Origin of the sequence: Stenotrophomonas sp. WED208, assembly GCF_040984485.1 — a bacterium.
In the GTDB taxonomy this organism is placed as follows: Bacteria; Pseudomonadota; Gammaproteobacteria; order Xanthomonadales; family Xanthomonadaceae; genus Stenotrophomonas; species Stenotrophomonas riyadhensis.
The window spans coordinates 3,835,606-3,890,076 of sequence record NZ_JAZARB010000001.1 but is presented as its reverse complement, the minus strand read 5'-3'; the positions used below and the strand labels follow the sequence as shown (position 1 = coordinate 3,890,076).

Genomic DNA, 54,471 nt, shown 5'->3' with positions numbered 1-54,471 from the left:
TAAGCGGATCACACGCAAGCGTTTCACCCAGAACCCCCGGCCCGGCCGGGGGTTCTGCGTTGCGGGGCCGTGCAGAGCCGAGCCCATGCTCGGCTGTTTCCTGCCGGTCAGCCGAGCATGGGCCCGGTTCCACAGGGTGAGCAGGGGTTCGGCCGCCACTTGTGAACCCTGGTCAACAGTGTTTCCCCGCTGCAGGGCTTAATCCGGCGCGACGATGCGCGCAGGCTACGCGCTCTTTTCCAGAACCTGCCCCACGCAGGATGACCCCATGAACTCCAGAGCCGCTCTGTTGGCCCTCGCCGTCGGCGCTTTCGCCATTGGCACCACTGAATTCGCCCCGATGGGCCTGCTGCCGGTCATTGCCGACGGCGTCGGCGTGAACATCCCCACCGCTGGCATGCTGATCACCGCCTACGCCGTGGGCGTGATGCTGGGCGCACCGGTGATGACCCTGCTGATGGGACGCTTCGGCAAACGCACTGCGCTGATGCTGCTGATGTCGATCTTCGTGGTCGGCAACCTGTTGTCCGCACTGGCGCCGAACTACGGCCTGCTGCTGTTGTCGCGCCTGGTCACCAGCCTCAACCACGGTGCCTTCTTCGGCATCGGTGCGGTGGTCGCCGCCAGCCTGGTGCCGAAGGAAAAGCAGGCTGCCGCCGTGGCCACCATGTTCATGGGCCTGACCATCGCCAACATTGGTGGCGTGCCGCTGGCGACCTGGGTCGGCCAGCAGCTGGGCTGGCGCCTGTCCTTCGCCGGCACGGCGGTGCTGGGCCTGGTGGCGATCACTGCGCTGGGCCTGGCGCTGCCGGCATCCGCACCCGATGCGCGCCCGGACGTGCGCCGCGAACTGAAGGCGATCCTGCAGCCGCAGGTGCTGTTGGCGATGGCCACCACCGTGCTCGGTGCCGGTGCGATGTTCACCCTCTACACCTACGTGGCGCCGGTGCTGACCGAGCTGACCGGTGCCTCCAACGCCTTCATCGCGATGTCGCTGGCGCTGATCGGCATCGGCTTCACCTTCGGCAACGGCATCGGCGGGCGCATGGCTGACTGGTCGCTGGATGGCGCCACCCGCATCCTGCTGGCGGTCCTGGCCGTGCTGATGTTCGTACTGCCGCTGGCCTTCATGCACCACGCCACTGCGGCGCTGGGGGTGCTGCTGTTCGGTGCCGCGACTTTTGCGATCGTGCCGCCGTTGCAGATCCGGGTGATGCAGGCGGCCAGCGAGGCGCCGGGCCTGGCGTCGTCGATCAACGTCGGTGCGTTCAACCTGGGCAATGCCGTGGGTGCGGCGCTGGGCGGTGCGGTGATCAGTTCGGGCCTGGGCTACGCCGCGATTCCGGTGGCCGGTGGCCTGCTGGCGGCCTCGGGGTTGTTGCTGGCGTGGCTGGGGCGTCCTCGCACGGCGGTGGCTGAGGCTTGCTGAGTGATGTGGGTTTCCGGCAGGGCTTGCAGCCCTGCACCCGCCGAGGCCACTGCAACTGCAACAGCAACAGCAACAGCTTGCATTCCGTGGGATGGCGGGGTGGGTCCGGTTGAGGGGGACGCTGCAAGTACGTCCATGTAAGCTCGGTCGCCGCATCCATGCGGCTCACGCCCCCTCAACCGGACCCACCCCGCCTTCGACAGATTCCCGCGGTCTGTCGGAACGGCGTTCCGCTCTGGTAGGTGTCGACCTTGGTCGACACGAATGCCTGAAGAACCGGCTTTTGCTTTTGATTTTTCTTTTGATCTTCCCGCGGTGCGCAGGAAATTGTCCGTGGCCGGGAGGGTGGGTTGGCTGGGGGCGTGAGCGCCATGGGCCCGAGGCATGCCTCGGGCGGGTTGGGCAGGACGCCCAACCCCGGTCTTGCCGTGTGCGCAGGACAGCGCACACGAGCAAGCGGCGACCGAGCCTACATGGACGTATTCACGGCGTCCCCCAGCCAACCCACCCTCCCGGCCAACCCAAGAGAACCAGCAAACAACCCACCGCGGAGGGGGCGGCGCCCGATGGCCGGTCTTTCACCCGAACCATGGCATGCTCGGCGCCAAGCCCACCCGGAACCTCCGCCATGCGCCTGTTCACCCGCGTCCTGCCCCTGATGCTGTTGGCCTCCCTGCTCTCCGGCTGCGGCTACAACGCCATCCAGCAGAAGGATGAAGCGGTCAAGGCCAGCTGGTCGGAGGTCATCAACCAGTACAAGCGCCGCGCCGACCTGGTGCCCAACCTGGTGCAGACCGTGAAAGGCTTCGCCAGCCAGGAAGAGCGCGTGTTGACCGAAGTCACCAACGCCCGTTCGCGCGTCGGCCAGATCAACGTCAACGCCGACGACGAAGCCTCGCTCAAGCAGTTCCAGCAGGCCCAGGGCGAACTTGGCAGCGCGCTGTCGCGGCTGCTGGTGGTCACCGAGAACTATCCGGAACTGAAGTCCAACCAGAACTTCCGCGACCTGCAGGCGCAGCTGGAAGGTACCGAGAACCGGGTCACCGTCGCCCGCGGCCGCTATATCCAGCAGGTGCAGGACTACAACACCTACATCCGCTCGTTCCCGCAGGTGATCACCGCCAAGATCTTCGGCTACAAGACCAAGCCGAACTTCACCGTGGACAACGAAGCGCAGATCTCCAACGCGCCGGCGGTCGATTTCGGCAACGCGCCGCAGCAGCAGCCGGCACCGCAGCCGGGCCACTGACCGATGCGCCTGGCCACTGCGCTGCTGGCCCTGCTGCTGTGGCTGCCGCTGGCGTCGCAGGCGCAGCAGCTGGCGCCGATTCCGGCGCTGGATTCGCCGGTGGTCGATACCACCGGCACGCTGGACGCCACGCAGAAGCAGGCACTGGTGCAGCAGGCGACTGACCTGCAGCAGCGCAAGGGCAGCCAGCTGCAGGTGCTGGTGGTGCCCAGCACCCAGCCGGAGGACATCGCGCAGTACACCACGCGGGTCTTCGACCAATGGCAGATCGGCCGCAAGGGCGTGGATGACGGCGTGCTGCTGGTGGTGGCCAAGGATGACCGGCGCGTGCGCATCGAACCCGGCTACGGCCTGGAGGGTGCGATTCCTGATGCCATCGCCAACCGCGTCATCCAGGAGTACCTGGTGCCGCGTTTCCGCAGTGGCGACTACGCCGGCGGCATCACCGATGCCACGGCGGTGCTGGTCAAGCTGATCGACGGCGAAACGCTGCCGGCACCGGTCAGCGGCCATCGCGGGCGGGAGCCCGGCGGTGGCGGCGATACCTGGTTCCTGGCGCTGTTCATCGGTGTGTTCGCCGGCAGCATCCTGCGCGGCGTGTTCTCGCGCGTGCCACGTCCGCTGCGCGGCCTGCTCGGCGGCGCGGGTGCGGCGCTGGCGGCGTTCCTGTTCACCTCCACGCTGCTGGCCAGTGGCCTGGCCGGCGTGGTCGGCCTGATCGTGGCGATGCTCTCTGGTCACCCGGGCCGTTTCGCCGGTGGCGGCGGCTGGGGCGGCGGCAGCTGGGGCGGAGGAGGCGGTTTCGGCGGAGGAGGTGGATTCGGTGGCGGCGGCGGCTGGGGTGGCGGTGGTGGCCGCTCCGGTGGTGGCGGTGCTTCGGGGGGCTGGTGATGATCCAACGTCTGTGTCGGCACGTGTTTTCGCCGTCAGTACGGCGCGCGTTCCCGCCCGCCACATTGCAGGCGATCACCGAGGCCATCGCGGCCGGTGAGCAGCGCCACGGTGGGCAGGTGATGTTCGCGGTGGAAGCGGACCTGCCGCTGGCCGCGCTGTGGCACAGGGTCACCCCGCGCCAGGCCGCCGAGCATGCCTTCGCCCGCCTGCGCACCTGGGATACCACCCACAACAACGGTGTACTGATCTACCTGCTGCTGGCCGACCACGCGATCGAGATCGTCGCCGACCGGGGCCTGCACGGCCGGGTCAGCCCGGCGCAGTGGCAGCGTGTCTGCACCCACCTGCGCGAGGGGCTGCGCGGGTCCAACCCGGTGGAAGCGCTGCAGGATGCGATCGATGAGGTCTCCAGCCTGGTGGAAGGGCACTTTCCGGCCTCGACGCGGTCGAACGATGACGCGTTGCCGAACTCGCCGCAGATCCTTGGTTGAGCCGGGGCGGCACTGGCCCGAGAATAGACGTTCAACCGCAAGGCACCTTCCATGATCTATTTCCACGACATCGACCCCATCGCCCTCTCGCTGGGGCCGATCAAGGTGCACTGGTACGGCATCATGTACCTGCTCGGCTTCACTGCGGCCTGGCTGCTGGGCCGCAAGCGCATCGCCGACGGGCGCCTGCCGGGTGTCGATGCCAACGGCTTCTCGGACCTGCTGTTCTACGCCATGCTCGGCGTGGTGCTGGGCGGACGCATCGGCTACATGCTGTTCTACGCGCTGGGCGATTTCCTGCACAACCCGCTGCTGCTGTTCAAGGTGTGGGACGGTGGCATGAGCTTCCACGGTGGCCTGCTGGGCGTGATTGCCGCCTGCTGGTGGTGGTCGCGCAAGCACAAGCTGCACTTCTTCGACACCATGGACTTCATGGCGCCGCTGGTGCCGCTGGGCCTGGGCTTCGGCCGTATCGGCAACTTCATCGGTGCCGAGCTGTGGGGCAAGTACACCGACGGTAGCTGGGGCGTGGTGTTCCCGTCCGGCCTGCCGGCCCCGCTGAACCAGCTGGACCATGCGACGCTGCAGGCGCAGTTCGCCACCGGCGCGCTGAATCAGTTCGCACGCCATCCCTCGCAGCTGTATGAAGCGTTCCTGGAAGGGCTGGTGATGTTCGTGGTGCTGTGGACGGTGTCGGCCAAGCCGCGTCATCGCTACCTGGTCGGTGGCCTGTTCGCGCTGATGTACGGCCTGTTCCGCTTCGCCGTCGAGTTCGTGCGCATGCCCGACAACGGCGTTTACGTGGCCTTCGACTGGCTGACCCGTGGCCAGATCCTCAGCCTGCCGCTGATCGCCTTCGGCCTGGTGCTGCTGGTGATGTCGCGCCGCGCGCCGGTACTGCAGCCGCAGCTGCCGGTGGCCGCGGAGGGCAAGGCATGAAGCCCTACCTGGACCTGCTCTCGCACGTGCTGGAACACGGTGCGGAGAAGAGCGATCGCACCGGTACCGGCACCCGCAGCGTGTTCGGCTGGCAGATGCGCTTCGACCTCAACGCAGGCTTCCCGCTGGTCACCACCAAGAAGCTGCACCTGCGCTCGATCATCCACGAGCTGCTGTGGTTCCTGAAGGGCGACACCAACATCGGCTACCTGAAGGACAACCAGGTGCGGATCTGGGACGAGTGGGCCGACGAGAATGGCGACCTCGGCCCGGTCTACGGCAAGCAGTGGCGCAGCTGGGCCACCGCCGACGGCCGCGAGATCGACCAGATGCAGTGGCTGGTGGACGAGATCAAGCGCAACCCCGACTCGCGCCGGCTGGTGGTCAGCGCCTGGAACGTGGGCGAGCTCTCGCAGATGGCGCTGATGCCGTGCCACAACCTGTTCCAGTTCTACGTGGTGGACGGCAAGCTCAGCTGCCAGCTGTACCAGCGCAGCGGCGACATCTTCCTCGGCGTGCCGTTCAACATCGCCAGCTACGCGTTGCTGACCCATATGGTGGCGCAGGCCACCGGGCTGGGCGTGGGCGATTTCGTGCATACGCTGGGTGACGCGCACCTGTATTCGAACCACTTCGAGCAAGCCCGCGAGCAGCTGTCGCGTGAGCCGCGCGCGCTGCCGAAGTTGTGGTTGAACCCGGAGGTGACCGACCTGTTCGGCTTCCAGTTCGACGACATCCGCATCGACGGCTACGACCCGCACCCGGCCATCAAGGCGCCGGTGGCGGTGTGAGCGCAATGAAGCTGTCGATGATCGTGGCGCTGGACCGCAACCGTGGCATCGGCCAGGGCAATGCCATGCCCTGGCACCTGCCGGACGACTTCAAGCACTTCAAGGCGCTCACCTTGGGCAAGCCGATCCTGATGGGGCGCAAGACCGCCGAATCGATCGGCCGCGTGCTGCCGGGGCGGACCAACCTGGTGCTGACCCGCAGCGGCCAGGTGCCGTTCGAGGGCATGCGTGCGGTGGCGTCGCTGGACGAGGCGAAAGCAATTGCCGAAGGCGAGGGCGCCAGCGAGCTGTGCATCATCGGCGGCGGCGAGATTTTCCGTCAGCTGCTGGACCAGGCCAGCGACCTGTACCTGACCTGGGTCGACGCCGAAGTGCCTGCCGACACCCATTTCCCCGAGGTGGACGCGCAGGACTGGCAGGAAGTGAGCAGCGTGCCGCATCCGGCCGACGAACGCCACGCCTACGCGTTCCGCTTCGTGCACTACGTGCGCCGCTGATCGCAACGCAACTGTAGAGCCGAGCCATGCTCGGCTGCTTTCCGCGGACACATCCCGAAGCCGAGCATGGTTCGGCTCTACAGGATTGCCTACGGCATCCGGTAATGGCCGATGATCGCGTGCTGGAACAGCAGGTTCTCTTCGCGCGTGCCGCGGGCGATGTTGTGCAGGATCAACGGGGTGCCGTCGGCCCGGCGGCGGTCGGACACGATGCCCACATGCAGCAGGCCGTTGCCGTTGAGCTTCCAGGCAACGATGTCGCCCGCCGCGTAGTCGGCAGCGGAAGCGGTAATTGGCTGCTGCCAGCCCTGCCGCTCGAACCAGCGCATCAGGTTCGGTACGCGCCGATGATCGATATTGCGGTCCGGCCGTGACAGGCCCCAGATCGCTGGATAGGCACTGAAGTTGCCGCGCATGTCCTCGTGCACGCGCGCCTGCAGGTCCAGTCCCAGTTCGCGCAGGGCGCGCACCACCACGTCGGTGCACACGCCGCGATCCAGTGGCACGTCGCCGCCGGGATAGGCCAGCACCTGGTAAGCAGGATCGTAGCGGGTGGTGACGCCGATCTGCGCGCGCGCTGCTGCCACCAGTGGTGGTGAAGGCGCCTGCGGCTGCGATGGCGCGTGACCGGCGTTTCCACCGCCAGTGGGGGCCGGGGCCGAAGTGGGCTGGCAGCCGCTGGCCAGGGCCAGCGTCAGCAGCAGCACCGTCCATGGTGCCCAGCCGCGACGCGTCATGCCTGCGGCGGGGTGCTGTTGTTGTTGGGACCGCCGGAGCCACCACCACCGCCACCACGGCGACGACGACGGCGCGGGCCGCGGTTGCCCGGGGGGGAAGCGGAGGCGTTGCCGCCGCCCTGTTCCTTGCCCTGCGCCGCAGCGGCGGGGCGCTCGTGGGCCGGTCGTGCCGGCGGGCGGGCGTTGGGCACCGGTGCCGGTACATCGCGGCCTGGCACCTGCACCACGCGCAGTTCATCGGTATCGAGCTGGATCGCGGTCAGCTTGCCGCCCCAGACCGCACCGGTGTCGATGGCGTGCACGCCCTGGGTGATGGTCAGGCCCAGCGCGGACCAGTGGCCGCAGACGATCTTCAGGTCGCGCTCGACCCGGCCCGGCACTTCGAACCAGGGGTACAGCCCCTGTTCCTGCGTGCCGGGCGTGCCTTTGTCCTCGATGCCGATGCGCCCACGTGGGGTGCAGTAGCGCATGCGGGTGAGCACGTTGATGATCGCGCGCGAGCGGTCGTAGCCAGCCAGGTTCGGTGCCCAGCTCGGCTTGTCGCCATACATGTTGCGGAACAGCTTGCGGTAGCCGGCGCCGTGCAGCTGCACTTCGACTTCGGCGGCATGCTTCTCGGCCATCTGCGTGGTCCACTTCGGCGCCAGGCCGGCATGCACCATCATCCAGCCCAGCTCACGGTCCACGTGCACCAGCTTCTGCAGGCGGAGCCAGTCCAGCAGTTCGTCGCGGTCCTCGGCCTGCACGATGCGCAGCAGGTCAGGGTTGACCTTGCGCTGTTCCTCTTCGGTGCGTGCACCCACGGCCAGCAGCGAAAGATCGTGGTTGCCCAGCACCACCACGCTGTGCTCGCGCAGCGAGTGCACCAGCCGCAGCGTTTCCAGTGACTGGCCACCGCGGTTGACCAGATCGCCGCAGAACCACAGGGTGTCCTGCGCCGGGTCGAAGCGGATCTTCTCCAGCAGTCGCTGGGTGACGTCATAGCAGCCCTGCAGGTCGCCGATCGCCCACACACTCATCGTTCGGCCTCCGTGTCAGTGCAGGGTGCGCGGGATGGCCAGCACGAAAGGTGCGACCGGCGCGGCGAATTCGGTGCCATCGTCGGCGACCATGTCGTAGTGGCCCTGCATGGTCCCGTGATCGGTCCCCAGCATGACACCGGACGTGTAATGGAAGTCTTCACCGGGACGCAGGCGCGGCTGCTCGCCGATCACCCCGTCGCCATCGACATGCTCGACGCGGCCGTTGGCATCGGTGATGCGCCAGTGGCGTGCCACCAGGCGCGCGGCAACGCGCCCCTGGTTGTGGATGCGGATCGTGTAGGCGAACGCATAGCGGCCGTCTTCCGGTGCGGATTGATCGTCGAGGAAGCGCGGCGCGACTTCGACGGAGATGGCATAAACGTCAGCGTCTTCCATACCGGCAGTGTAATCAGGAGGCATTGGCCAAAGCGATGAATTCGGCCACGTCCAACTGTTCGGCACGGGCATCGGGACGCACGCCGGCGGCGACGAACTGCTCGGCGGACACCACGTTGTTCAGGGCGTTGCGCAGGGTCTTGCGGCGCTGGCCGAAGGCGGCCTTGACCACCTCGGCGAAACGCTTGTGGTCGTGGATGTTGATCGTGGCCGGGTCACGCGGTACCAGCCGTACCACGGCCGAATCGACCTTCGGCGGCGGCCGGAACGCGCCCGGCGGTACCACGAACAGCGACGTGACCTGGCAGTAGGCCTGCAGCATCACGCTGAGGCGGCCATACACCTTGCTGCCGGGACCGGCGGCCATGCGGTCGACCACTTCCTTCTGCAGCATGAAGTGCATGTCGCGGATCACCGCAGCATGTTCCAGCGCATGGAACAGAATCGGCGAGGAGATGTTGTAGGGCAGGTTGCCGACCAGGCGGATCGGCTGGCCGGCGGCCAGCTCGGTGAAGTCCACGCGCAGCACATCGCGGTGGACGATGGTCAGCTCGCCCAGCGGTTCGGCGGCGGCGGTCAGCGGTGCGATCAGGTCGCGGTCGAACTCGATCACCGTCAGCGTGGGGTGCACGCGCAGCAGCGGCAGCGTGATTGCGCCCTGGCCGGGGCCGATCTCGACCAGGCGGTCGCCATCTTTCGGGTTGACCGCCATCACGATCTTGTCGATGTAGTGGCGGTCGGCCAGGAAATGCTGGCCAAGCTGCTTCTTGGCCGGGGCGGTGAACACCGGGCCGGAGGGGGAATGCGGGGAATTCATGCGCTCAGTGTACGTTGCCGCGCAAGCTGCGCACACAGCGTCGTTGCCGCCTGCAGGCTGGAGGGATCGGCGATGCCGCGGCCGGCGAGGTCCAGCGCGGTGCCATGGTCCACCGCCACGCGCGGGTAGGGCAGGCCCAGGGTCAGGTTGACCGCCTGTTCGAAGCCTGAGTACTTCAGCACCGGCAGGCCCTGGTCGTGGTACATCGCCAGCACGGTGTCGAAGCCAGCCAGCTTGCCGGGCAGGAAGGCGGTATCGGCCGGCAGCGGCCCGATCAGGTCCATGCCCTCCGTGCGCAGGCGCTGCAGCAGCGGGATGACCAGGTCCAGTTCCTCGCGGCCCAGATGACCGTCTTCACCGGCGTGCGGGTTCAGGCCGAGCACGGCGATGCGCGGCGCAGCCAAGCCAAACTCACGGCGGAGGGCGGCATGCACGGTGCGCAGCGTGTGCTCCAGGCCGGGTGCGGTGATCGCATCGGCCACCTCGCGCAACGGCAGGTGGGTGGTGGCCAGGGCCACGCGCACGATGTGATTGGCCAGCATCATCACCACCTTCACTCCGGCCTGGTCGGCCAGCAGTTCGGTGGTACCGCTGTAGGCGATGCCGCCTTCGTTGATGACCGCCTTGTGCACCGGGCCGGTCACCACGCCGTGCAGTTCGCCGGACAGGCAGGCCTGGCCGGCGCCGAGCAGGGCACCGATGACCGCGCCGGCATTGGTCGGATCGGCCTGGCCGAAGCGGCTGGGCGCGGCGTTGCGGACGGCACGCAGGCGCAGATCACCGGGGACGCGTGCTTCGGCGTCCTCGGGCAGCAGTTGCAGGGGCAGGTTCAGCGCGGCCGCGGCCGCGTGCAGGGTGTCCGGGTCGGCGAAGGCCAGCAGCCGGCAATCTTCACGCGGCTGCTGGACGAGGCGGACACACAGCTCCGGGCCGATCCCGGCGGGCTCGCCCGGTACCAGAGCGAGCTCGGGACGCATCGGTCAGGACTGCGGCGGGGTGGCGGTGTTTTCCGCGCGGTCGCCACTGCGGAAGCTGACGTAGGCTTCGCCACGCAGTTCCTGCAGGAAGCGGTTGTACTCGTCTTCCAGCTTGCGGCGGCCGATGGTCTCGCGGACCTGGGCACGCTGGTTGTCGGTGGTCACGTCGGTCTGGCGGGTGCCCACGCGCTGCACGATGTGCCAACCGGCATCGGTGCGGAACGGCTGGCTGACGCCACCATCCTGGATGCCCGACACCTGCTGGCCGAATGCAGGACCGAACGCATCGGCCGGGAACCAGCCCAGATCGCCACCCTGGCCTCGGCTGTTGTTGTCCTCGGAGGACTCCTTGGCCACGGTCTCGAAGTCTGCGCCGCCGGCAATGCGGGCGCGCAGCGTGTCGATCTTGGCCTTGGCGGCGGCGTCGGTCTGGTGGTCATCCACACGCACCAGGATATGGCGGCCGTGGTACTCGGTGATGGTGTTGCCACTGGCTGCAGCGCTGGCATCACGCACGTCCACCAGCTTCAGCAGCTGGAAGCCGCTGGGGCCGCGGATCGGGCCGACCACTTCGCCGGGCTTCATCTTTTCCATCAGCTGTGCGAAGGCCTGCGGGATTTCATCCAGGCTGCGCCAGCCGAGGTCGCCGCCTTCCAGCGCGTTGGGGCTGTCCGAATAGCGCACGGCGGCGGCATTGAAGTCCAGCTCGCCCTTGTCCAGCAGGCCCTTCACGCCGTCGGCCTTCTTCTGGCCGGTGGCGATCTGGTCGGCGTTGGCACCGTCGGGCAGGGCGATCAGGATGTGCGCCAGGTGGTACTGGTTACCGACGGTGGCCTGCTGCTTCAGCGCGGCATCGACTTCGCCCTCGCTGACGCTGATGCGGCTCTGCGCGAAGCTCTGGCGCAGGCGCTGCACGGTGATTTCGTCGCGCACCGATGCGCGGAAATCATTGAAGTCGATACCGTCATGGGCCAGGCGCTGGCGCAGGGCATCCAGGGTCGAACCGTTCTGCTGGGCGATGGCATTCATCGCCTGGTTCAGCTCCTGGTCGCCGATACGGATGCCGCTGCCCTGGGCACGGGCGACCTGCAGCTTGACCAGCACCAGGCGCTCGAGCACCTGGCGGCTGAGCACGTCTTCCGGCGGCAGCTGGTTTTCACGGCCGACGTACTGCGCCTTGATGTTGGCGATCGCACGCTGGAGCTCGCTCTGCAGGATCACGTCCTCATCGACGACGGCGGCGATGCGGTCAAGCGGCTGCGCCTCCTGGGCAAGCACCTGCAGGGGGGCGGACACGCTGGACACCGCCAGCAGCGAGGCGAGTAGAACGGGGAAGCGCTTGGTCATGGGATCAGATTCGGATCGTAGTCATCCCGGGTCGCCCCGGTGTTGCTGGGCGGCACGAGATAGAGGTCGTCGCGGTTGTAGCCGAGGATAGCACGGCGCAAGGTGCGGTCCGTGTCCTGGCCGATGGAGCTCAGGCCCTTGAGCACGAACTCCAGCTGGATGGAGTTGTTCATCTCGCCTTCGCGGTTGCGGACGTAGCGGCGGGCCACGGCGCGCACGGCCAGGCAGCAGCTGTCCCACTGCACGCCGGCGATGATTTCCAGCGGTTCCTTGTCCTGCAGCGAGTAGTAATAGCGGCCCACCAGGCTCCAGCGCGCATTCAGCGGGTACAGGAACGACAGGTCGGCCTGCTCCAGCAGGGTCCGGTCATGCTTGTTGGCGCCGGCCGGGGCGCCGGCGTTGATGCGGTAGCGATAGCTCAGGTTGATCACGCCATCGTTGGGCATCAGGTAGCGGGCGCGGACGCTGGCCAGATCCTCACGCTTGTACTTCGGATCCCACTGGTAGGTGGCGCCCAGGGTCCAGCGGTCGTTGATCATGTAGTTGCCGTCGGCGATCCAGGCCGACTTGCCCTTCTCCACCGGGGCGCCGCCCGGGGTCGTGCTGACCCGCGATTCATCGAAGTACTGGATCTGGCCGATCGAGGCCGAGAAGCGCTCCTTGCCGGTGGTCTGGTCGATGAAGCGGGTACTCAGTGCCAGGGTCAGCTGGTTGGCATCGTTCTGACGGTCGGCGCCGGTGTAGCGCGAATCGCGGAACAGCTGGCCCCAGCTGAAGGTGAAGTCACGGGTATCGAAGATCGGCAGCTCATCCTGGTTGCGGTAGGGCGTGCGCAGGTAGAACAGGCGCGGTTCCAGTGTCTGCAGGAAGGACTTGCCGCGGATGCTGGTCTCGCGGTCGAAGAACAGGCCGGCGTCGATGCTGCCGATCGGCAGGCTGCGGCTGGGCGACGTGTTGCCGCGCAGCTGTTCCGGCGTGGCCGTGGTCGGGTCGATGCCCTGCGAGCGCAGGATCTGGGCCTGGATGCCATTGACGCCGTCAACCAGGCCGCGATCCAGCTGGTAAGCCGTGTAGCGATAGGCCAGGGTCGGGGTGATGTACCACGCCGCGCCGCTGATCGGGAACGACACGTAGGGCTTCAGGTCCAGGCGCGAGCCACCGCTCACGCCGACCCCGGACCGCTGCTGGATGCCGTTGCGCGTGTACTGCAGATCCTCGCCGGCGCTGGCGTCGTACTTGAAGTTGACGTCGTCGTGGGTGAAGCGCACGGCCTCGGCGTAGATGCCGGTTTCCAGCCACGGCAGGACCGGCTTGTCCCAGTTGAAGTACAGGCGCGGCTGGCGGTTGTAGGGCAGCGCGCTCTCGTTGAGCGTGTAGTCGGTCAGCTGCCAGCGGTCGGCCATGATCCCGGCCGTCCAGTTCTTGCCGGTACCGTACAGGCCGATGGTGCTCTGCAGGTTGGACGCGGTCACACCGACCAGGCGGTTGGCGAAGTCCTCGACATAACGCTCGTCGCTGACCCAGGCCAGGTTGGCGCGGGCCTGCCAGTGGTCGTCCACGTTGTGGTAACCGGAAAACATCACGCGGCCGCGGTCGCGGTCGCGCAGGCGGTCGTTGGGCATGAACGATGTCAGCACCTCGCCACGGCCGCCGTTGTAGAGGTAGCGGAACTCGTTGTCGAGCAGCAGGCCGCGCCGGCTCATGTAGCGTGGGGTCAGCGTATCGTCGTAGTTCGGCGCCAGATTGAAGTAGATCGGCTGCGCGTAGTCGACGCCGTTGCGGCCGGACATGCCCAGCTGCGGGAACAGCAGGCCGGTCTTGCGGCGATCATCGATCGGGAACTTGAAGTACGGCGCCCACAGCACCGGCACCTTGCCGATGCGCAGCACGGCGTTGCGGGCCGTACCGAAGCCTTCGTCGTTGTCCACTTCGATCTGCGGCGCCGACAGCTTCCACACCGGCTGCGACGGGTCGCAGGTGGTGTAGGTGGAGCGGTGCATCTGGCCGACCGCGCCCTGCAGGTCGACCGATTCGGCATCGCCGTTGCCCCGGCGCGACACCAGCTGGTACTTGATGTCGGAGATCTTGTGGGTGTCGCTTTCCTGGTTGCCCTCGGCGCGCTTGGCGATCATCCGGATCGACCCGTCCTGGTAGCGGACGTTGCCGTCGGCAATGTAGTTGCCGGTCTCGGTATCGAAGCTGAGCTTGTCGGTGCCGACGAACTGGTCGCCGCGGCGCAGTGCCACGTTGCCCTCGTACTGCGGCACCGTGGTGGTGCCCAGCAGCTGGTCACCCTCGATGTCGGTCGGCTGGTTCTCGCGCGCGGCGGCGGCGCTGGCCTTGTCCTGGCCGGGAACCGGGGTGGGGGCGTCGGTGAACGCGGGAATGACGTCGGTGGCCGGGCACAGGCCCCAGTTGAGCGGCTTTTCATCGGCCATCACCGGCAGGCTGATGGCGATGCTCAGAGGCAGGGGAAGCAGGCGGAGGGCTCGGCGCACGCGGTTCGGATTCGGGCGAAAACGGACGGTAGCTTGCCCCATCCCTTGCATAGGGGCAATGAAGGGCGCCGCAGGGGGCCGGTTCGGGTTCATCCGGCGGCGGCGCTGGAAGCCGGTGACATCAGGGCCTGGACGTGGGCCACGCTGCACTCGGCGAGGGCCTGCAGGTCGTAGCCGCCCTCCAGCATCGACACCACCCGGCCGGCCGCGTGACGACGCGCCAGCGCGTGCAGTTCACGGGTGATCCAGGCGAAATCGTCGGTCTCCAGCATCAGGTCGGCCTGCGGGTCGCGCAGGTGGGCGTCGAAGCCGGCCGAGATCAGCAGCAGCTGCGGACGGAAGTCGTCGATGGCCGGCAGCATCTCGTCGGCCCAGACATTTCGGAAGCGGAACCCCCCACTGCCCGGCGGCAGCAGGATGTTCATCAGGTTGCCGGCACCGCGGTCGCGGCGCAGGCCGGAATTGGGAAACAGCCCGGCCTGGTGGGTGCTGTAGTACGAGACGCGGGCATCGTGCTGGAAGATGTCCTGGGTGCCGTTGCCATGGTGGACGTCGAAATCGACCACCGCGATCCGCTCCAGGCCATGGCGGTCGCGGGCATAGGCGGCGGCGATGGCGATGTTGTTGAGCAGGCAGAAGCCCATCGCCGTGCTGCTGGTGGCGTGGTGGCCCGGCGGGCGTACCGCGCAGAAGGCCAGCGGGTCGTCGCCCAGCATCACCGCATCGACCGCGGCCACGCCGGCGCCGGCGGCATGTACAGCGGCGCTGGCCGAGCCGGGTGAGGTCCAGGTGTCCATGTCCAGCTGGCGCAGCGGTGCGGTCTGCGGTTGCAGCACGAAGTCGAGCAGGGCGCTGTCGTGGACCCGGGTCAGTTCACCGAACTTGGCCGGTGGTGCTTCGCGCCACTCCAGCTGGCCGGGGAACGCGGCGTGCAGCGCGTCCAGCACATGCTGCAGGCGTTGCGGGCACTCGGGATGGCCCGGACCGGGGTCATGCAGCAGGCAGGATGGGTGGGTATAGACCAGCATCGTGCCGACTCAGCGCTGGCGCTGCTGTGGCTGCCACAGCGCTTCGCCATGGCCATCGGCGCGGGCCAGTACGCGGGCCAGCACGAACAGCAGGTCCGACAGCCGGTTGAGGTACTGCAGCGCCTCGCTGCGCACGGCCTCGTGGCGGGCCAGGGTGACCGTCTCGCGCTCGGCGCGGCGGACGATGGTGCGCGCCAGGTGGCAGCGCGCGGCGGCTTCGCCACCGGCCGGCAGGATGAACTCCTTCAGCATCGGCAGGTCGGCATTGTAGTGGTCCAACTGCTGCTCCAGCGCCGAGATATCGGCAGCGTGGATCGCGGCATGGCCGGGAATGCAAAGCTCGGCGCCCAGGTCGAACAACTGGTGCTGCAGATGCACCACCAGCGCGCGCACGTCCTCGGGCAGTGGTGCTGCCAGCAGCAGGCCGAGCGCGGCATTGGCCTCGTCGACGGTGCCGTATGAGGCGACACGGGCGTCATCCTTGGCCACGCGCTGGCCGTCGCCAAGGCCGGTACTGCCGTCGTCGCCGGTGCGGGTGTAGATGCGCGAGAGGCGATGACCCATGGCGCGGCTCAGTGACGGATGTCGCGGCGGGCCTGCTGGAGCTTCAACACCTGCTCCACGGCCAGCTGCAGCGCGGCAGCCAGCGCCACATAGATCGCCGTGGTGCGCAGGTAGGGCCCGAACCACTGTGCGTAGTTCTGTGCCCAACCGGCCAGCGTCGGTTCGGCCACGTTACGGCTGGTCCAGTAGAAGCCGCCCTGCGCAAGCAGGTGACAGACCGCCACCGAGGCGACCAGCAGCAGCGCGCCCTTGGCCAGTACCGGCCAGCGCGCACTCTGGTAGTTGCGGCCCAGCAGCATGCCGCCGGCCCACAGCGAGAAATAGGCCGGCAGCAGCAGCCAGTAGCCCGGGGAGACGCAGTAGTGCTGCCAGAAATCCAGGCCGCTGCTGCGGATCACGATCCAGTCCACCAGCACCGCGAACACCATCAGCAGCGGGAACGCCCAGCGGGTCCAGCGCGCCAGGTAAAAGCCACCGATGAAGAACACGGCCCAGGAGGCATCGGGGATCGCCGCGAAGTGATTGACCCGGGTCGCCGCCAGCAGCAGTACGAGTACGGACAGGACGAAGGCGCGGTTGGCGGTGTCGGACATGGTGGGGGCCCGGAGCGGATTCAGGTTTCATTCTAGCCCGCCGCGCAGGTTGGCGCAGGTCGGGGGGCGTTGGGTGTTCGGGCGGGGCGAGCGCGTATCATGAACACCATGAGTGAACGACATGACGTGCTGATCGTCGGTGGCGGCCTGGTCGGCGCCAGTTTGGCCATTGCCCTGGACCGCCTGGGCCGCGATGTGGGCCTGCTCGAGGCCAGCCCGGCTGGCGAGCTGCCGGCGGTGTTCGACCAGCGCAACCTCAGTTTCGCCGCGGCCACCGTCAACGCGCTGACCGCGCTGGGGGTGATGCAGAAGCTGGCGATGGCGCCGGGCCCGATCCGGCGCATCCATGTGAGCCGTGCCGGTGATTTCGGCCGCGTGCAGCTTGAAGCAGCCGATTACGACCGGCCCTGGTTCGGCCAGGTGGTGGTGGCGCGTGACTTCGGCCAGGCGCTGGAAGCGCGCCTGCAGGAACTGCCACGGCTGCGCCGTTACCGGCCGATGCGGTTCCTGGGGCTGGGCGAGGTGATCGATGGCTACCGCCAGGTGCGGGTGGCCGACGAGGCCGGCGAGCGCGTGCTGCTGGCACGGCTGGTGGTCGGTGCCGATGGCACCACCAGCGGCGTGCGTGGCGCGCTGGGCATCGAGGTCGACCGTCATGATTTCCAGCAGACCCTGTTCGTGGCCCGCGTGCGCAGCCAGCGTGCGCCGGACGGCACCGCCTGGGAGCGCTTCACCGATACCGGCCCAACCGCCCTGCTGCCGCGTGGTGACCGCCACTTCGGCACTGTGCACGGTGTTGCGCGCGACCAGGCCGATGCGGTGATGGCGCTGGATGATGCGGCCTGGCTGCAGCGGCTGCAGGATGCGATCGGCTGGCGTGCCGGCCGCCTGCTCGAATCTGGCCCGCGCAGCGCTTACCCGCTCATCCAGGTGCTGGCGCGCGCGCTGGCCGGTGAGCGCACGGTGCTGCTTGGCAATGCCGCGCAGACCATCCATCCATTGGGTGCGCAGGGCTTCAACCTGGGCCTGCGCGATGCGCTGACCCTGGCCGAACTGCTGGAGGATGCGCATGAGGATGCCGGCAGCGACGCGCTGCTGCAGGCCTATGTCGCGCGCCGCGAGGACGACCGCCGGCAGACGGTGGCGTTCTCGGGTGGCCTGGCACGCCTGACCAGCAATCCGGCACCGCTGATGCGGCCGCTGCGCAGCCTCGGCCTGGTGGCTGCACAACGTGCCTCGGTGCAGTCGATGCTGGTCGGTGGTGCGATGGGCTTCCGTGGTGAAGTGCCGCGCCTGTGCCGCGGAGAAGCCGCATGAGCCGGCGCACGCGCCTGGACGTGGCCATCGTCGGTGGTGGCGTGGTCGGTGCCGCCTGTGCGCTGGCGCTGGCCGATGCCGGTCTGTCGGTTGCGCTGGTGGAGGGCCGCGAACCCGCGCCATGGCAGGCCGCACAGCCGGACCTGCGGGTGTTCGCCTTCGCCGCCGACAACGTGCAGCTGTTGAACCGCCTGGGTGTGTGGCCGGCCATCGCGCAGGCCCGCGCGTGGCCCTACCGGCGCATGCAGGTGTGGGATGCCGCGGGTGGCGAGGATCTGTTGTTCGACGCCGACCGCTTCGGTCGGCGCGAGCTGGGCTACATCGTCGAGAACGGCCTGCTGCAGGATCGCCTCTGGTCGGCGCTGCCGGCGGCGGGCGTGCAGCTGCACTGCCCGGCACGGGTGGAAGCGCTGGAGCAGGACGAGGACGGCGTGCGCCTGCGGTTGGATGACGGGCGCCGCCTGGAAGCGGCGCTGGCCGTGGCCGCCGACGGCGCCGAGTCGACCCTGCGCCAGCTGGCCGGAATCGAGGTCGAGCGGCATGACTACCACCAGCGTGGCGTGGTGGCCTACGTGGACAGCGAGCTGCCGAACCAGGCCACCGCCTGGCAGCGCTTCCTGCCGACCGGACCGCTGGCGTTGCTGCCGGTGGCCGAGCGCCGCAGTTCGATCGTCTGGACCCTGCCCGAAGACGAAGCGGCTCGCGTGCTGGCGTTGGACGAAGATGCGTTCAACCGCGAACTGACCCGCGCCTTCGCGGCGCGCCTGGGCGAACTGCGGCTGGCATCACCGCGTGCGGCCTTCCCGCTGCGTCGGCAACTGGCCCGTCACTACGTGGCTGGCCGCGTGCTGGCGCTGGGTGATGCCGCGCATGTGGTGCATCCGCTGGCCGGGCAGGGCGTGAACCTGGGCCTGCGCGACGTCGCCGCCCTGCAGCAGTGGCTGGCGCCGTCGGCCGAGCGCCGCGGCCAGCCGCGCCTGTCGCCGCAGCGCCTGCAGCGCTGGGCGCGCGAACGGCGCAGCGACAATCAGATCGCCGCCTACAGCTTCGACGCGATCAACCGCCTGTTCTCCAACGACGAAATGCACCTGACCCTGGCCCGTGGACGCGCACTGGGCTGCGTCGGCAAATGGCCGCCGCTGGTGCAGGCATTCTGGAAGCGCGCCGCCGGGGTCTGACCGGAATACCGGCCGCTCTGGCAGGTGCCAACGCCGCTCTGGTAGGTGCCAACCTTGGTTGGCACAAGGCTGGAAATACCCTCGCCTTATCTGAGCCCAGGATGCCTGATGGATGTGCCAACCAAGGTTGGCACCTACCAGAAGCGGGCTCCGTTACCGCCGTTGATCCACGCCATGCGTGGATGAAGATCGCGCCGGTGGATCAATCGACCAGCCAACCAGCCAGGTCGGCACGGTCCAGCTTGCCGCGGTGCCTGCGGTCCAGCGAATTGAACTCGTCGGCCAGCGCAGGGTTGGCTTGTGCTTCCTGGCGGCTGATGAAGCCATCGCCGTTCACGTCGAGGTCGCTGAAGCGGATGCGGTACTGGCCGATCACGCTGCTCGGTTCCAGCGAGCGAACGGTGACCTGTGCTTCGCCGGCCGGCCGTGCAATCTCGACGCTGCCGCTGACCCGGCCGGCATCCAGCGGTTGCTGGCGGATCGCGCCGCCGGTCGGGCCCAGTGGCTGGCTCTGTGCAGGGGTGTGCGGCAGCTGCTGGGCAATGGCCGGTGCGGCTGCCAGCACGATGATCAGCATGGCGAGCGGGTGGTATCGCATGGTTCCCTTCCTCAGTAGCGCCGGGCCATGCCCGGCGGACATGTTCCTCAGCGCAGCGGCGAGGCCAGCACGGTGATCTCTTCACGATCGTGATAGAGCTGCTTGGCACGCACCACCAGCGGCTTGCCGGCCTGGTCCTGGAACAGGTCCAGGCACAGCCGGGTCTCGTCCCAGCGCTTCTTCATCGGCAGCTTCAGATTGAAGATCGCGTGCCTGCACCAGCCTTCGCGGAACCAGGTGGCCATGCGCTCGGCCACGCGGCGCGGCTGCTCGACCATGTCGCAGACCATCCAGTCCAGCGGCTGTTCCGGGTGCCAGTGGAAGCCATCGGCGCGCAGGTGCTCGACCAGGCCGGTGTCCAGCACATGCTGGCGCAACGGGCCGTTGTCGATGCTCAGTACGTGCATGTGCTGGCGGGTCAGCACCCAGGTCCAGCCGCCCGGTGCGGCACCCAGGTCGGCCGCGCGCATGCCGGGCCTGGCCAGCGCTTCGCGTTCTTCCGGCGTCAGCAGGGTCAGCAACGCTTCGTCCAGCTTCAGCGCCGAACGCGAAGGCGCTTCGGGCAGCAGTTTCAATCGCGGAATGCCCAGTGCCCACGGCGCGCTGTCGGCCGGGTCGGCCACGCAGACGAAGGCATGGGTGCCGTCGACGAACACCACGTGCAGGCGCGGCAGGCGGTCGTTCGGCTTGTCGGTGAGCTTGCCGGCCTTGCGCAGCGCCGGGCGCAGTGCATTGCCAAAGGCGCGTGCCAGACCGGACAGCGGCTTGCCGGCGTCCGAATCGGGGTGCTCCACCCACAGGTCACCGAAGCGCGGCGCATCGGCCAGCACCTCCAGCATCGGGGTGATGCGGTCGGCCGGGTCCAGTTGTGGTAGCTCGGCCAGCACCACCAGCTTCTGCCGCGCGAAGATCAGTTCGCGCCAGCGCAGGCGCGGTGCCAGTGCCGCAGCTTCGTCGCACATGAACAGCACGTAGCCATCATTGCGCTGGGTGCGCGCATAACCGGCGAAACCGGCTTCACCGGCGCGGAACTGCAGTTCGCCAGCCAGCTCGGGCTCGAAGCCCTGCCGGCACAGGCACAGCAGGCCGATGCCGGTCTCAGTAACGGGCGCCATCGCTTTCCCCATAGGCACGCAGCACGCTGCGCGCGGCGTCGCGGTTCAGGCCCTGCACCACTTCGATGCCGCGCTTGTTGAGTTCACCCACCCAGTCGGCCGGCAGCGGGCCTTCGTCGAACGGGGTCAGCTCTTCGACGTCGGCCGAGTTGGCACCGATCAGCAGGCGGTCGATGCCGGCCCACACGGTGGCGCCGTAGCACTGGCAGCACGGCTGCGAGCTGGTGGCCAGGGTGACCGGCGACAGTACCGCGTTCAGGCGCGGGGTCTGCAGGCGCTGCTGGGCCAGCATGTAGGCCATGTTCTCGGCGTGCGCCAGCGAGGTCGCGTGCGGCATCACCCGGTTCACGCCGGCGGCGATCACCTTGTCATCCGGGCCGAACACCACCGCACCGAACGGGCCGCCACTGGCGTGCTCGACGTTCAGCCGCGACAGCTCGATCGCCAGCGCGACCTTGGCCTCATCGCCCGGATATCGACGATCCAGGTCGATCTGGTCGTGGATCCAGGCGGGAAGGGTCAGGTGGACTTGCGCGTACAGCATCGCGGGGGTGCCTCGTAGGGAATGGAAGAAGGTGCGGTTGCTTGGGAAACCGGCGCGCAGTGTAGCCGCACCGGCCTGTATCGGGTGTGGCGGCGGGTCAGCCCGGCGAGCCGGTGCGGATCACTACGTACTGCTTGCGGAATTCCAGCCCGGCCTGCGGCCAGCTGGCCGCGTAGGCGCGCAGCAGGGGCAGGGCGGCGGCGAAGTCGTGGCCGTTGACCCGGCAATCGGCCTCGCACAGGCCGTCGGCATCGCGCGAGGCGAACAGGCGGATGGCGAGGAACTGGCGGGCTTTCAGCAGCTCATCGAAGGCCTCCATGCTGCGCGTGAACAGGCAGCAGGGGCAGGAACCGTGGTCGTCCTCGCTGCAGGTGGAGGCATCCACCTCCTGTGCGCGGTAGTGCGCCAGCGGCCCCAGCACCACGGTGCGCTGCAGTTCTTCGCCTTCGTCGGCGCCCGGATAGGTCAGGCCCAACATCGGCAGGCCCTGCGCGTCTGCGGCGCCGACGGCGGTCTGCAGCGTCGCCAGGTCCACCCGCGCCCAGGCCTGGAGGCCGGACAGCAGCGACGCCTGTTCGTCGGCTCCGTTGGCGTGCTGGTACTCGAACAGGCCATCGGCGAACAACACCGGATGCTGGGCCTCGATGACGGTGGAGGTCTGCCAGCCGCCGTTGTCGCGCGCGTGCGCGGCCATCGCGTGCGGGGTCAGGCGCAGGCCGCTGTCCAGCAGCAGCGCGCCGCCGTCGGCGCGGCAGGCGATGCCGGCGTCCTGCAGGACCTGCTGCAGCAGCGGGAGGAGAGCGGCGGAGGTCGTGGTCATGTCAGGCCTGTGGATGGATGGGGTGGAACATCCAGGCAGGGCCTGGGGATCTAGTGGTCGAGCGCGTCGAGTTCGGCGCGATATCGCTGCGCGTCGGGCTGCTGTTGCGGATCGTTGCCGTGGTCGCGCAGCCAGGTTTCCAGCTCGCGGCGATAGTCCGCGCGGAAATCGGCATTGCCCGGGCTGAAATGCAGCTTGCGTGCCGCCACCTCCACCCGCTCGCGCGCGCTGGCACGGGCCTGGGCGATGCCGTGCGGTGATTCGTTGGTGAGGATGACGAAGTTGCGCGAGAAGCCCGGCGTGTACTTCACCACGAATGGCTGGTTCTGCGCCGGGATGCGGATGGCGTTTTCCAGCGGCCACAGCGAAGCGGTATTGGTGTGGAACACCACCTCCACATCGCGCCCTTCGGCAGTGCGCAGCACCGCTTCGTAGCGCCAGATGTACTGCTCGTTGAGCGTGGAGTTGGTTTGCTCGGCCTTGACGATCACCGCTTCACCACGCTCGCCCACCACGTTGAGGAAGGCGGCGTTGAGGAAGTGGCCGAGGAAGATGTTGAGCATCGCCAGCGGGAACACCACGATGGCGTAGCCCGGAAAGCGCCGCCACCACGAGACCAGCCCGGCCAGCACCATCGCTGCAAAGAACGTCAGCAGCGGATGCTGCGAGATGAACCAGAGCAGGGCGGAGAGGGCGGTGATCATCGTCGGATTCGTGCGGGCGCCTTCCCGGCGCCCGCGCAGGTCCTCAGGCCGACCAGGTGTCGCGCAGGGTCACGCTGCGGTTGAACACCGGCTTGGCCTCGGTGTGGTCGCGGCGGTCGGCGACGAAGTAGCCGGTGCGCTCGAACTGGAACGACTGCTCCGGCGCAGCGCTGGCCGCGGCCGGCTCGACATAGCCGGTGACGGTGCGGCGCGATTCCGGGTTGAGGTAATCACGGTAGGTCTTGCCTTCCGATTCGTCGTCCGGGTTCGGCACCGAGAACAGGCGGTCGTACAGGCGGATCTCGGCCGGCACGCCATGCACGGCGCTGACCCAGTGGATGGTGCCCTTGACCTTGCGGTTGGCGCCTTCCATGCCCGGACGCGATTCCGGATCCAGCCAGCCACGCAGTTCGGTGATGGTGCCGTCGGCATCCTTGATTACTTCGTCGCAGCGGATGATGCCGGCGCCGCGCAGGCGCACCTCGCCACCCGGCACCAGGCGCTTCCAACCCTTCGGCGGCACTTCGGCGAAGTCCTCGCGGTCGATCCACACTTCGCGTGCGAACGGCACTTCGCGGCTGCCGAAGCTCTCGTCCTTCGGGTGGTTGCTGAAGGTCAGCTGCTCTTCATGGCCTTCCGGCAGGTTGGTCAGCACCAGCTTGACCGGGTCGACCACCGCCATGCGGCGCGGCGCTGCACTGTCCAGGTCTTCGCGCAGCGCGCCTTCCAGCACGCTGAAGTCGATCAGCGAATTCTGCTTGCTGATGCCCACGCGCTCGGCGAACAGGCGCATCGCTGCGGGGGTGTAACCACGGCGGCGCAGGCCCTGCAGGGTCGGCATGCGCGGGTCTTCCCAGCCGTCCACCAGCTGCTCGGTGACCAGCGCCATCAGCTTGCGCTTGCTCATCACCGTGTAGTTGATGTTCAGGCGCGAGAACTCGATCTGGCGCGGTTTGGCGGCTTCGCGCGGCAGGCCGGCATCGACCAGCGGCTGGGTCAGCGCGTCGTCGTGCGCGAAATCGACGTTGTCCACGCACCAGTCGTACAGCGGGCGGTGGTCTTCGAACTCGAGCGTGCACAGCGAGTGGGTGATGCCTTCGATGGAATCGCCCAGCGCATGGGCGAAGTCGTACATCGGGTAGATCGGCCACGCATTGCCGGTGTTCTGGTGCTCGACGTGCTTGATGCGGTACAGGGCCGGATCGCGCAGGTTGATGTTGCCGCTGGCCATGTCGATCTTCGCGCGCAGGGTGCGCGCGCCATCCGGGAACTCACCGGCGCGCATGCGGCGGAACAGGTCGAGGTTTTCCTCGACGCTGCGGTCGCGCCACGGCGACGGGCGGCCCGGCTCGGTCAGGGTGCCGCGGTAGGCGCGCACTTCCTCGGCCGACAGGTCGCAGACATAGGCCTTGCCCTGTTCGATCAGCTTCTCGGCGGCCAGGTAATAGGTCTGGAAGTAGTCCGAGGCGTGGCGCAGCTCGTTCCAGCTGAAGCCCAGCCAGCGCACGTCGTCCTGGATCGCGGCCACGTATTCCGGGTCTTCCTTGGCCGGGTTGGTGTCGTCGAAGCGCAGGTTGCAGACGCCGCTGAACTCGCCGGCGATGCCGAAGTTCAGGCAGATCGACTTGGCATGGCCGATGTGCAGGTAGCCGTTCGGTTCCGGCGGGAAACGGGTCTTGATCGCCTGGTGCTTTCCGCTGGCCAGGTCCTCGCGCACGATCTGGCGGATGAAATCGCGCTTTTCGTGGCTGTCGGCGGGGGTCTCGGGGCTGGCGGGGGTGTGCTCGGACATGAGTCGGCGAAAAGAAAGGCAGAAAGACCAACAGTCTAGCGCGTACCGGGCAGGGCTGCCCGGTGGGGCGTGGGGATGCCGGCCAGCGGCCGGCACTACCAGGCCCTCTTCCGGTAGCGCCGGCCGCTGGCCGGCGGAATGGTCATGCGCCGTCACCACCACCATTCAGCCCCCCGGCGTATGCTGGAACTCTCTCCCACGGAGCTGCCGCATGCACATCGTGTACAAGGCCGACAACCTGTTCGACGCCCACCTGGTCAAGCACGCGCTGGAGGATGCTGGCATCCCGGCTTTCGTGTTCGGCGAGTCGTTGCTGGGCGGCATGGGCGAGCTGCCGCTGTTCGGCGTGCTGCGGGTCGGGATCCCCGACGCGGCGCGGCCGCAGGCCGAGGACATCGTGGCGGCGCTGGACTTGGGCCACGCGCCGGACGCCCCCATTTCCGATGCAGACGACATAGCCGGCCTTCCGGCGTAGGAGCGCATCATGTTGGGAATTGGCCAGGGCATTCTTGGCATCGGCGCCTTCAAGCAGCGCCTGCCGCGCCCGGAAGAAGCACTGCCGGGGCGTGACCAACCGCTGCCGCTGCACAGCAACCAGCACTTCGTGAACAGCCATCCGCTGAAGGACCGCTTCACCGGCCTGCAGCAGATCCGCTTCGCGCTGGGCTGTTTCTGGGGCGCCGAGCGCAAGTTCTGGACCGAACCGGGCGTGTACAGCACCTCGGTCGGCTATGCCGGCGGCATCACCCCGAACCCGACCTATGAAGAGGTGTGCTCGGGCCTGACCGGCCACACCGAAGTGGTGCAGGTGGTGTTCGACCCGGCGGTGGTGAGCCTGGAGCGGCTGCTGCAGCTGTTCTGGGAAAGCCACGACCCGACCCAGGGCATGCGCCAGGGCAACGACACCGGCACCCAGTACCGTTCGGCGATCCACGCTACCGACGAGGCGCAGTACGCTGCCGCGCTGGCCAGCCGCGAGGCCTACCAGGCGCAGCTGGCCGCAGCCGGCTACGGGCCGATCACCACCGAGATCGTGTACCCGGCACCGGCGTACTACTACGCCGAGGACTATCACCAGCAGTACCTGGCGAAGAATCCGAACGGCTACTGCGGCATCGGCGGCACCGGCGTGAGCTGCCCGATCGGGCTGGATGTGGAGGCGCCGCGCTGACGCGCGGTGGTCCGCCTGCGGCGGGCAGAAGCTGAAAGCAACTGCCAAAGCCAAAGCGGCTCTGGGTTGCTGTGAGTTTGGCGGGACGGGTGCAGATGGCGGGACACGCCGTAAACCCGTCCTTGGGGGCTCGGCCACGGCATCCATGCCGTGGACGGTCCCGCCATCTGCACCCGTCCCGCCTCCGATCATTTCCCGGTGACGGTGGGCAAGAGCATTTGTGTACTGACGAACTGATGGAAAACAAAAAGGACGCGGCTTTCGCCGCGTCCTTTTTGTTTGGTCCTGCAGTGCTTTCTGTAGAGCGGAGCCATGCTCCGCTCCAAGCAAGCGAAGCGCGCGATCCGCTGTTGCTCTTCTTTCTTTCATCCGTGGCGGGCGGCCACCGGAAACTGTCGAAGGCCGGGTGGGTAGGCCGTGCAGGGGCGTGAGCCGCATGGATGCGGCGACCGAGCTTACATGGACGTACTTGCAGCGTCCCCTGCACGGCCTACCCACCCTGCCAACCGCATGACCCGCTCTTCGCGACCAAGCCCCCGCCACGAGGGGCTCAGCCGTTGGCCGAAATCCTCACAGTTCCGAACGAATGCGCTCGCGCAGCGCCTGCAGATCCTTGGCAAACGCATCGATGCCGGTCGCCAGCTTCTCGGTCGCCATCGGATCGGCCGCCAGGTCAGCTGCGAACTTCGCGGCATCGATCGGGGTCACCGCCGCGCCATCCGCCGCACCGGCCACCAGCTTGCGCGGCAGCTCGCCGTGGTCGGCGTCCAGCTTCTCCAGCAGGTCCGGCGAAATCGTCAGGCGGTCGCAGCCGGCCAGCGCTTCGATCTGCGCGGTCGAACGGAACGAGGCGCCCATCACCACCGTCGGCGAACCGCGGCGCTTGAATTCGGCATACACGCCACGCACGAACTTCACGCCCGGGTCTTCATCGATGTTGGCCGGCGTCTGGCCGTTGGCCACGTACCAGTCCAGGATGCGGCCGACGAACGGCGAGATCAGGAACGCGCCGGCTTCGCTGCAGGCCAGCGCCTGGGTCGGGTTGAAGATCAGGGTCAGGTTGCAGTCGATGCCCTCGGCCTGCAGGATGCGCGCGGCTTCCACGCCTTCCCAGGTCGCGGCGATCTTGATCAGGATCTTCTCGCGCGGCACGCCGGCATCGGCGTACATCTGGATGAACTGGCGGGCCTTGGCCACGGTGGCAGCGGTGTCGTGGGCCTGGTCGGCATCCACTTCGGTGGACACGCGGCCCGGCACCAGCGTGCTCAGCAGCGCGCCGACGCCGATGGTGAGGCGGTCGGCCACGGCGTGCACCACCGCTTCGCGGTCGCCACTCTGCTGGCGGCCCCAGGCCAGTTCGCGTTCGATCAACTCGGCATAGACCGGCAGGTCCAGCGCCTTCTTCACCAGGGTCGGGTTGGTGGTGCAGTCCACCGGCTGCAGGCGCTTGATCGCCTCGTAGTCACCGGTATCGGCAACGACCACGGACAGTTCGCGCAGCTGGGACAGTTTGGACGGGGTACTCATTACGGCTCCTGGTGCAGGGGGATCGAATCGCGCGCGGTGCGCAGCGGTAATCAGGGACGGTCGTTGTGGACCGCGGTCACGCGCAGGCGCAGCTTGCGGCCGCCGGGCGCGTTCCAGTCGATGCTCTGGCCGATCGAAAGGCCGAGCAGGGCACTGCCGACCGGGGCCAGCACGGAAACCTTGCCTTCATCGACGTTGGCTTCGCGGGGGAAGACCAGGGTCAGGACGTGCTTCTCGCCCGACACTTCATCTTCGCACTCCACGCGCGAATGCATCATGACGATGCCTTCGGGAATCTGGTCCGGTGCCAGCACGGTGGCACGGTTGAGTTCTTCAGCAAGCGCGAGCGCGGCAGGCGTCTGGCTCAGCGCAGGGGATTCGAGCATGGCGTCCAGGCGGTCCATGTCGAAGGTAGAAACGGTGATCGACGGCGGCAGGCCGCTGGCGGTGTTCATGGTGAAGCTCCTTGGTTGAAAGCCATGCAAAAGGCGGCACCTGCTGGCGCCGCCTGTCTGTATTGTGGGGACAAATGCGGCCGGAATCGACTCCTGCCGATTCCAGGCCGGTGTTGCGGGGGTTCAGCCGTTCAGCGCGGGGCCGGGCAGGGCGGGTGCATCGCTGGCGGCATTGAGCGCCTCCAGCGTGAACAGCGCCTGCGGCAGGCGTTTGAATTGGTCGGCCAGCTCCATCAGGAAGTCGTTCATGGCCGAGCTGCGCCGCCAGATCATGGCGATGCGGCGGCTGGGACGACCTTCGCCGGTGAAGTCGAGCAGGCGGATGTTGTTCGAGCGCGGCACCGGCGGCTGCACCGACAGGCTCGGCAGCAGGGTGATGCCGACGTCGGCGGCGACCATCTGCCGCAGCGTTTCCAGGCTGGTGGCGCGGAACTCGGACTTCTCGTTGGCACCGAACAGGCGGCAGACTTCAAGCGCCTGGTCGCGCAGGCAATGGCCATCTTCCAGCAGCAGCAGCTTCTGCGTGGCCAGTTCCTGCACGTCCAGGTGTTCGCGACGGGCCAACGGGTGGCGCCCGGACACGGCCAGCAGGAACGGTTCCTCGAACAGGAACTCGGCATGCAGCTGGTCGTCGATCACCGGCAGGGCCAGCAGTGCGGCGTCGAGCTTGCCTTCGCGCAGCCGGTCCAGCAGCACATCGCTCTTTTCCTCGACCAGCAGCAGTTCCAGCTCCGGGAAGCGATCGCGGATGCGTGGGATCACATGCGGCAGCAGGTACGGGCCGAGGGTCGGGAAGATCCCCAGGCGCACGGTACCGGCTTCCGGATCGCGGCTGCGTCGCGCCGCTTCCTTCAGCTGTTCCACTTCGGACACGATCACCCGTGCCCGTGCCGCCGCTTCCTGCCCGGCCGGGGTCAGCATCACCTTGCGCGGTGCGCGTTCCACCAGCGGCAGGCCCAGCTCTTCTTCCAGCTTGCGGATCTGCGTCGACAGCGTGGGCTGGCTGACGAAGCAGGAGGCGGCAGCCCGGCCGAAATGCTTGTGGTCGGCCAGGGCTACCAGGTACTTCAGATCACGTAGGTTCATCCTTACACCCCAGGGGTAACGGACCGGCTGACGGCGTGGTTACCCGACAGGCAGACAATGTTCCCGGTGATCTGGGAACGGTGGATCAGGCTGCTTCAGCAACGGCACCGCTGCTGTTGCTCACCGACGAGCGGATCAGGTGGTCGAACGCGCTCAGTGCGGCGGTGGAACCGGCGCCCATGGCGATGATGATCTGCTTGTAGGGTACCGTCGTGCAATCGCCAGCAGCGAACACGCCCGGCAGGTTGGTCTGGCCGCGGTCGTCGATGACGATCTCGCCACGCGGCGACAGCGCCACCACATCCTTCAGCCACTCGGTGTTGGGCAGCAGGCCGATCTGCACGAAGATGCCTTCCAGCTCGACGCGGTGGGCATCACCGCCGACGCGGTCCTTGTAGACCAGGCCGGTGACACGGCTGCCGTCGCCCAGCACTTCGGTGGTCTGTGCGCTGGTCAGCACGGTGACGTTGGCCAGGCTGCGCAGCTTCTTCTGCAGCACTTCGTCGGCGCGCAGGCTGGAATCGAACTCCAGCAGGGTTACATGCGACACGATGCCGGCCAGATCGATGGCCGCTTCCACGCCGGAGTTGCCGCCGCCGATCACTGCCACGCGCTTGCCCTTGAACAGCGGGCCATCGCAGTGCGGGCAGTAGGCCACGCCCTTGTTGCGGTACTGGTCTTCGCCCGGCACGTTCATCTGCCGCCAGCGCGCGCCGGTGGACAGGATCACCGAGCGCGACTTCAGCACCGCGCCGTTCTCCAGCTGCACCTGCACCAGGCCGTCGTCGCCGGCCGGCACCAGCGCACTGGCGCGCTGCAGGTTCATGATGTCCACCTCGTACTCGCGCACGTGCTGTTCCAGCGCCGTGGCCAGCTTCGGGCCTTCGGTCTCCTTCACCGAAATGAAGTTCTCGATCGCCATGGTGTCCAGCACCTGGCCTCCGAAACGCTCGGCGGCGATGCCGGTGCGGATGCCCTTGCGTGCAGCATAGATCGCCGCTGCCGCGCCGGCCGGGCCACCGCCCACCACCAGCACGTCGAAAGCGTCCTTGGCCGCGATCTTCTCGGCATCGCGCTTGCTGGCATTGGTGTCCAGCTTGGCCACGATCTGCTCGAGGGTCATGCGGCCCTGGTCGAACACTTCACCGTTGAGGTACACGGTCGGCACCGACATGATCTCGCGCTGCTCGACTTCGTCCTGGAACAGGGCACCGTCGATGGCCACATGCTGGATGCGCGGGTTGAGTACCGCGGCCAGGTTCAGTGCCTGCACCACGTCCGGGCAGTTCTGGCAGGACAGCGAGAAGTAGGTTTCGAACTTGTATTCACCTTCCAGGTTCTGCACCTGCTCGATCAGCTCGGCGGTGGCCTTGGACGGGTGGCCACCGACCTGCAGCAGCGCCAGCACCAGCGAGGTGAACTCGTGGCCCATCGGCAGGCCGGCGAAGGTCAGGCGGATGTCCTGGCCCGGGGTGCCCAGGTCGAAGGACGGCACACGACCCTGGCCATCGCGCAGCACCTGCAGCGAGATCTTGTCCGACAGGCTTTCCAGGGTCTGCAGCAGTTCCAGCATTTCCTGCGACTTGGCGCCGTCGTCGGCGTGCGCGGTGATCTGGATCGGGCGGGTCACGCGCTCCAGATAGGTCTTCAGCTGCGACTGCAGGTTGGCGTCCAACATCGGGTCATCTCCTGGCTTCAGGCAAACAGGGGGCGTGGCACCGCTGTAGAAGGTAGCGGACCAGCAGGGGGTAGGGGTGAACCCAAGACAGCGACCGTGGAAGGGGCTGGCTGGCCAAGGCGGGCGAGCGTTGGCTGTCTTGGGTTCACCCCCACGCCGGCGGGGGGACCGGCACGGGGATGAGGGGCGCGCCGTGGCGTGGGGCCACGGCAGGCCGGTACCGCTTTAGATCTTGCCGACCAGGTCCAGCGACGGGGTCAGGGTCTTCTCGCCTTCCTTCCACTTGGCCGGGCAGACCTGGTTCGGGTTCGCGGCGGTGAACTGGGCAGCCTTCAGCTTGCGCAGGGTCTCGGACACGTCACGGGCGATCTCGTTGGAGTGGATCTCCAGGGTCTTGATCACGCCTTCCGGGTTGATGATGAAGGTGCCGCGCAGGGCCAAGCCTTCTTCTTCAATGTGCACGCCGAAGGCGCGGGTCAGCTGGTGGGTCGGGTCGCCGACCAGCGGGAACTGGGCCTTGCCGACGGCCGGCGAGGTTTCGTGCCACACCTTGTGCGAGAAGTGGGTGTCGGTGGTGACGATGTAGACCTCGGCGCCGGCCTTCTTGAACTCGGCGTAGTGGTCAGCGGCGTCTTCGATCTCGGTCGGGCAGTTGAAGGTGAAGGCGGCCGGCATGAAGATCAGGACGGACCACTGGCCCTTCAGGCTGTTGTCGGAAACCTTGATGAACTCGCCATTGTGGTAAGCGTTGGCTTCGAACGGCTGGATCTGGGTGTTGATGAGAGACATCATTTTTCCTCTGGTGAAGGGGAGTGGGTGAATCGACAGGAGCTAGGTTACCGATTCGCTCGCGATAAGAACAATCCATTGATTGCATCTATTTGATAGATGGAGTCTATCAAAATGCACTGAGCAGGCACTGAACCCGGCCGCTTTCATCCTGCAACCGCCTGTGTGACAAGGAAAATCTTCCGGAACGGCTGAATGGGGCCGATAGCCCCTCCTTATGCCCTCTGGCGAAACCTGAACGGATTCCAGCGTTTGTAGAGCCAAGCCCATGCTCGGCTGCGGGTGGAGCAGCCGAGCGTGGGCTCGGCTCTACAATTGCGGCATGTCTTTCCAACCCGAACCCTCCCTGCGCCAGATCGTGGCCGAGGCCAGTGCCCGCCTCGGCGGCGTCGAGGCCCGCCACGAGGCCGAACTACTGCTGCTGCACGTGTTGGACCGCCCGCGCAGCTGGCTGTTCGCGCATGCCACCGATCCGCTGGCCGCCGCCGACCAGGCCGCCTTCGAAGCGTTGCTGGCCCGCCGCGTGGCCGGCGAGCCGGTGGCCTACCTGACCGGCCGCCGCGGTTTCTGGACGCTGGACCTGGAAGTTGATCCGGCCACGCTGATCCCGCGCCCGGAGACCGAACTGCTGGTCGAGCTGGCGCTGGAGCGCCTGCCATCAGATCAGGCGCTGCAGCTGGCCGACCTCGGCACTGGCAGCGGTGCGATCGCGCTGGCGCTGGCCAGCGAACGGCCCCAAGCGCAGGTGCTGGCCACCGATGCCAGCCCGGGTGCGCTGGCCGTGGCCGCGCGCAATGCCGCCCGCCATGAACTGCGCAACGTCCGCTTCGCCGAGGGCGGGCAGGACTGGTATGCGCCGCTGCAGGGCGCGCGGTTCGACCTGATCGCCAGCAACCCGCCGTACATCGCCAGCGACGATCCGCACCTGGCACAGGGCGACCTGCGCTTCGAACCGGCCACCGCGCTGGCCTCCGGCGTGGACGGGCTGGATGACATCCGCCGCATCGTCGACGGTGGCCAGGCCCACCTGCTGCCCGGCGGTTGGCTGCTGATCGAGCACGGTTGGGACCAGGGCGTGGCGATCCGCGCGCTGTTCGACGCGGCGGGTTTTGCGGAAGTGCAGACCGTGCAGGACCTGGAGCAGCGCGACCGCATCACCCTGGGCCGGCGTCCGGCCTAGAATGGAGGTTCTCCTGCCCCGGCAGGGCATCACCCTGGAGCTGCAAGCATGCGTACGCTGTACCCCGCCATCACCCCCTACGACGTCGGCACCCTGAACGTCGACGACCGCCACACGCTGTACTTCGAACAGTGCGGCAACCCGGACGGCAAGCCGGTGGTGATGCTGCACGGTGGCCCGGGCGGCGGCTGCAGCGACAAGATGCGCCAGTTCCACGACCCGTCCAAGTACCGCATCATCCTGTTCGACCAGCGCGGTGCCGGCCGTTCCACCCCGCACGCGGACCTGGTGGACAACACCACCTGGGACCTCGTCGCCGATATCGAGAAGCTGCGCGAGCACCTGAAGGTGGATCGCTGGCAGGTGTTCGGCGGCAGCTGGGGGTCGACCCTGGCGCTGGCCTATGCCGAGACCCACCCGCAGCGCGTGACCGAACTGGTCCTGCGCGGCATCTTCATGCTGCGTCGCTGGGAGCTGGAATGGTTCTATCAGGAAGGCGCCAACCGCCTGTTCCCGGATGCGTGGGAGCATTACCTCAAGCCGATTCCGTCGGTGGAGCGTCACGACCTGATCTCGGCCTTCCACCGCCGCTTGACCAGCGACGACGAAACCACCCGCCTGGAAGCGGCCAAGGCGTGGGCGGTGTGGGAAGGCGCGACCAGCTTCCTGCACGTCGATGATGACTTCATCAACAGCCACGAAGACCCGCACTTCGCGCTGGCCTTCGCCCGCATCGAGAACCATTACTTCGTCAACGGCGGCTTCTTCGAAGTGGAAGACCAGCTGCTGCGCGACGCGCACCGCATCGCCGATATTCCGGGCGTGATCGTTCACGGCCGCTACGACGTGGTCTGCCCGCTGGCCAATGCCTGGGACCTGACCAAGGTGTGGCCGAAGGCGAAGCTGGAAATCACCCCGGCTTCGGGTCACTCGGCGTTCGAGGCCGAGAACGTGGACGCGTTGGTGCGCGCCACCGATAGCTTCGCCTGATCGGTAACGCCGGGCCATGCCCGGCGCTACCGGCCCTCATCCACGCATGGCGTGGATCTACTACAGCCCGGTAGTGCCGGCCGCTGGCCGGCAAACCTGAGACGGTTGGATTCCTGGAGGCGCCGGCCAGCGGCCGGCGCTACCACTGCCCAGCCAGCAACGCGTCGGCCAGTACCTGCAGCTTTGGCGAGCATTGCCGCGAAGGCGGATAGATCAGTGACAGTGCACGGCTGCGGCCTTCAAACGGCTGCAGCACGCGCTGCAGGCGGCCATCGGCCAAGGCGTCGGCCACGGCGAAATCCATCACCTGCACGATGCCGATGCCGGCGATGGCCGCTTCCACCAGCGGATCGCCGCTGTCGAACACCATCCGCGTCGGGGGCGTGAACTCACGCAGTTGCCCGTCCTGCAGGAACTGCCAGTCCACCAGCCGGCCACTGCGCAGGTTGCGCACCGCCAGGCAGGCATGATCCTGCAGCGCGGCCACATCGTCCGGTGCGCCACAACGGGCCAGATAGCCCGGGCTGGCCACCGTCACCCAGCGCAGCGGCCGCAAGGGCCGCGCGACGATGCGCTGGTCGGCGATGACGCCGGTGCGCAGCGCGGCATCGAAGCCTTCCTCGACCAGATCGACCAGACGGTCGCTGAGCACTGCTTCCACCTGCAGCTGCGGATGCTGCTGCAGCAACGGCGCCAGCATCGGTACCAGCACCTTGCGCCCGAACATCGACGGCGCACTGATCTTCAACGTGCCCGAGGGCGTACACGGGCGGTCGGCCAGTTGCCGCTCGGCATCGTCCAGGCCGGCCAGCAGCGGCGACACCTGTTCCACGAACTGGCGGCCATCCGGGGTCAGCGCGACGTTGCGGGTGTTCCGCTGCAGCAGCTTGACCCCCAGCGTGGCTTCCAGCCGCCCGATCGCGCGCGACAGGCCGGACTGGCTCAGGCCCAGTTGGCCAGCGGCCACGGTGAAACTGCGCGCTTCGGCCACCTGCACCAGCATGCGCACCGCATTGAGGTCCATCGAGGCTCCATTCATGCCGAAAATCATGACAGATATGGTCGGGGAGGGGTTTATTGATTGGCTCGCATCAATGAGACTGCGCTCCCCCACCGCGCCAGACCGCCGATGCCTCCCCTCAAATACCCGCGCTGGGCGCTGACCCTGCTGGCCACCGCCCAGCTGATCATTGCCCTGGATGCCACCATCATCTTCGTTGCCCTGCATGACATGGGCCGCGCGCTGCAGATCAATGCGCAGCAGCTGCAATGGGTGGTCAGTGCCTACACCGTGGCCTTCGGCGGCAGCCTGCTGCTGGGTGGCCGTGCCGCCGACCTGATCGGCCGCCGCCGCTTCTACCGGCTGGGCATGCTGCTGTTCGCGCTGGCCTCGCTGCTCGGTGCGCTGGCACCGAACGCCACGCTGTTGATCATCGCGCGCGCCGCACAGGGCGTCGGTGCGGCGCTGCTGTTCCCGGCCACGTTGGCGCTGATCAACACGCTGTATGCGGAAGGCCCGGTGCGCAACCGCGCGCTGGCGATCTGGAGCATGGCCAGCGCGGTGGGCCTGGCGCTGGGCACGCTGCTCGGCGGCGTGCTGACCCAGGCGTTTGGCTGGCCGGCGGTGCTGGCGGTCATCGTGCCGCTGGCCACGGCGTGCGCGGTCGCAGCCGGTGCGTGGTTGCCGGCCGATGGTCCACGGGTGCAGGGCCGTTCATTCGATCTGGCCGGTTGCCTCACCGTCACGGCCGGCGGCAGCCTGCTGGTCACCACCCTGGTGCAAGGGCCGGAGTGGGGCTGGACGGCGCCGGCCACGCTCATCTGCCTGCTGCTTTCAGCTGTATTGTTGACGGTGTTCGTACAGATCGAAAAGCGCAGCCGTGACCCGCTGATGCAGTTTGCGCTGCTGCGCCTGCCCGGCCTGCGCGCGGCACTCGGCCTGACCTTCGCCTTCATGAGCAGCTATGGCGTGCAGTACTACTTCCTGGCGCTCTACTTCCAGGATGGCTATGGCTGGAGCCCGCTGCAGGCCGGTATGGCCTTCCTGCTGCCGACATTGGTGTGCACCTTCGGCATCCGGATTGCCGAACGCATGCTGCAGCGCCGTTCGCCACGGCAGGTGCTGGCCTGGGGCTTTGCCGCAGGTGCCGTCGGCATCGCCGCAGTGGCGCTGGCGATGCCGCATGGCGCCAGCTACTGGCCGCTGTTGCCGGGCATCGTGGTGCTCAGCGTCGGCCAGGGCATGAGCTGGACGGCGATGTGGATCGTGGCCGGGCAGGGCGTGCCGGGGCCGCAGCAAGGCGTTGCGTCCGGCATGGCGGCCACTGCCCAGCAGATCGGCGGCGCCTTGGGACTGGCGGTACTGGTGATGGTCGCCAACGCCGCGCGCGGCACGCAGGCGGCAACCAGCCCGGATGCCCTGCAGGGCATGGTCAACGCACAGTACGGCGCTGCGCTGTTCGCCGCGCTCGGCGTGGTGATCGCGCTGGGCCTGCGCCCGGCGCCGGTAGACTCGGCAGCGACTGCCTGCCTGAGCACCGACGCATGATCGAACTGCTGGACCTGCAACAGACCCTGGATGCCTTCGCTGCCTGCAACGATGACGATGCGGTGTGGAATGCCTTCGGCTGGGTGATGGCGAGCGACGAGGACCTGCTGGCGGCACGGTTGTGGTTGCCGTCATCCAGTGATGAAGCGCTGGATGACGACGGCGAGCGGTCGGCCGCTTCGGCGGCGATGGGGCTGTTCCCGTATCTGGAGACGGCCACGTTTTCCGACGTGCTGGATGTGCAGAAGCGGCAACGCCCGCTGTCGTCGCTGCAGGACTACGCGCAGGCGCTGGCCTACTACGCCGAGTACGACGCGTTCCAGCAGGTCGAGGGTATCGACGAGGCCCTGGGCGAAGCGGGTGCTGAAGCACTGGCGGCGGCGCGCGAGGCAGGGGTGGGCGAAGGCATCTTCGCTTCGTTCGACCTGTGCCTGGTGGCGTGCCCGGCAGACCAGCTGAAGGCCGCTGCGCAGCGCGTGGCGCGCCTGCTGGAGATGCCGGTGGGCGAGGCGCTGGCGTGCTGCCGCGCGTTGCCGCTGGTGCTGGGTGAAGCGCTGGATCGTCGCCGTGCGCAGGCGATCAAGGATCAGTTCGAAGCGATCGGTGCGACCGTGCAGGTGCACGCGTTCAAGCCGTTCCCGTGGATGGATGCGCCCGAATTGCGGTAGTGCCGGCCGCTGGCCGGCAACCCCGGGTCCGTTGGATCATTGCAGTTGCCGCCAGCGGCCGGCACTACCAAGCCTGGGTAAATCACCCGGCGGCCAGCAACTGCGGTTGCAGCGCGCCGAAGATCCGCGCCAGCCGCTCCGCCCATGCCTGCTGCCCGGCGGCATCGGCGATCAGGTCCTGGCGGATCTCCAGTTCCACATGCACCAGCCCGCGGCCTTCGCCATGCACCGGCACCGCGTAGTCGCTGGTGCTGCTGACCGAATACGGTTCGTTGTCGCCCACCACCAGGTCGCCTTCATCGCGCAGTGCCTGCAGCAGTGCATGCGCGAACCGCGTGTCCTGGTGGTACAGCACGCCGGCATGCCACGGCCGCTGCATGCCGTTCATCGTTGGCGTGAAGCTGTGCATCATCACCAGCAGGGTGGGGCGACGGGCATCGCGGCGTGCGTCCAGTTCCGCGTCGATGCGTGCGTGGTACGGCGCGTGGATCGCATCGATGCGCTGTTGCCGCTGCGCCGCCGACAGCCCGGCATTGCCCGGGACCACGGTGTGGTCGCTCACGTCCGGAATCAGCGTGGGCGAGGCCAGCGGGCGGTTGCAGTCGATCAGCAGCCGCGAATAGGTCTGTTCGATTGCCCAGGCATCCAGCCGTTCGGCCAGTGCGCGGGTGGTGCCGGCAATGCCGATGTCCCAGCCGATGTGGCGATCCAGTTCGACCTGCGGCAAGCCCAGGCCGGCGAGGGCACGCGGCACCTGCTGGCCGGCGTGGTCGGCCAGCAGCAGGTACGGCGACGCGCCCTGCGCCCGGTGGATCGCGTAGATTGCCGGATCATCGGCGCCAAGCAGCGCCGGCAGTGCATGCAGGTCGGCGTCAGCCACGCGGGCGCCCGTCCAGGTGGTGCTCGATCATCCACAGGCCGGCCCACAGCTTGGCATCCAGCTCGTAGCCTTCGCCCATCTTCTGCACCAGCCACGCTGCCGCCTGCGCGCGCGGAATCTCGTGCACGGTGATGTCTTCGCTGTCATCGCCGCCACCTTCGCCGATCCGGCGCAGGCCGGTGGCGCGTACGAAGGCGATCTTCTCGCTGCTGGCACCGGAAGACGTCGGGCCGATCATCAGCACTTCGGCGTGATCGGCGGTCCAGCCGGTTTCTTCTTCCAGTTCGCGCACGGCCGAGACTTCGATCGACTCGCCGGCATCGATGTCGCCGACCAGGCCGGCCGGCATCTCGATGGTCGGGGCCTGCAACGGCACGCGGAACTGTTCGACGAACAGCACGTTGTCCTCGGGGGTGACGGCGATGATGATCGCGGCCAGGCCACCGGCGTGGGTGCGTTCGCTGTATTCCCAGGTGCCGCGCACCAGCATGCGCTGGTACTTGCCTTCATAGACGACACGCGGGGCTTCGGTGTTGCGCTGGCTCATGCGGGCTCGCTGTGGGTGGGAAGAGGGTCGGCCACGCCGGCGGCATCGAACAGCCGGCGGCGGGTCATCGGGCCGAAGCGCAGGGTCTGGCACAGGCCACCGAGCAGCTCCGGATCGGCTGCCTGGCGCAGCAGTCCGGGCTGGCTGCCCTCCAGCGGCGCGTCCAGCGCGATGGTGGTCAGCCGGCGCCAGAGCTGGGCGTGCTCGCGCTGCTCGCGCAGGCGCACCGCCATCTGTGCGGCGCCGCGCAGGCGCAGGAACGGCACTTCGTCCAGGCGTTCGTACAGCGCATCCATGCTGCCGAAGTGGGCCAGCAGCACGGCGGCGGACTTGCTGCCGACGCCACTGACACCGGGAATGTTGTCCACGGCGTCACCGCACAGTGCCAGGTAATCGGCGATCTGGTGCGCGTGCACGCCGTGCCGCGCCTTTACGCCCGCCACGTCCCAGCGTTGGTTGCGCGCGTAGTCCCACTGCTCGTCGTGGTCGAGCAGCAGCTGCGACAGGTCCTTGTCAGCGGAGATGATCACCCCGCGATGGCTGCCACGGTGCACGTGCAGCGCACTGCCGATCAGGTCGTCGGCCTCGTACTCGTGGTGGGCCAGGACGGCCAGGCCGAGTGCCGCGCACAAGGCCTTGCAGTGCACGAACTGGCGCTTGAGCGCTTCCGGCGCCGGGTCACGGTTGGCCTTGTAGGCCGGATACAGGCGATGGCGGAAGCCGCTGTCCAGTGCTTCGTCGAAGGCGATGGCGATGTGCTGCGGACGCTCGCGTTCGAGCAGATCGAGCAGGAAGCGGGCGAAGCCGTGCACGGCGTTGGTCGGCCAGCCCTGCGCGTCCTGGAACTGGTCTGGCAGCGAATGCCAGGCGCGGAACACGTAGATGCTGGCATCAACCAGATACAGCGACGGCGGCGGAGCCGGCAGGGTCATGCCGGCGGCGTCCAGTCACGCAGCAGGGCCACCGGGTCGGGGCGCTCGCGCTCGGGCACGGCGGCCTTGGGTGTACCGATGTGGATGAAACCGGCGATCCGCTCGCCCTCGGCCAGGCCCAGATGGGCCTGCACGACTGGATCGAAGGCCATCCAGGCGGTCAGCCACTGCGCGCCGAAGCCCAGCGCCTGCGCGGCCTGCAGCAATGCGAAGCAGACGCAGCCGGCGGTCATCAGCTGTTCCTGCTCGGGCACCTTCGGGTCCGGACGCGGGCTGGCCACCACCACGATCACCAGCGGTGCATGGCTGAAACGCTGGCGGTCCTTCTCGAACACCGCCTCGCCAGCCTGCGGGTCGCGCTGGCGGCTTCGCTCGGCCAGGAAGTCGCCCAGAGTGTGACGTGCATCGCCGGCGATCTTCACGAAGCGGAAGGGCACGCGCTTGCCGTGGTCGGGCACACGCACCGCCGAGGCCAGCATCCGCTGCAGGGTGGCCGGGTCCGGTCCAGGCTCGCCCAGTTGCCGCGAGGGCACTGAGCGGCGGGCATCCAGGGCGAGCAGGGCGGCGGGGTCGGGCATGGAGTCTGAACCGGTCATCACGGGTATTTGATTATAGTCGGGGTGGTCAAAGACGCCGTTTGTGTCGCGTCCGGACCTTGAATATCAAACTGTGATGAACGTCATGCCACTGGCGGGAAACGGACGACCGCTTCCCCTCGCCTCGCAGGCCTTGCACGGCTTACGATATCTATCTTGCCGGGCCGCCGGTCATGAGGTTTGAAGTGAGGACTGTTTCACTGTCCGCGACGGGCTGGCCGGCCTACCATCGACATACCGGTACATGGGGTGTACCGGTCGTCGCGATGTCCATGCTGTCTGTCGTACCAGAGAAGGTGGGGAGCCTTCCCGAATGATGAGCGTGCCCACACCGATGGGATCGCCGGGGCGTGACCCGGCCCAGCTCCAGCGTGCCCGGGACATGGTCCTGCCGGCGCTGTGCCAGGCGTTCGGGGCCGCACTGGCGCGCTTCGACGATGCCCTGTTCGACCGCGCCGGCAATGCTGGCTCGTCGCAGCTGCTGTTCCTGGATGCAATGCGCGAACTGCGCCGCCGCCGCGAGGACATCGCCGCCGCCTTCGCCGGCCACCTGCAGCGGGCCTGGGAGGCGCTGGCCAGCGGTGAACCGTTGTCGGCCGAAGCGACCCTGTCCGGTCCGGCCGAGGACGGCCTGAGCCTGCTGGCGGAACACGTGCTGGAATCGCGGCTGGCGGTACGCAACTTCGCCACCGTGCTGCTGCGCGACTTCAAGTCGGTGCTGGCGCGCCTCGACCGTCGCCTGGGCCGGCTGATCGGCGGCGCTGAACTGGATGCCGACCGCAATCCGATCAGCCCCGAGCATCTGGGTGTTGCCATCCATGAAGCCTTTGCCGGCTGCGAACTGGCCCCGGAAGTGCACCTGGTGCTGATCAAGCTGTGCGAGCGTGACCTGCGTGTGCCGGTGGGCCGTATTTACGAGAAGCTCGACGAACAACTGGCCGCGGCCGGGGTGATGTCGCAGATGGGGACGCCGCAGCGTCCGCTGTCGGCTGCGCCCGACCCGCGCATGGCCTCGGGCCTGGACGATCTGGTGGAGCAGCGCCAGAGCGCGGGCTTCGACAGCGAATTCGGCGATGAGGAACAGGCCGCACCGGCCTGGGCGCAGCGCTTCGCCGCGCGCTGGTCCGAGCGTCGTGGCCACATGCAGCAGCACCTGCCGGGCGAAGACGGTGGCAGCAGCGAGGCGTATGCGGGCCAACAGGGGATGCTGCTGGAAGCACTGCATGAGCTGCTGCAGCAGACCCGTCATGTCCGCGAAGACGCCACCTCGGCCGCGCAGGTCGCGGTTGGCCAGCACCGCCCGTTGAGCCAGCGCGAGATGATGTCGGTGCTGTCGCTGCTGCAGGCCACGCCCAGCGCGACCCTGCGTGCGGCGATCGGCGAGGACGGCGAATCACTGGCGCAGCGGCTGAAGAGCGAAGTGCTGTCCAGCGCCACCCGCCTCGGCGTCGATCCGGGCCAGACCCGGTTGGACCCGCAGGACGAAGATGCGATCGATCTGGTCGGCATGCTGTTCGACGTGATGCTGGACGAACGCGAACTGGAAGGTCGCTCGCGCGAGCTGATCGGCCGCCTGGTCGTGCCCTTCGTCAAGGTCGCGATGCTCGACCGCCGCATGTTCGTGCAGAAGACCCACCCGGCCCGCAAGCTGCTCAACTCGCTGGCCGAAGCCTGCGAGGGCAATACCGGCGAAAGCCAGGCCGAGCGCATGCTGATGGCCAAGGTCGAGGAGATCATCGAACGCCTGGTGGCCGAGTTCAACGAGAACCTGGCGATCTTCCTGACCCTGGAAGAAGAGTTCCGCGAATTCCTCGTGCAGCATCGCCGCCGCGTGGAAATCGCCGAGCGTCGCGCCGCTGAAACGCAGCGCGGCCAGGAAAAGCTGGAAATGGCCCGCACCCGTGCCGGCGCCGAACTGGATCGCCGCATCGGTGACGCGACCCTGCCGCCGGCCATCGCCGAGTTCCTGCGCCAGCCGTGGCAGCACCACCTGACCCTGGCGCTGCTGCGCGAGGGCGAGGAGGGCGCGTCGGTGACCGAAGCGCTGAGCCTGGGCGACGGTCTGCTTGAGGAAGTGGCCGAGGCCCGCCGCCAGATCGTCGGCAAGCCGTGGCTGCAGGCCTGGCAGCCGGTGCTGAGCAAGGTCTTCGCCAGTGTCGGCGTGCACGGTGATGCCGCTACCGGCGCCATTGACGCCCTGCACGACACCCTGCAGGGCATTGCTGAATCGCGGCCGGAACTGCAGCGCGCGTTGCCGGAACTGCCGCAGGTCGCACTGCCGGCACCGCCAGTCGCTGAATCGCCGGCGGTGGAGTTGAGCGGGCAGATCGATGCCGATGACTTCGACAACGCCGACGCCGACCGCTTCCGCCGCATGGAAATCGGCAACTGGCTGGACTTCGTCGACAAGGACGGCAAGGTGCAGGCCGGCAAGCTGTCCTGGGTCAGCCCGATCTCCTCGCGCCTGCTGTTCGTCAACCGCCGTGGCGTACGCTTCTGCGTGGCCTCGCCCGAAGAACTGGCGGTGATGGTGCGGCTGGGCCGCCTGCGTGCCCACGTGGATGACGGTGCCTTCGACAGCGCCATGCAGGGCGTGATCGATCGGCTGGACCCGGGCAGCGCAACACTGCACTGAGCTGTGGCTGCCTGCTAGGATCGGGAAAACTCACCGATCAGCGGGGACCTGCATGGCCGTGGCGTTGCTGGGGATCAAGGAGACCGCGCCGGGCGAACGGCGCGTGGCACTGACGCCGGAGACCGCGCGCAAGCTCGGTGCCTTGGGCATCACCGTCTGGTATGAGGCCGGCGCCGGTCTGGCGGCGGGATTTACCGATGCTGCCTATGACGACGCCGGTGCGCGCGTTTTCGATGAAGGTCGCTGGGCCGAGATCGATATCCTGCTGTGCGTGCAGGCACCGCCGGTGGCGGTGCTGGAGCAGCTCAAGCCCGCTGCCAGCGTGGTCGGCCTGCTGACCCCGGCCAGCGATCCGGCACTTGCGGCACTGGCCGCTGGCGACCGCCTGCACCTGTTCCCACTGCAGCAGCTGCCGCGCACCACGCGCGCGCAGGCGATGGACGTGCTCAGTTCGCAGGCCGGCATGGCCGGCTACAAGGCGGCGCTGATCGCGGCCGAGCGCGCGCCGCGTTTCTTCCCGATGCTGACCACCGCGGCCGGTACCGTACGTCCAGCCAAGGTTCTGGTGATCGGTGCTGGCGTGGCTGGCCTGCAGGCCATCGCCACCGCACGGCGTCTCGGCGCACAGGTGGAGGGCTTTGATGTGCGTCCGGAAACCCGTGAGCAGATCCAGTCGCTGGGCGCACGCTTCCTCGATCTCGGGGTGAGTGCGGCGGGCGAGGGCGGCTATGCGCGCGCACTGACCGATGAGGAACGTGCCGAGCAGCAGCGCCGGCTGGCCGATCACCTGCGCAGCGTGGATGTGGTGATCTGTACCGCCGCCGTGCCGGGGCGCCCGGCGCCGACCATCGTGACTGCCGCGATGGTGGACGGCATGGCCACCGGCAGCGTGATCGTGGACCTGGCGGCGGAGAGCGGCGGCAACTGCGCATTGACCCAGCCGGGGCAGTGCATCGAGCACCAGGGCGTGACCATCGACGGCCCGCTGGGCCTGGCCAGCCGCGGCGCGACCCAGGCCAGCGAGATGTATGCGCGCAACCTGCTCAACTTCGTCGCTTTGTTCGTGCGCGAGGGCCAGCTGGGTTTCGACTGGGAAGACGAGCTGCTGGCGAAGACGCGCTGGCAGGCGTGAGTGACATGGGGTCAGATCCCTTTGCCGTAGGCTAAGGGATCTGACCCCTTTCCCCGGGGCGTTACCGCGGCTTCGTCGGCGGCGGGTTGTCGCGCACCCAGTCCCTGCGCTGTTCCGGCGTCATCTGCGACCAGCGCTCGCGCAGGGCGTCGCGCTGTTCCGGCGGCATGTCCCGCATCTGCCCGAACAGGGCACGTGCCTGCTCGCGCTGTTCCGGGTTCATGTGCTCGAAGCGGCGCAGGCCACGGCGGGCCTTGTCGCGCTCCTCCGGGCTCATCGACTGCCAGCGCTGGCCATGCGAGAGCATGCGCTGGCGCTGGCCGGCATCGGCGCTGTTCCAGCGGTCGCGCAGCGGTGCCAGCAGGGATTCGCGCTGCGCTTCGCTCAGGTGTTCCCACGCCGGCAGCGGCGCGCTCGGCGCGGCGCGGGCGGCCGGGCCGGGCGCGGTGCTCTGCGCCAGCGCCGGAACGGCCGGCAGCAGCGCCAGGGTCAACAACAGTGGCAGGGTATGCAGTCGGGACATGGTTCACTCCATCGCCAGGTCGGTATCGCCCAGCCACAGGTACAGATCGGGATTTTCGTCGTACAGCGCGCTGTTGTCTTCCACCGAGGCCAGCACCGGTGCCTGCGCCGGGCCCGTCAGGGTGCCGTGGCCGCTGAACTGCAGGCCGACCCCCAATGCCACCACCAGCGAACAGGCACTGGCCAGCCACCAGCGCCAGCGCCCGCGATGGACAGCCGTGGCGCCGTGGCGAGCCTGGCGCAGCCGGGCCAGCGTTGCCGGCGACAGCGCCTGCAGCGACTGCGCGTGCAGGCTGCGCAAGGTGTCATCGGAAGGCAGGGAGCGGTTCACGGGTGGTTCTCCAGATAATCCTGCAGCGCTTGGCGGGCGCGTGCCAGATGGGTTTTTACCGCGCCTTCGCTGCAGCCCATGGCGCGGGCGGTGGTGGCCCCGTCCAGGTCCTGCAGCACGCGCAGGGTGAAGGCCTCGCGCTGGCGGGCGGGCAGGCGGCGCAACGCGTCCACCAGCTGTTGGTACTGCTGGCGCTGTTCATGCGCCTGCGCCGGGTCCGGGCCGGGGTCGGCCCAGTCGATCTCGCCGCCTTCCGCGTCCTGGTTGTCGCGCCAGAACGGCAGGCGGAAGCGCCGCCGGCGCTGCAGGTCGATCACCCGCCGGCGCAGGATGCTCCAGAACAGCGGCGCCCATTCGGCAGCCGGCTTGTCGGCGTAGTCCAGCATGCGCAGCAGCGCGTCCTGCACCGCATCCATGGCGTCTTCGCGCTGGCGCAGGCCGGTCTCGGCGAAGCGGAACGCACGCGGGCCGACGCTGGCCAGGAACGCCTCCAGCGATGCCGGCAGGGCATCGGTCTCGGCGCTCGGGGGGACGGGGCTGCTCACCAGCACAGGGTACGGTTCCTCGCTCGGGCTCACCATCGACAACGCGTGAGCGCCGCCGCGGTTGACGCCGGGTGCGCGCGGGTTCAGCCCGTGGTTATGATGGGGCGACGAAGACAGAGCGGGAGCGTTGCCAGTGAGTGACGGGTTCGTGGCGCTGTACATCTTCATGCTGGCGGCCATCGCCGGCCACGTGATCATTTCGCGGGTGCCGGTGATCCTGCATACCCCGCTGATGTCGGGCTCCAACTTCATCCACGGCATCGTGCTGATCGGCGCGATGGTGGTGCTGGGGCACGCGCAGACACCGCTGGAGAAAGCCCTGGGCTTCCTCGCCGTGGTGCTCGGTGCCGGCAACGCCGCCGGTGGCTACGTGGTCACCGCGCGCATGCTGGAAATGTTCAAGCCGAGCGCGCCCAAGGGTGGCAAGGACGAGCCGAAGGAGCCGCAGGCTTGAACATCAGCACCGTCGAACTGCTCGATTGGCTGGTCAAGGCCAGCTACCTCGTCGCCGCCACGCTGTTCCTGCTGGGCCTGCAGCGCATGGCCTCGCCGCTGACCGCGCGCAGTGGCATCCGCTGGGCCGGGCTGGGCATGCTGCTGGCCACGGCGGCGACCTTCTTCCTGCCCGAACTGCACAACGTGCCGCTGATCCTGGTGGCACTGCTGCTGGGCGCGGGCCTGGCCTGGTGGTCGGCGGGCAAGGTCGCCATCACCGACATGCCGCAGATGGTGGCGCTGTACAACGGCATGGGCGGCGGCTCGGCGGCGGCGATCGGCGCGGTGGAACTGCTGCGCTACGCCTTCCTCGCCAACCGTGATACCAGCCACTGGAGCGCACAGGCGCTGGCCGACCTGGCTGCGCGCCAGCCGTCGGGCACGGTGCTGCTGCTGGCGGTGGTCGGCGCGGCGATCGGTGCGGTGTCGCTGTCCGGCTCGGTGATTGCCTGGGCCAAGCTCGATGGACGCCTCGACAAGCGCGTGACCTGGCCCGGCCAGCAGGTGATGAACCTGCTGGTGGCACTGGCGGTGGTGGTGCTGGCGATCATCGCGGCCAGCACGCTCAGCACCTGGGCGATCGTCGCCTTCTTCGTGCTGGCGCTGGCACTGGGCGTGTTGATGACGCTGCCGATCGGTGGCGCCGACATGCCGGTGGTGATCTCGCTGTACAACGCGTTCACCGGCCTGGCGGTGTCGTTCGAAGGTTACGTGCTGGGCAACGAGGCGCTGATCATCGCCGGCATGATGGTCGGCGCGGCGGGCATCCTGCTGACCCGGCTGATGGCCAAGGCGATGAACCGGCCGATCCGCAACGTGCTGTTCTCCAACTTCGGCGGCGGCGCCGGCGGGGAAGCGCAGGCGATCACTGGCGCGCAGAAGCCGATCGAAGCCTCCGACGTTGCCGCGATGATGGCCTACGCCGAACGCGTGGTGATCGTGCCCGGCTATGGCATGGCGGTGGCGCAGGCCCAGCACAAGATCTGGGAGCTGGCGCAGCGGCTGGGCCAGCGCGGGGTGAAGGTGAAGTTCGCCATTCACCCGGTGGCCGGGCGCATGCCCGGGCACATGAACGTGCTGCTGGCCGAGGCTGGCGTGCCTTACGACCTGATCGCCGACATGGACGACATCAATCCGGAATTCGCCAACACCGATGTGGTGCTGGTGATCGGTGCCAACGACGTGGTCAATCCGGTGGCACGCACCGACCCGGCCAGCCCGATCTACGGCATGCCGGTGCTGGACGTGGTCAACGCGCGCAACGTGGTGGTGATCAAGCGCGGCAAGGGCACGGGCTTTGCGGGCATCGAGAATGCGCTGTTCTACGCCGACAACACGCGCATGCTGTACGGCGATGGCGCCGAAGCGGCGGCATCGCTGGTGAGCGAACTGAAGGCGCTCGACGGCGGGCATTGAGGAGACCGGGGTCGGATCCCTTTCCACAGGAAAGGGCTCTGCCCCCTTTGCCGGCCAACGGCCGGCACTACCCCCATCCACGCATGGTAGCTGCACTGGCAGGTGTGGACCTTGGTCCGCACGCTTCTGCCGGCCAGCGGCCGGCACTACCTGCTGGTGGGCTCAGCGCGCCAGCCAGGCGCCCACGGCCAGGCCCAGGGCCAGCCACAGCCATTCCATCGCGCCGTTGGCGAGGGTGATCAGGGTCCAGGCCAGGTGCGGGCCCATCCGCATCGTAGCGTCCCACAGGTCCAGCCCGATCGAGCCGCCCATCCAGGCGCTGGCGATGGTCCAGTTGGCCACGGCGGCCACCAGCACGGTGCCCAGCACGACCAGGGCGATGCGCAGCCGGCCCGGGCCCAGCGTGCCCATGCGCAGCATGAACACCAGTTCCAGGGCGGTCAGTACCGCCATCCAGCCGACCTGCCGGCCGGTCATCAGCGCCAGCATCATCCAGGCGAGGGGAGCAACAAGCAGACCCAGCAACAGCATGATGGGCCAGAGCCAGGTCACGGTCCTGGCACGCGCGGCATTGGAGGACATCGAAGCTCCCTGAAGATCACCCACAGGATACTGTGGTTTGCCGCAGTGCACCGGCGGCGGCAGGGCGGCTGGGCTAGAATGCCGTCTTGCGTGGCCTTGGCCACGGCCCCATATCGGTCCCCATGTATTCCCGTAGCAGCGAACCTGTCCACTTCGAACGCGATTGCGAGGCCGTGATGGTCCCGCAGGGCGACACCGTGACCCTGCCCGCCGGCAGCTATGGGTACATCACCCAGGCGCTGGGCGGCAGTTATTCGGTGTTCGTCGAGGGCAACCTGTTCCGCATCGCCGGCAAGGACGGCGACGCCATCGGCAAGGAGGCACCGGCACCGCTCGAGCTGCCGGCCGACGCCACCGATGAACAGGTGGAGCAGCTGGTGTGGCAGCAGCTGCGGACCTGCTTCGATCCGGAAATTCCGGTGAACATCGTCGAACTGGGCCTGGTCTACGAGGTCGAGATCAAGCACCTGGACGAAGGCAAGCGCGAGATCGACGTGAAGATGACCCTGACCGCGCCGGGCTGCGGCATGGGCGAGATCCTGGTCGACGACGTGCGCAGCAAGCTTGAAATGATCCCGACGGTGGCCGAGGCCGACGTCGACCTGGTGTTCGACCCGCCGTGGAACCAGCACATGATGTCCGAGGCGGCCCGGCTCGAGACCGGCATGCTTTGACCCACGGCCCGCAGTGACGCGGGCCGGGCATTACCCGCAACCAGAACAGGAAATCTCCGGTGTCCCAGTCCATTCCCAGCTTCGCCGTCACCCGTTCGGACCACCCGCGCAGCGCTGAAGAGCGCGCCCAGATCCTGGAGAAGCCGGGTTTCGGCCTGCACTTCACCGACCACATGGTGGAAGTGCGCTGGGACAAGGACACCGGCTGGCACAACGCCAACGTGCGCGCCTACGGTCCGCTGCAGCTGGACCCGGCCGCGGCCGTGCTGCACTACGGCCAGGAAATCTTCGAGGGCATCAAGGCCTACCGCCATGCCGACGGTTCGATCTGGACCTTCCGCCCGGATGCCAACGGCCGTCGCCTGCAGCGTTCGGCGCAGCGTCTGGCGCTGCCGGAACTGCCGGTGGAGATCTTCGTCGAATCGCTGAAGCAGCTGATCGCCGTCGACAGCGCCTGGGTGCCGTCGGCCGATGAGTCGAGCCTGTACTTCCGTCCGTTCATGATTGGCGACGAAGCCTTCCTCGGCGTGCGTGGCGCGCACAAGGCCGGCTACTACGTCATCGCCAGCCCGGCCGGCCCGTACTTCGCCAAGGGCGTCGCCCCGGTGTCGATCTGGCTGTCGACCGAGTACGCACGTGCGGCCAAGGGCGGCACCGGCGCTGCCAAGTGCGGTGGCAACTACGCCGCGTCGCTGCTGCCGCAGCAGAAGGCGCAGGCGCAGGGCTGCTCGCAGGTGCTGTTCCTCGACCCGGTCGAGGGCAAGTACCTGGAAGAACTGGGTGGCATGAACGTGTTCCTGGTCTACAAGGACGGCACGCTGGTTACCCCGCAGCTGTCGGGCAGCATCCTCGAAGGCATCACCCGCGAGAGCATCCTGCAGCTGGCCCGCGACCGCGGCATGAAGGTCGAAGAGCGCAAGGTCAGCATCGACGAGTGGAAGGACGGCGTTGCCTCCGGCGAGATCGCCGAAGTGTTCGCCTGCGGCACCGCGGCGGTGGTCACCCCGATCGGCCAGCTGAAGGGCGAAGGCTTCTCGGTGGGCGACATCAACGCACCGGCCGGCGAAGTGACCATGTCGCTGCGCAAGGAACTGACCGACATCCAGTACGGCCGCCTGCCGGACCGCCACAACTGGCTGGTCAAGCTGGGCTGATCGCCCGCGCCTGATTGTAGAGCCGAGCCCACGCTCGGCTGCGTTGTTCCCGGAAAGCCCGTCCCTGTGACGGGCTTTCCGCGTTGTGGGGCCGCCAGATCGCTGCAGGGGAGTGCTTTACGCAAATAGGTTTGCAGTGCAAACTGAATTCAAGCGACCCCGATGGAGCGTGTCATGCAGCAGCCGTCCGTCATTGATCCTTCCTCGCGCCTGCAGGCGCTGACCCGTGAATACTCGCGGTATTCGCGAAGTGCCGGCGGCCTGTCGGCGATGGCAGGCGGTATTGCCTGCCTGGCCTCGTTCCTTGCCGGCGCCCTGTTGCCGACCACCCTGGCGCTGCGCATCGTGCTGATCGCCGTGCCGGTGCTGTGGATCGTCAGCAAGCAGTGGCTGGCGCGCCGCTACTACCAGCGGCTGGGCCACGTCGAGGAGCAGGTCACGCCGGTCGAGCGCAATTTCCAGCGCTTCTTCATCGCCTTCACCGCGCTGGTAAGCGTGCTGGTGATCGGCAGCGTGCTGACCCGGCTGGCGCCGATGGGCGAACTTCCCTGGAACCTCCGCGCCATTGGCTACCTGGCCGTGGTGGCGCTGCTGCCCTGGGTGGTGTGGCGCTGGCTGCGTACGCCGCTGGAGTTCATCGTGGGCGTGTTCCTGCTGTGCCAGGCCGCGCTGGCCTTCACCGGGCAGGCGTATGGCTTCGGTCCGAGCACCGCCGTGTTCCCGCTGGCATCCATCGCACTGATCGTGGTCGGCTGGCGCGACCATCAGCGCTTCCAGCGGCTACAGGTGGAGATGCGCGCGTTCATGGCGGCGCGGACGAACGTCGAATGACCCCGCTGCCTGATTCCAGAGCGCTGCTCCAGCTCGACCGCTTGATCCACGAGCCGGCACGCCTGCTGATCCTGTCGATCCTGGCAGGTGCCGAATCCGCCGAGTTCGGATTTGTCGAACATCTCAGCGGGTTGAGCAAGGGCAACCTGTCCAGCCATCTGAGCAAGCTGGAGGCTGCTGGACTGGTCGCCATCGACAAGTCGTTCCGCGGCAAGCGCCCACTGACCACCCTGCAGTTGACGCCGATGGGCCGTACTGCCCTGGCCGCGTACCGCACGCAGCTGGCGGCGATCGTTGCCGGCATTCCCGATCCGGATCGAAAGGACGCCTGACATGACATTGCTCCCGCGCCTGTTTGCAGTTCTGGTTGTTTCCTACTCTGTTCTCATCGGCGTGGCCACGGCCGCAGATGCCCGCCAACAGGGAGCCACGCTGACCACGCAGTTCTACGAAGGGCACATCGACGCCCTGTGGGAACGGATGACGCCGCAGATGCAGGCGGGGCTGAAGTCCCCGCAGAACCTGGTGGCGCTGCGCGAGCAGGTGCTCGCCGGCTGGGGCGCAGAAACCGAGCTGGTCAGTGAGAAGGTCGAGAAGGTTGATGGATTCGACACCTATCTGCGGCAGGCGCGCTTCGCCAGGAGCCCGGACATCATCCAGGTGTTGTGGGCCATCGATGCCGACGGGCGGATTGGCGGCTTCTACATCCGCCCGCTACAGACCACGCCGCCGCAGGCCGCGGCGAGCGGATTCCTCGACTACCAGACCCGCACACGGCTGCAACTGCCGTTCAACGATGAATATTTCGTGTTCTGGGGCGGGCGTAGCGTCGAACAGAACTACCATGCGGCGCATGCCGGCCAGCGCTTCGCGCTGGATCTGCTGGTGGTCCGCGATGGCCGATCGCATCGTGGCGATGGCCTGCGCAACGATGACTACTACTGCTTCGGTCGCCCGATCCCTGCGCCGGCTGACGGCACGGTGGTGGACGTGATCGAGGATGTGGCCGACAACGTGCCGGGTCAGATGAATGCCGCTCAGCTCACCGGCAACCGCGTCATTCTCGATCACGGCAATGAGGAGTACTCGGTGCTGGCGCACCTGCGCCAGGGCAGTGTGCGGGTCGCGCAGGGACAGGCTGTCCGCAGCGGCGCGCACCTCGGTGACTGTGGCAACAGCGGTAATTCCTCCGAGCCCCACCTGCACTACCAACTGCAGGCAGGCCCTGTGTTCGGTGTCGGCGAAGCGTTGCCGGCACAGTTCTCCGATTACGTGGCCGATGGCCAGCCGGTTGCACGCGGTGAGCCCGTCAAAGGGCAGCGGATCCGGCCGGCGCGCGTCCCGCAGGCAAAGTAGTCAGCGCGTCCGCCGCGATGGGCAGGCGTACCGCGTGCATGCTGCGCGATCGTTGCTGTGGGTCGGGCGCCGATGTCGGCAAAGTCATCGCAGGACACGTGATGACCCAGTCAGGTGCGTGCAGGGCACGAGAAAGTTCCTTCACCTTCACAAACCCTCGACCCGGAAAGTCTCAGAACGAACATTTCATCTTGCTGAAAAGACGCTGAAAATCTTGTGGTGTCCGGTTTTGGTCATTAGCGTCATCTGCACGGCGGATCGATAGGGGGATCCGCTGACTCGCCGGACTTCGAACCTCGCCAATGCAAGCCAGCCCATGGTTCGGGCCGGTGCTTCTGCCGATTCCGGCATTCACACCACAAGAAAGGGAAATACGATGTCCCAGGTAACGCAACCGCGTGTGCGTCGAGTGTGGGTGGTCCTTGGTGCGTCCGTTCTGTCATCGCTGCTGCTGGCCACGCCTGCGCTGGCCGGTGATGTCCAGCTCAGCGGCCTGCAGTCCGCGCCGACCCACCAGCGCTTCATCGTGAAGTACCGTGACGGCAGCGCCCCGGTGGCCAACACCACCGCATTGGCCTCTTCGCTGAAGAGCGCCGCTGCCGGCCTGGCCGGCAGCCAGGGCCGCGCGCTGGGCCTGCAGCAGGTCCGCAAGCTGGCCGTCGGCCCGACCCTGGTCAAGACCGACCGTCCGCTCGACCAGGCCGAATCCGAGCTGCTGATGCGCAAGCTCGCCGCCGATCCGAACGTGGAATACGTCGAAGTCGACCAGATCATGCGTGCGACGCTGACGCCGAACGACACCCGTTTCAGTGAGCAGTGGGGCTTTGGCACCTCCAACGCCGGCATCAACATCCAGTCGGCCTGGGACAAGTCCACCGGCACCGGCGTGGTGGTGGCCGTGATCGATACCGGCATCACCAACCATCCCGACCTCAACGCCAACATCCTGCCGGGCTATGACTTCATCAGCGACGCCGCGATGGCGCGCGATGGCGGTGGCCGCGACAACAATCCAAACGATGAAGGCGACTGGTACGGCGACAACGAGTGCCAGCCCGGTTATCCGGGTTCCAATTCCAGCTGGCATGGCACCCACGTCGCCGGCACGGTGGCGGCGGTGACCAACAACGCCAACGGCGTCGCCGGTACCGCCTTCAACGCCAAGGTCGTGCCGGTGCGCGTGCTCGGCAAGTGTGGCGGTTACACCTCCGATATCGCCGACGCGATCGTGTGGGCGTCCGGTGGCACCGTCAGCGGCGTGCCGGCCAATGCCAATCCGGCCGAGGTCATCAACCTTTCGCTGGGTGGTGGCGGCAGCTGCTCGACCACCTACCAGAATGCGATCAACGGCGCTGTCGGCCGTGGTACCACCGTGGTGGTCGCGGCCGGCAACAGCAACACCAACGTGTCCTCGTCGGTACCGGCCAACTGCCCGAACGTGATCGCGGTGGCGGCAACCACCTCGGCCGGTGCGCGCGCCAGCTTCTCCAACTACGGCGCCGGTATCGACATCTCGGCACCGGGCCAGGGCATCCTGTCCACCCTCAACACCGGTACCACCGTGCCGGCCAGCCCGACCTACGCGTCCTACAACGGCACCTCGATGGCGGCGCCGCACGTCGCCGGCGTGGTCGCGCTGATGCAGGCGGTCGCCCCGAGCCCGCTGAGCCCGGCGCAGGTTGAAAGCATCATCAAGAGCACCGCACGGCCGCTGCCGGGTGCCTGCTCGGGTGGCTGCGGCGCCGGCATCATCGACGCCAACGCCGCAGTGGCTGCAGCGATCAACGGGGGGGGCAATCCGAACCCGGGTGGCAACGTGCTGCAGAACAACGTGCCGGTGACCGGCCTCGGCGCCGCGACCGGTGCCGAGCTGAACTACACCGTTGCGGTTCCGGCCGGCAGCACCCAGCTGCGCGTGGCGATCAGTGGCGGCAGCGGTGATGCCGACCTGTACGTGCGCCAGGGCAGTGCCCCGACCGATACCACCTACACCTGCCGCCCGTACCTGAGCGGCAACAGCGAGACCTGCACCATCAACAGCCCTGCCGCCGGCACCTGGTATGTGCGGGTGAAGGCGTACAGCACCTTCTCGGGCCTGACCCTCAGCGCCCAGTACTGAGCCCAAGTCCCTCTCCATGGGCACGCCCCGGCTCCGGCCGGGGCGTTTTTGCATGGGGCCGCGCGGTGATGCGAGCCGCCGCGTCGTGGTGGGTGCCGACCCTGGTCGGCACGCTGTTCCTCAGACCGACTCGAAGCGGTTCGCGGCCACGTTCTTGCGCACGTGCTGCGGGTCGAAAATCCGCCCGTTCATGGCGATGTACACGCCGCTCGGCAGCGACTGCACCGCACCGATCGCACAGCCGATGTTGAACTCCGCATCCGAACCGCGGAAACGCGCCGGGCTCAGCGCGCCGGTCATCACGATGGTCTTGTCCGGGATCGTCGCCAGCACCTTGCCGGTCTGCACCATCGAATCGGTGCCGTGGGTCACCAGCACGTGCCGGGTCGGCTGTGCGGCGATGGTGGCGCGGATCAGCTCGCGGTCTTCATCGTTGATGTGCAGCGAATCCTTGCGCAGGATCGGAATCACGTTGAAGCGGAACGTCACCCCCAGCTCGCGCAGGATCATGCCGATCTGGGGGTCGCCGATCTGGTAGTCCGACTTGTCGTCGAAGTAGATCTTGTCGATCGTGCCACCGGTGGTGACGACCAGGAGCTCTTCCATCATGTGCATGCGCGAAACCAGGACAGGTACAGCGGCGCGGGGCCAGGAACACAGATGATACGGCCCGGCGGGCGCAGCGTCAGCGTCGCTTGCCGAAGCGGGCGCGCAGCCCCGGCAGGCTGGCGCTGAAGATCACCAGCAGGGCCAGGGCGATCTCGATCAGCGCCAGCCAGCGTGTTTCCGGGTGGCTCCAGGCACTCATCACGCCGTGGCTGAACCAGCCCAGGGCCAGCACCGAGGCCCAGAAACCGGCCTTGCGCCAGCCCAGTCGCAGGGCAACGGCCAACGCCAGCGGCGGCGCGGTGAACACCAGCTGGGTGGCCAGCCAGTGCTTGTCATTGATGAACCAACCGGCGAACAGCGCGGCCAGCCCCATCAGGGCCAGCAGCAGGACCGTGCGCGGCGCGGCGCTCATCGGGCCAACCGCTGTGCGATGTCGGCCACCCGGCGGCCCAGTGCACGGGCCAGCACGGCCTCGTCGTCGGTCGGCTGCGGGTCGTCGGCGGCGCCGGCCACGTGGCTGGCGCCATACGGCGTGCCGCCACTGGTGGTGTGGCTCAGCGCCGGTTCGGTGAACGGGATGCCGACGATCACGCAGCCGTGGTGCAGCAGCGGCACCTGCATCGACAGCAGGGTCGATTCCTGGCCGCCATGCATCGAGGCGGTGGACGTAAACACGCCAGCCGGTT

The 54,471-nt window shown here is 67.8% G+C and carries 58 protein-coding genes and 1 pseudogene (2 of these 59 cut by a window edge); 26 read left to right on the top strand and 33 right to left on the bottom strand.

The annotated features are described in order from the left end of the window. From VPH47_RS17805 to VPH47_RS17770, 8 genes are all read left to right on the top strand, one after another. Positions 1-3 carry the final stretch of a TerC family protein gene (locus tag VPH47_RS17805; protein ID WP_005408127.1) on the top strand. Its footprint begins 747 nt before the window's first position, so only the last 3 of its 750 coding nucleotides appear in the window; its start codon lies beyond the left edge, outside the window; the stop codon is at positions 1-3. A gap of 265 nt (positions 4-268) precedes the next feature. Continuing rightward, positions 269-1,429, top strand: a complete 1,161-nt coding sequence (locus tag VPH47_RS17800; protein WP_368851387.1) for an MFS transporter — start codon at positions 269-271, stop codon at positions 1,427-1,429. Between the two features lie 628 nt (positions 1,430-2,057). Beyond that, the gene (locus tag VPH47_RS17795) at positions 2,058-2,678 is read left to right on the top strand and encodes a LemA family protein (protein WP_049460899.1); all 621 of its coding nucleotides are present in this window, start codon (positions 2,058-2,060) and stop codon (positions 2,676-2,678) included. Between the two features lie 3 nt (positions 2,679-2,681). After that, positions 2,682-3,569, top strand: coding sequence for a YgcG family protein (locus VPH47_RS17790; protein ID WP_368851386.1), 888 nt, complete (start codon positions 2,682-2,684; stop codon positions 3,567-3,569). Further along, positions 3,569-4,063: a TPM domain-containing protein gene (locus VPH47_RS17785; protein WP_368851385.1), complete on the top strand. Its 495-nt coding sequence runs from the start codon at positions 3,569-3,571 to the stop codon at positions 4,061-4,063. The genes VPH47_RS17790 and VPH47_RS17785 overlap by 1 nt, the downstream gene beginning before the upstream one ends. 51 nt (positions 4,064-4,114) lie before the next feature. Beyond that, positions 4,115-5,002 (top strand): prolipoprotein diacylglyceryl transferase, encoded by an 888-nt coding sequence (lgt, locus tag VPH47_RS17780; protein WP_368851384.1) that lies wholly within the window; start codon positions 4,115-4,117, stop codon positions 5,000-5,002. Then, the gene (locus tag VPH47_RS17775; RefSeq protein ID WP_368851383.1) at positions 4,999-5,793 is read left to right on the top strand and encodes a thymidylate synthase; all 795 of its coding nucleotides are present in this window, start codon (positions 4,999-5,001) and stop codon (positions 5,791-5,793) included. The genes lgt and VPH47_RS17775 overlap by 4 nt, the downstream gene beginning before the upstream one ends. A gap of 5 nt (positions 5,794-5,798) precedes the next feature. Next, on the top strand, positions 5,799-6,290 hold the full coding sequence (locus VPH47_RS17770) for a dihydrofolate reductase (RefSeq protein ID WP_368851382.1): 492 nt from the start codon (positions 5,799-5,801) through the stop codon (positions 6,288-6,290). An 89-nt stretch (positions 6,291-6,379) separates the two neighbouring features. Here VPH47_RS17770 and VPH47_RS17765 read toward each other — a convergent pair whose 3' ends face one another. The 10 genes and pseudogenes from VPH47_RS17765 to VPH47_RS17720 all read right to left on the bottom strand — a co-directional run bounded on the left by VPH47_RS17765 (position 6,380) and on the right by VPH47_RS17720 (position 16,269). Next, positions 6,380-7,027: a DUF1287 domain-containing protein gene (locus VPH47_RS17765; RefSeq protein WP_368851381.1), complete on the bottom strand. Its 648-nt coding sequence runs from the start codon at positions 7,025-7,027 to the stop codon at positions 6,380-6,382. Next, positions 7,024-8,046 carry a symmetrical bis(5'-nucleosyl)-tetraphosphatase gene (locus tag VPH47_RS17760; protein WP_197611195.1) on the bottom strand — a complete coding sequence of 341 codons (1,023 nt, stop codon included), beginning with the start codon at positions 8,044-8,046 and terminating at the stop codon, positions 7,024-7,026. The genes VPH47_RS17765 and VPH47_RS17760 overlap by 4 nt, the downstream gene beginning before the upstream one ends. Before the next feature lie 15 nt (positions 8,047-8,061). Further along, entirely contained in the window at positions 8,062-8,445 is a 384-nt protein-coding gene (gene apaG / locus VPH47_RS17755) for a Co2+/Mg2+ efflux protein ApaG (protein ID WP_005412297.1), read from the bottom strand. A gap of 13 nt (positions 8,446-8,458) precedes the next feature. After that, a complete protein-coding gene (rsmA, locus tag VPH47_RS17750; protein WP_180847905.1) occupies positions 8,459-9,262 on the bottom strand; it encodes a 16S rRNA (adenine(1518)-N(6)/adenine(1519)-N(6))-dimethyltransferase RsmA in 804 nt (267 codons plus the stop codon). Next, a complete protein-coding gene (pdxA, locus tag VPH47_RS17745; protein ID WP_368851380.1) occupies positions 9,259-10,239 on the bottom strand; it encodes a 4-hydroxythreonine-4-phosphate dehydrogenase PdxA in 981 nt (326 codons plus the stop codon). The genes rsmA and pdxA overlap by 4 nt, the downstream gene beginning before the upstream one ends. A gap of 18 nt (positions 10,240-10,257) precedes the next feature. Continuing rightward, positions 10,258-11,586 (bottom strand): annotated as a pseudogene (locus VPH47_RS17740) (peptidylprolyl isomerase); the annotation flags it as partial. Beyond that, positions 11,583-14,084: an LPS-assembly protein LptD gene (lptD, locus tag VPH47_RS17735; protein ID WP_368851379.1), complete on the bottom strand. Its 2,502-nt coding sequence runs from the start codon at positions 14,082-14,084 to the stop codon at positions 11,583-11,585. The pseudogene VPH47_RS17740 and the gene lptD, both read right to left, overlap by 4 nt. An 89-nt stretch (positions 14,085-14,173) precedes the next feature. Next, complete coding sequence (locus tag VPH47_RS17730) at positions 14,174-15,112, bottom strand: histone deacetylase family protein (protein ID WP_180854782.1); 939 nt, start codon at positions 15,110-15,112, stop codon at positions 14,174-14,176. A gap of 9 nt (positions 15,113-15,121) precedes the next feature. Then, the gene (locus VPH47_RS17725; RefSeq protein ID WP_110711091.1) at positions 15,122-15,676 is read right to left on the bottom strand and encodes a cob(I)yrinic acid a,c-diamide adenosyltransferase; all 555 of its coding nucleotides are present in this window, start codon (positions 15,674-15,676) and stop codon (positions 15,122-15,124) included. 8 nt (positions 15,677-15,684) lie between these two features. Next, complete coding sequence (locus VPH47_RS17720) at positions 15,685-16,269, bottom strand: hypothetical protein (RefSeq protein WP_088024424.1); 585 nt, start codon at positions 16,267-16,269, stop codon at positions 15,685-15,687. A gap of 108 nt (positions 16,270-16,377) precedes the next feature. Between VPH47_RS17720 and ubiH the strand changes: the two genes are divergently transcribed. Together ubiH and VPH47_RS17710 are read left to right on the top strand one after the other, a co-directional pair. Further along, on the top strand, positions 16,378-17,586 hold the full coding sequence (gene ubiH / locus VPH47_RS17715) for a 2-octaprenyl-6-methoxyphenyl hydroxylase (protein ID WP_197611200.1): 1,209 nt from the start codon (positions 16,378-16,380) through the stop codon (positions 17,584-17,586). Next, complete coding sequence (locus VPH47_RS17710; RefSeq protein WP_153856330.1) at positions 17,583-18,764, top strand: UbiH/UbiF family hydroxylase; 1,182 nt, start codon at positions 17,583-17,585, stop codon at positions 18,762-18,764. Before ubiH ends, VPH47_RS17710 begins: the two co-directional genes overlap by 4 nt. A gap of 202 nt (positions 18,765-18,966) precedes the next feature. Here VPH47_RS17710 and VPH47_RS17705 read toward each other — a convergent pair whose 3' ends face one another. The 6 genes from VPH47_RS17705 to VPH47_RS17680 all read right to left on the bottom strand — a co-directional run bounded on the left by VPH47_RS17705 (position 18,967) and on the right by VPH47_RS17680 (position 24,337). Beyond that, positions 18,967-19,362 carry an EF-hand domain-containing protein gene (locus tag VPH47_RS17705; RefSeq protein ID WP_368851378.1) on the bottom strand — a complete coding sequence of 132 codons (396 nt, stop codon included), beginning with the start codon at positions 19,360-19,362 and terminating at the stop codon, positions 18,967-18,969. Between the two features lie 47 nt (positions 19,363-19,409). After that, complete coding sequence (gene rlmM / locus VPH47_RS17700; protein ID WP_110711094.1) at positions 19,410-20,477, bottom strand: 23S rRNA (cytidine(2498)-2'-O)-methyltransferase RlmM; 1,068 nt, start codon at positions 20,475-20,477, stop codon at positions 19,410-19,412. Then, the gene (locus tag VPH47_RS17695; RefSeq protein WP_004154307.1) at positions 20,461-21,021 is read right to left on the bottom strand and encodes a nucleoside deaminase; all 561 of its coding nucleotides are present in this window, start codon (positions 21,019-21,021) and stop codon (positions 20,461-20,463) included. Before VPH47_RS17695 ends, rlmM begins: the two co-directional genes overlap by 17 nt. Before the next feature lie 97 nt (positions 21,022-21,118). Continuing rightward, on the bottom strand, positions 21,119-21,841 hold the full coding sequence (locus VPH47_RS17690) for a DUF6348 family protein (protein ID WP_368851377.1): 723 nt from the start codon (positions 21,839-21,841) through the stop codon (positions 21,119-21,121). Positions 21,842-21,891: 50 nt separating this feature from the next. Continuing rightward, positions 21,892-22,545, bottom strand: coding sequence for a hypothetical protein (locus VPH47_RS17685; protein ID WP_368851376.1), 654 nt, complete (start codon positions 22,543-22,545; stop codon positions 21,892-21,894). 43 nt (positions 22,546-22,588) lie between these two features. Continuing rightward, on the bottom strand, positions 22,589-24,337 hold the full coding sequence (locus VPH47_RS17680) for a glutamine--tRNA ligase/YqeY domain fusion protein (RefSeq protein WP_014036049.1): 1,749 nt from the start codon (positions 24,335-24,337) through the stop codon (positions 22,589-22,591). Positions 24,338-24,548: 211 nt separating this feature from the next. Between VPH47_RS17680 and VPH47_RS17675 the strand changes: the two genes are divergently transcribed. Next, a complete protein-coding gene (locus VPH47_RS17675; protein ID WP_010481810.1) occupies positions 24,549-24,812 on the top strand; it encodes a DUF2007 domain-containing protein in 264 nt (87 codons plus the stop codon). Between the two features lie 30 nt (positions 24,813-24,842). Further along, positions 24,843-25,508 (top strand): peptide-methionine (S)-S-oxide reductase MsrA, encoded by a 666-nt coding sequence (msrA, locus tag VPH47_RS17670; protein ID WP_368851605.1) that lies wholly within the window; start codon positions 24,843-24,845, stop codon positions 25,506-25,508. Between the two features lie 570 nt (positions 25,509-26,078). Here the strand turns inward: msrA and VPH47_RS17665 are convergent. From VPH47_RS17665 to ahpC, 5 genes are all read right to left on the bottom strand, one after another. Then, positions 26,079-27,035, bottom strand: coding sequence for a transaldolase (locus tag VPH47_RS17665; protein WP_049399989.1), 957 nt, complete (start codon positions 27,033-27,035; stop codon positions 26,079-26,081). A gap of 50 nt (positions 27,036-27,085) precedes the next feature. Continuing rightward, positions 27,086-27,490, bottom strand: coding sequence for a nucleoside diphosphate kinase regulator (rnk, locus tag VPH47_RS17660; RefSeq protein WP_065722817.1), 405 nt, complete (start codon positions 27,488-27,490; stop codon positions 27,086-27,088). A gap of 123 nt (positions 27,491-27,613) precedes the next feature. Continuing rightward, the gene (locus tag VPH47_RS17655; protein ID WP_094000372.1) at positions 27,614-28,576 is read right to left on the bottom strand and encodes a LysR substrate-binding domain-containing protein; all 963 of its coding nucleotides are present in this window, start codon (positions 28,574-28,576) and stop codon (positions 27,614-27,616) included. A gap of 85 nt (positions 28,577-28,661) precedes the next feature. Next, complete coding sequence (ahpF, locus tag VPH47_RS17650; RefSeq protein ID WP_368851375.1) at positions 28,662-30,254, bottom strand: alkyl hydroperoxide reductase subunit F; 1,593 nt, start codon at positions 30,252-30,254, stop codon at positions 28,662-28,664. 225 nt (positions 30,255-30,479) lie between these two features. Beyond that, complete coding sequence (ahpC, locus tag VPH47_RS17645) at positions 30,480-31,043, bottom strand: alkyl hydroperoxide reductase subunit C (RefSeq protein WP_065199459.1); 564 nt, start codon at positions 31,041-31,043, stop codon at positions 30,480-30,482. Between the two features lie 322 nt (positions 31,044-31,365). Here ahpC and prmC point away from each other — a divergent pair, with 322 nt between their 5' ends. Next, positions 31,366-32,223 (top strand): peptide chain release factor N(5)-glutamine methyltransferase, encoded by an 858-nt coding sequence (prmC, locus tag VPH47_RS17640; RefSeq protein WP_110711100.1) that lies wholly within the window; start codon positions 31,366-31,368, stop codon positions 32,221-32,223. Between the two features lie 48 nt (positions 32,224-32,271). Beyond that, positions 32,272-33,213, top strand: coding sequence for a prolyl aminopeptidase (gene pip, locus VPH47_RS17635; RefSeq protein WP_197611206.1), 942 nt, complete (start codon positions 32,272-32,274; stop codon positions 33,211-33,213). A 139-nt stretch (positions 33,214-33,352) separates the two neighbouring features. Here pip and VPH47_RS17630 read toward each other — a convergent pair whose 3' ends face one another. Then, on the bottom strand, positions 33,353-34,237 hold the full coding sequence (locus VPH47_RS17630) for a LysR family transcriptional regulator (RefSeq protein WP_368851604.1): 885 nt from the start codon (positions 34,235-34,237) through the stop codon (positions 33,353-33,355). A gap of 105 nt (positions 34,238-34,342) precedes the next feature. Between VPH47_RS17630 and VPH47_RS17625 the strand changes: the two genes are divergently transcribed. After that, on the top strand, positions 34,343-35,761 hold the full coding sequence (locus VPH47_RS17625) for an MFS transporter (RefSeq protein ID WP_368851374.1): 1,419 nt from the start codon (positions 34,343-34,345) through the stop codon (positions 35,759-35,761). Beyond that, positions 35,758-36,429, top strand: coding sequence for a hypothetical protein (locus VPH47_RS17620; RefSeq protein WP_368851373.1), 672 nt, complete (start codon positions 35,758-35,760; stop codon positions 36,427-36,429). Before VPH47_RS17625 ends, VPH47_RS17620 begins: the two co-directional genes overlap by 4 nt. 82 nt (positions 36,430-36,511) lie before the next feature. Here VPH47_RS17620 and VPH47_RS17615 read toward each other — a convergent pair whose 3' ends face one another. The 4 genes from VPH47_RS17615 to VPH47_RS17600 are packed head-to-tail and all read right to left on the bottom strand — an operon-like array spanning position 36,512 to position 39,366. Beyond that, positions 36,512-37,309 carry an N-formylglutamate amidohydrolase gene (locus VPH47_RS17615; RefSeq protein ID WP_368851372.1) on the bottom strand — a complete coding sequence of 266 codons (798 nt, stop codon included), beginning with the start codon at positions 37,307-37,309 and terminating at the stop codon, positions 36,512-36,514. Next, entirely contained in the window at positions 37,302-37,856 is a 555-nt protein-coding gene (locus tag VPH47_RS17610) for an NUDIX hydrolase (protein WP_110711105.1), read from the bottom strand. The genes VPH47_RS17615 and VPH47_RS17610 overlap by 8 nt, the downstream gene beginning before the upstream one ends. After that, positions 37,853-38,788, bottom strand: coding sequence for a 5'-3' exonuclease H3TH domain-containing protein (locus VPH47_RS17605; RefSeq protein WP_368851371.1), 936 nt, complete (start codon positions 38,786-38,788; stop codon positions 37,853-37,855). The genes VPH47_RS17610 and VPH47_RS17605 overlap by 4 nt, the downstream gene beginning before the upstream one ends. Continuing rightward, the gene (locus VPH47_RS17600; protein ID WP_368851370.1) at positions 38,785-39,366 is read right to left on the bottom strand and encodes a nitroreductase; all 582 of its coding nucleotides are present in this window, start codon (positions 39,364-39,366) and stop codon (positions 38,785-38,787) included. Before VPH47_RS17600 ends, VPH47_RS17605 begins: the two co-directional genes overlap by 4 nt. Before the next feature lie 331 nt (positions 39,367-39,697). On the opposite strand from VPH47_RS17600, the gene VPH47_RS17595 reads away from it, so the two are divergent. Then, complete coding sequence (locus tag VPH47_RS17595) at positions 39,698-42,019, top strand: DUF1631 domain-containing protein (RefSeq protein ID WP_368851369.1); 2,322 nt, start codon at positions 39,698-39,700, stop codon at positions 42,017-42,019. A gap of 52 nt (positions 42,020-42,071) precedes the next feature. After that, positions 42,072-43,151 carry an NAD(P) transhydrogenase subunit alpha gene (locus tag VPH47_RS17590; RefSeq protein WP_180854771.1) on the top strand — a complete coding sequence of 360 codons (1,080 nt, stop codon included), beginning with the start codon at positions 42,072-42,074 and terminating at the stop codon, positions 43,149-43,151. A gap of 61 nt (positions 43,152-43,212) precedes the next feature. On the opposite strand, the gene VPH47_RS17585 is transcribed toward VPH47_RS17590, so the two are convergent. The 3 genes from VPH47_RS17585 to VPH47_RS17575 are packed head-to-tail and all read right to left on the bottom strand — an operon-like array spanning position 43,213 to position 44,585. Further along, entirely contained in the window at positions 43,213-43,674 is a 462-nt protein-coding gene (locus VPH47_RS17585; RefSeq protein ID WP_368851368.1) for a DUF3106 domain-containing protein, read from the bottom strand. Between the two features lie 3 nt (positions 43,675-43,677). Next, a complete protein-coding gene (locus VPH47_RS17580) occupies positions 43,678-44,004 on the bottom strand; it encodes a hypothetical protein (RefSeq protein WP_368851367.1) in 327 nt (108 codons plus the stop codon). Further along, positions 44,001-44,585, bottom strand: a complete 585-nt coding sequence (locus VPH47_RS17575) for an RNA polymerase sigma factor (protein WP_368851366.1) — start codon at positions 44,583-44,585, stop codon at positions 44,001-44,003. Before VPH47_RS17575 ends, VPH47_RS17580 begins: the two co-directional genes overlap by 4 nt. 97 nt (positions 44,586-44,682) lie before the next feature. Between VPH47_RS17575 and VPH47_RS17570 the strand changes: the two genes are divergently transcribed. Together VPH47_RS17570 and VPH47_RS17565 are read left to right on the top strand one after the other, a co-directional pair. Beyond that, a complete protein-coding gene (locus tag VPH47_RS17570; protein WP_005408173.1) occupies positions 44,683-45,003 on the top strand; it encodes an NAD(P) transhydrogenase subunit alpha in 321 nt (106 codons plus the stop codon). Beyond that, the gene (locus VPH47_RS17565) at positions 45,000-46,460 is read left to right on the top strand and encodes an NAD(P)(+) transhydrogenase (Re/Si-specific) subunit beta (RefSeq protein WP_164162590.1); all 1,461 of its coding nucleotides are present in this window, start codon (positions 45,000-45,002) and stop codon (positions 46,458-46,460) included. Before VPH47_RS17570 ends, VPH47_RS17565 begins: the two co-directional genes overlap by 4 nt. Before the next feature lie 162 nt (positions 46,461-46,622). On the opposite strand, the gene VPH47_RS17560 is transcribed toward VPH47_RS17565, so the two are convergent. Beyond that, the gene (locus VPH47_RS17560; RefSeq protein WP_368851364.1) at positions 46,623-47,042 is read right to left on the bottom strand and encodes a hypothetical protein; all 420 of its coding nucleotides are present in this window, start codon (positions 47,040-47,042) and stop codon (positions 46,623-46,625) included. A gap of 122 nt (positions 47,043-47,164) precedes the next feature. Between VPH47_RS17560 and sufT the strand changes: the two genes are divergently transcribed. The 6 genes from sufT to VPH47_RS17530 all read left to right on the top strand — a co-directional run bounded on the left by sufT (position 47,165) and on the right by VPH47_RS17530 (position 53,176). Beyond that, on the top strand, positions 47,165-47,716 hold the full coding sequence (sufT, locus tag VPH47_RS17555; protein ID WP_005415385.1) for a putative Fe-S cluster assembly protein SufT: 552 nt from the start codon (positions 47,165-47,167) through the stop codon (positions 47,714-47,716). A gap of 59 nt (positions 47,717-47,775) precedes the next feature. After that, positions 47,776-48,870 (top strand): branched-chain amino acid aminotransferase, encoded by a 1,095-nt coding sequence (locus VPH47_RS17550; protein ID WP_010481775.1) that lies wholly within the window; start codon positions 47,776-47,778, stop codon positions 48,868-48,870. A 174-nt stretch (positions 48,871-49,044) separates the two neighbouring features. Beyond that, entirely contained in the window at positions 49,045-49,701 is a 657-nt protein-coding gene (locus tag VPH47_RS17545) for a hypothetical protein (protein ID WP_368851363.1), read from the top strand. Beyond that, positions 49,698-50,033, top strand: coding sequence for a transcriptional regulator (locus VPH47_RS17540; RefSeq protein WP_368851362.1), 336 nt, complete (start codon positions 49,698-49,700; stop codon positions 50,031-50,033). The genes VPH47_RS17545 and VPH47_RS17540 overlap by 4 nt, the downstream gene beginning before the upstream one ends. Position 50,034: 1 nt before the next feature. After that, positions 50,035-51,057 carry a M23 family metallopeptidase gene (locus VPH47_RS17535; RefSeq protein WP_368851361.1) on the top strand — a complete coding sequence of 341 codons (1,023 nt, stop codon included), beginning with the start codon at positions 50,035-50,037 and terminating at the stop codon, positions 51,055-51,057. A 376-nt stretch (positions 51,058-51,433) separates the two neighbouring features. Next, positions 51,434-53,176, top strand: coding sequence for a S8 family peptidase (locus VPH47_RS17530; RefSeq protein ID WP_368851360.1), 1,743 nt, complete (start codon positions 51,434-51,436; stop codon positions 53,174-53,176). Between the two features lie 120 nt (positions 53,177-53,296). Here VPH47_RS17530 and VPH47_RS17525 read toward each other — a convergent pair whose 3' ends face one another. From VPH47_RS17525 to wrbA, 3 genes are all read right to left on the bottom strand, one after another. Then, entirely contained in the window at positions 53,297-53,782 is a 486-nt protein-coding gene (locus VPH47_RS17525) for an asparaginase domain-containing protein (protein ID WP_010481766.1), read from the bottom strand. Positions 53,783-53,861: 79 nt separating this feature from the next. Continuing rightward, the gene (locus VPH47_RS17520) at positions 53,862-54,197 is read right to left on the bottom strand and encodes a DUF2069 domain-containing protein (RefSeq protein WP_032130425.1); all 336 of its coding nucleotides are present in this window, start codon (positions 54,195-54,197) and stop codon (positions 53,862-53,864) included. Further along, on the bottom strand, positions 54,194-54,471 hold the 3' portion of the coding sequence (gene wrbA / locus VPH47_RS17515; protein WP_005408181.1) for an NAD(P)H:quinone oxidoreductase. Its footprint extends 316 nt past the window's final position; the window shows 278 of its 594 coding nt (coding positions 317-594); its start codon lies off the right edge, out of view — the gene reads right to left on this strand; its stop codon occupies positions 54,194-54,196. The genes VPH47_RS17520 and wrbA overlap by 4 nt, the downstream gene beginning before the upstream one ends.

Bases quoted from the DNA above. Each gene is read 5' to 3' on its own strand.
- VPH47_RS17800 (WP_368851387.1), top strand. From the start codon at position 269: ATGAACTCCAGAGCCGCTCTGTTGGCCCTCGCCGTCGGCGCTTTCGCC.
- VPH47_RS17795 (WP_049460899.1), top strand. From the start codon at position 2,058: ATGCGCCTGTTCACCCGCGTCCTGCCCCTGATGCTGTTGGCCTCCCTG.
- VPH47_RS17790 (WP_368851386.1), top strand. From the start codon at position 2,682: ATGCGCCTGGCCACTGCGCTGCTGGCCCTGCTGCTGTGGCTGCCGCTG.
- VPH47_RS17785 (WP_368851385.1), top strand. From the start codon at position 3,569: ATGATCCAACGTCTGTGTCGGCACGTGTTTTCGCCGTCAGTACGGCGC.
- lgt (WP_368851384.1), top strand. From the start codon at position 4,115: ATGATCTATTTCCACGACATCGACCCCATCGCCCTCTCGCTGGGGCCG.
- VPH47_RS17775 (WP_368851383.1), top strand. From the start codon at position 4,999: ATGAAGCCCTACCTGGACCTGCTCTCGCACGTGCTGGAACACGGTGCG.
- VPH47_RS17770 (WP_368851382.1), top strand. From the start codon at position 5,799: ATGAAGCTGTCGATGATCGTGGCGCTGGACCGCAACCGTGGCATCGGC.
- VPH47_RS17765 (WP_368851381.1), bottom strand. From the start codon at position 7,027: ATGACGCGTCGCGGCTGGGCACCATGGACGGTGCTGCTGCTGACGCTG.
- VPH47_RS17760 (WP_197611195.1), bottom strand. From the start codon at position 8,046: ATGAGTGTGTGGGCGATCGGCGACCTGCAGGGCTGCTATGACGTCACC.
- apaG (WP_005412297.1), bottom strand. From the start codon at position 8,445: ATGGAAGACGCTGACGTTTATGCCATCTCCGTCGAAGTCGCGCCGCGC.
- rsmA (WP_180847905.1), bottom strand. From the start codon at position 9,262: ATGAATTCCCCGCATTCCCCCTCCGGCCCGGTGTTCACCGCCCCGGCC.
- pdxA (WP_368851380.1), bottom strand. From the start codon at position 10,239: ATGCGTCCCGAGCTCGCTCTGGTACCGGGCGAGCCCGCCGGGATCGGC.
- VPH47_RS17730 (WP_180854782.1), bottom strand. From the start codon at position 15,112: ATGCTGGTCTATACCCACCCATCCTGCCTGCTGCATGACCCCGGTCCG.
- VPH47_RS17725 (WP_110711091.1), bottom strand. From the start codon at position 15,676: ATGGGTCATCGCCTCTCGCGCATCTACACCCGCACCGGCGACGACGGC.
- VPH47_RS17720 (WP_088024424.1), bottom strand. From the start codon at position 16,269: ATGTCCGACACCGCCAACCGCGCCTTCGTCCTGTCCGTACTCGTACTG.
- ubiH (WP_197611200.1), top strand. From the start codon at position 16,378: ATGAGTGAACGACATGACGTGCTGATCGTCGGTGGCGGCCTGGTCGGC.
- VPH47_RS17710 (WP_153856330.1), top strand. From the start codon at position 17,583: ATGAGCCGGCGCACGCGCCTGGACGTGGCCATCGTCGGTGGTGGCGTG.
- VPH47_RS17705 (WP_368851378.1), bottom strand. From the start codon at position 19,362: ATGCGATACCACCCGCTCGCCATGCTGATCATCGTGCTGGCAGCCGCA.
- rlmM (WP_110711094.1), bottom strand. From the start codon at position 20,477: ATGGCGCCCGTTACTGAGACCGGCATCGGCCTGCTGTGCCTGTGCCGG.
- VPH47_RS17695 (WP_004154307.1), bottom strand. From the start codon at position 21,021: ATGCTGTACGCGCAAGTCCACCTGACCCTTCCCGCCTGGATCCACGAC.
- VPH47_RS17690 (WP_368851377.1), bottom strand. From the start codon at position 21,841: ATGACCACGACCTCCGCCGCTCTCCTCCCGCTGCTGCAGCAGGTCCTG.
- VPH47_RS17685 (WP_368851376.1), bottom strand. From the start codon at position 22,545: ATGATCACCGCCCTCTCCGCCCTGCTCTGGTTCATCTCGCAGCATCCG.
- VPH47_RS17680 (WP_014036049.1), bottom strand. From the start codon at position 24,337: ATGTCCGAGCACACCCCCGCCAGCCCCGAGACCCCCGCCGACAGCCAC.
- VPH47_RS17675 (WP_010481810.1), top strand. From the start codon at position 24,549: ATGCACATCGTGTACAAGGCCGACAACCTGTTCGACGCCCACCTGGTC.
- VPH47_RS17665 (WP_049399989.1), bottom strand. From the start codon at position 27,035: ATGAGTACCCCGTCCAAACTGTCCCAGCTGCGCGAACTGTCCGTGGTC.
- rnk (WP_065722817.1), bottom strand. From the start codon at position 27,490: ATGAACACCGCCAGCGGCCTGCCGCCGTCGATCACCGTTTCTACCTTC.
- VPH47_RS17655 (WP_094000372.1), bottom strand. From the start codon at position 28,576: ATGAACCTACGTGATCTGAAGTACCTGGTAGCCCTGGCCGACCACAAG.
- ahpF (WP_368851375.1), bottom strand. From the start codon at position 30,254: ATGTTGGACGCCAACCTGCAGTCGCAGCTGAAGACCTATCTGGAGCGC.
- ahpC (WP_065199459.1), bottom strand. From the start codon at position 31,043: ATGTCTCTCATCAACACCCAGATCCAGCCGTTCGAAGCCAACGCTTAC.
- prmC (WP_110711100.1), top strand. From the start codon at position 31,366: ATGTCTTTCCAACCCGAACCCTCCCTGCGCCAGATCGTGGCCGAGGCC.
- pip (WP_197611206.1), top strand. From the start codon at position 32,272: ATGCGTACGCTGTACCCCGCCATCACCCCCTACGACGTCGGCACCCTG.
- VPH47_RS17630 (WP_368851604.1), bottom strand. From the start codon at position 34,237: ATGGACCTCAATGCGGTGCGCATGCTGGTGCAGGTGGCCGAAGCGCGC.
- VPH47_RS17625 (WP_368851374.1), top strand. From the start codon at position 34,343: ATGCCTCCCCTCAAATACCCGCGCTGGGCGCTGACCCTGCTGGCCACC.
- VPH47_RS17620 (WP_368851373.1), top strand. From the start codon at position 35,758: ATGATCGAACTGCTGGACCTGCAACAGACCCTGGATGCCTTCGCTGCC.
- VPH47_RS17610 (WP_110711105.1), bottom strand. From the start codon at position 37,856: ATGAGCCAGCGCAACACCGAAGCCCCGCGTGTCGTCTATGAAGGCAAG.
- VPH47_RS17605 (WP_368851371.1), bottom strand. From the start codon at position 38,788: ATGACCCTGCCGGCTCCGCCGCCGTCGCTGTATCTGGTTGATGCCAGC.
- VPH47_RS17600 (WP_368851370.1), bottom strand. From the start codon at position 39,366: ATGCCCGACCCCGCCGCCCTGCTCGCCCTGGATGCCCGCCGCTCAGTG.
- VPH47_RS17595 (WP_368851369.1), top strand. From the start codon at position 39,698: ATGATGAGCGTGCCCACACCGATGGGATCGCCGGGGCGTGACCCGGCC.
- VPH47_RS17590 (WP_180854771.1), top strand. From the start codon at position 42,072: ATGGCCGTGGCGTTGCTGGGGATCAAGGAGACCGCGCCGGGCGAACGG.
- VPH47_RS17585 (WP_368851368.1), bottom strand. From the start codon at position 43,674: ATGTCCCGACTGCATACCCTGCCACTGTTGTTGACCCTGGCGCTGCTG.
- VPH47_RS17575 (WP_368851366.1), bottom strand. From the start codon at position 44,585: ATGGTGAGCCCGAGCGAGGAACCGTACCCTGTGCTGGTGAGCAGCCCC.
- VPH47_RS17560 (WP_368851364.1), bottom strand. From the start codon at position 47,042: ATGTCCTCCAATGCCGCGCGTGCCAGGACCGTGACCTGGCTCTGGCCC.
- sufT (WP_005415385.1), top strand. From the start codon at position 47,165: ATGTATTCCCGTAGCAGCGAACCTGTCCACTTCGAACGCGATTGCGAG.
- VPH47_RS17545 (WP_368851363.1), top strand. From the start codon at position 49,045: ATGCAGCAGCCGTCCGTCATTGATCCTTCCTCGCGCCTGCAGGCGCTG.
- VPH47_RS17540 (WP_368851362.1), top strand. From the start codon at position 49,698: ATGACCCCGCTGCCTGATTCCAGAGCGCTGCTCCAGCTCGACCGCTTG.
- VPH47_RS17535 (WP_368851361.1), top strand. From the start codon at position 50,035: ATGACATTGCTCCCGCGCCTGTTTGCAGTTCTGGTTGTTTCCTACTCT.
- VPH47_RS17530 (WP_368851360.1), top strand. From the start codon at position 51,434: ATGTCCCAGGTAACGCAACCGCGTGTGCGTCGAGTGTGGGTGGTCCTT.
- VPH47_RS17525 (WP_010481766.1), bottom strand. From the start codon at position 53,782: ATGGAAGAGCTCCTGGTCGTCACCACCGGTGGCACGATCGACAAGATC.
- VPH47_RS17520 (WP_032130425.1), bottom strand. From the start codon at position 54,197: ATGAGCGCCGCGCCGCGCACGGTCCTGCTGCTGGCCCTGATGGGGCTG.